Annotated in this window: 54 protein-coding genes (2 of these 54 running past the window's edge); 18 read left to right on the top strand and 36 right to left on the bottom strand. The window is 63.5% G+C overall.

Annotated elements, in window-relative coordinates:
- Positions 1-1,048: the 3' portion of an MFS transporter gene (locus tag AWB74_RS11855; protein ID WP_061146960.1), read on the top strand. It extends 266 nt beyond the left edge of the window; only the last 1,048 of its 1,314 coding nucleotides appear in the window; its start codon lies off the left edge, out of view; the stop codon is at positions 1,046-1,048.
- A gap of 62 nt (positions 1,049-1,110) precedes the next feature.
- Positions 1,111-2,628, top strand: a complete 1,518-nt coding sequence (gene pdxR / locus AWB74_RS11860) for a MocR-like pyridoxine biosynthesis transcription factor PdxR (RefSeq protein ID WP_061146961.1) — start codon at positions 1,111-1,113, stop codon at positions 2,626-2,628.
- A gap of 10 nt (positions 2,629-2,638) precedes the next feature.
- Here the strand turns inward: pdxR and AWB74_RS11865 are convergent, their stop codons facing one another.
- Both AWB74_RS11865 and AWB74_RS11870 read right to left on the bottom strand, forming a co-directional pair.
- Complete coding sequence (locus AWB74_RS11865; protein WP_061146962.1) at positions 2,639-3,172, bottom strand: cytochrome b; 534 nt, start codon at positions 3,170-3,172, stop codon at positions 2,639-2,641.
- Positions 3,169-4,230 (bottom strand): catalase family peroxidase, encoded by a 1,062-nt coding sequence (locus AWB74_RS11870; protein WP_061146963.1) that lies wholly within the window; start codon positions 4,228-4,230, stop codon positions 3,169-3,171. The genes AWB74_RS11865 and AWB74_RS11870 overlap by 4 nt, the downstream gene beginning before the upstream one ends.
- Positions 4,231-4,450: 220 nt before the next feature.
- Here AWB74_RS11870 and AWB74_RS11875 point away from each other — a divergent pair, with 220 nt between their 5' ends.
- Positions 4,451-5,884: a purine-cytosine permease family protein gene (locus tag AWB74_RS11875; RefSeq protein ID WP_061146964.1), complete on the top strand. Its 1,434-nt coding sequence runs from the start codon at positions 4,451-4,453 to the stop codon at positions 5,882-5,884.
- Positions 5,885-6,539: 655 nt separating this feature from the next.
- Here AWB74_RS11875 and AWB74_RS11885 read toward each other — a convergent pair.
- The 13 genes from AWB74_RS11885 to AWB74_RS11940 form a co-directional block, all read right to left on the bottom strand.
- Positions 6,540-7,118: a lysozyme gene (locus AWB74_RS11885; RefSeq protein WP_143749201.1), complete on the bottom strand. Its 579-nt coding sequence runs from the start codon at positions 7,116-7,118 to the stop codon at positions 6,540-6,542.
- Between the two features lie 28 nt (positions 7,119-7,146).
- Positions 7,147-7,722, bottom strand: a complete 576-nt coding sequence (locus AWB74_RS45605) for a PAAR domain-containing protein (protein WP_143749203.1) — start codon at positions 7,720-7,722, stop codon at positions 7,147-7,149.
- Positions 7,723-8,205: 483 nt separating this feature from the next.
- Positions 8,206-9,003: an N-formylglutamate deformylase gene (gene hutG, locus AWB74_RS11890; protein WP_061146966.1), complete on the bottom strand. Its 798-nt coding sequence runs from the start codon at positions 9,001-9,003 to the stop codon at positions 8,206-8,208.
- A 9-nt stretch (positions 9,004-9,012) separates the two neighbouring features.
- Positions 9,013-10,401: a formimidoylglutamate deiminase gene (locus AWB74_RS11895; RefSeq protein ID WP_061146967.1), complete on the bottom strand. Its 1,389-nt coding sequence runs from the start codon at positions 10,399-10,401 to the stop codon at positions 9,013-9,015.
- Positions 10,398-11,621, bottom strand: a complete 1,224-nt coding sequence (gene hutI, locus AWB74_RS11900; protein ID WP_061146968.1) for an imidazolonepropionase — start codon at positions 11,619-11,621, stop codon at positions 10,398-10,400. Before hutI ends, AWB74_RS11895 begins: the two co-directional genes overlap by 4 nt.
- A complete protein-coding gene (locus AWB74_RS11905) occupies positions 11,618-12,202 on the bottom strand; it encodes a HutD/Ves family protein (RefSeq protein ID WP_061146969.1) in 585 nt (194 codons plus the stop codon). The genes hutI and AWB74_RS11905 overlap by 4 nt, the downstream gene beginning before the upstream one ends.
- Entirely contained in the window at positions 12,199-13,887 is a 1,689-nt protein-coding gene (hutU, locus tag AWB74_RS11910; protein ID WP_061146970.1) for a urocanate hydratase, read from the bottom strand. The genes AWB74_RS11905 and hutU overlap by 4 nt, the downstream gene beginning before the upstream one ends.
- Before the next feature lie 244 nt (positions 13,888-14,131).
- Complete coding sequence (hutC, locus tag AWB74_RS11915; RefSeq protein ID WP_061146971.1) at positions 14,132-14,872, bottom strand: histidine utilization repressor; 741 nt, start codon at positions 14,870-14,872, stop codon at positions 14,132-14,134.
- Positions 14,873-14,920: 48 nt separating this feature from the next.
- Positions 14,921-16,549 carry an HAL/PAL/TAL family ammonia-lyase gene (locus AWB74_RS11920; RefSeq protein WP_061146972.1) on the bottom strand — a complete coding sequence of 543 codons (1,629 nt, stop codon included), beginning with the start codon at positions 16,547-16,549 and terminating at the stop codon, positions 14,921-14,923.
- Positions 16,550-16,579: 30 nt separating this feature from the next.
- Positions 16,580-17,371 (bottom strand): ABC transporter ATP-binding protein, encoded by a 792-nt coding sequence (locus tag AWB74_RS11925; protein WP_061146973.1) that lies wholly within the window; start codon positions 17,369-17,371, stop codon positions 16,580-16,582.
- 30 nt (positions 17,372-17,401) lie between these two features.
- Entirely contained in the window at positions 17,402-18,145 is a 744-nt protein-coding gene (locus AWB74_RS11930) for an ABC transporter permease (protein WP_061146974.1), read from the bottom strand.
- A 46-nt stretch (positions 18,146-18,191) separates the two neighbouring features.
- Entirely contained in the window at positions 18,192-18,914 is a 723-nt protein-coding gene (locus tag AWB74_RS11935; RefSeq protein WP_061146975.1) for an ABC transporter permease, read from the bottom strand.
- A gap of 75 nt (positions 18,915-18,989) precedes the next feature.
- Positions 18,990-19,838 carry a transporter substrate-binding domain-containing protein gene (locus AWB74_RS11940; protein WP_061146976.1) on the bottom strand — a complete coding sequence of 283 codons (849 nt, stop codon included), beginning with the start codon at positions 19,836-19,838 and terminating at the stop codon, positions 18,990-18,992.
- A gap of 469 nt (positions 19,839-20,307) precedes the next feature.
- On the opposite strand from AWB74_RS11940, the gene AWB74_RS11945 reads away from it, so the two are divergent.
- Together AWB74_RS11945 and AWB74_RS11950 are read left to right on the top strand one after the other, a co-directional pair.
- Positions 20,308-21,393 (top strand): type IV toxin-antitoxin system AbiEi family antitoxin, encoded by a 1,086-nt coding sequence (locus tag AWB74_RS11945; protein WP_061146977.1) that lies wholly within the window; start codon positions 20,308-20,310, stop codon positions 21,391-21,393.
- Positions 21,362-22,303 carry a nucleotidyl transferase AbiEii/AbiGii toxin family protein gene (locus AWB74_RS11950; protein ID WP_061146978.1) on the top strand — a complete coding sequence of 314 codons (942 nt, stop codon included), beginning with the start codon at positions 21,362-21,364 and terminating at the stop codon, positions 22,301-22,303. The genes AWB74_RS11945 and AWB74_RS11950 overlap by 32 nt, the downstream gene beginning before the upstream one ends.
- A gap of 64 nt (positions 22,304-22,367) precedes the next feature.
- On the opposite strand, the gene AWB74_RS11955 is transcribed toward AWB74_RS11950, so the two are convergent.
- From AWB74_RS11955 to AWB74_RS11975, 5 genes are all read right to left on the bottom strand, one after another.
- Positions 22,368-22,697, bottom strand: coding sequence for a ribbon-helix-helix domain-containing protein (locus tag AWB74_RS11955; protein ID WP_061147122.1), 330 nt, complete (start codon positions 22,695-22,697; stop codon positions 22,368-22,370).
- 89 nt (positions 22,698-22,786) lie between these two features.
- Positions 22,787-24,370: a GMC family oxidoreductase gene (locus tag AWB74_RS11960; protein ID WP_061146979.1), complete on the bottom strand. Its 1,584-nt coding sequence runs from the start codon at positions 24,368-24,370 to the stop codon at positions 22,787-22,789.
- Between the two features lie 22 nt (positions 24,371-24,392).
- Positions 24,393-25,037: a twin-arginine translocation signal domain-containing protein gene (locus AWB74_RS11965; protein ID WP_061146980.1), complete on the bottom strand. Its 645-nt coding sequence runs from the start codon at positions 25,035-25,037 to the stop codon at positions 24,393-24,395.
- A 92-nt stretch (positions 25,038-25,129) separates the two neighbouring features.
- Complete coding sequence (locus AWB74_RS11970) at positions 25,130-25,528, bottom strand: VOC family protein (protein WP_061146981.1); 399 nt, start codon at positions 25,526-25,528, stop codon at positions 25,130-25,132.
- A 254-nt stretch (positions 25,529-25,782) separates the two neighbouring features.
- Positions 25,783-26,772, bottom strand: coding sequence for a GlxA family transcriptional regulator (locus AWB74_RS11975; protein ID WP_061146982.1), 990 nt, complete (start codon positions 26,770-26,772; stop codon positions 25,783-25,785).
- Positions 26,773-26,878: 106 nt separating this feature from the next.
- On the opposite strand from AWB74_RS11975, the gene AWB74_RS11980 reads away from it, so the two are divergent.
- Positions 26,879-28,066, top strand: a complete 1,188-nt coding sequence (locus tag AWB74_RS11980; RefSeq protein WP_061146983.1) for an MFS transporter — start codon at positions 26,879-26,881, stop codon at positions 28,064-28,066.
- A 40-nt stretch (positions 28,067-28,106) separates the two neighbouring features.
- On the opposite strand, the gene AWB74_RS11985 is transcribed toward AWB74_RS11980, so the two are convergent.
- Positions 28,107-29,027 (bottom strand): LysR family transcriptional regulator, encoded by a 921-nt coding sequence (locus AWB74_RS11985; RefSeq protein WP_061146984.1) that lies wholly within the window; start codon positions 29,025-29,027, stop codon positions 28,107-28,109.
- Positions 29,028-29,157: 130 nt separating this feature from the next.
- On the opposite strand from AWB74_RS11985, the gene gstA reads away from it, so the two are divergent.
- Positions 29,158-29,778: a glutathione transferase GstA gene (gene gstA / locus AWB74_RS11990; RefSeq protein WP_061146985.1), complete on the top strand. Its 621-nt coding sequence runs from the start codon at positions 29,158-29,160 to the stop codon at positions 29,776-29,778.
- Complete coding sequence (locus AWB74_RS11995; protein ID WP_061146986.1) at positions 29,775-30,104, top strand: DMT family transporter; 330 nt, start codon at positions 29,775-29,777, stop codon at positions 30,102-30,104. The genes gstA and AWB74_RS11995 overlap by 4 nt, the downstream gene beginning before the upstream one ends.
- A 13-nt stretch (positions 30,105-30,117) precedes the next feature.
- Here AWB74_RS11995 and AWB74_RS12000 read toward each other — a convergent pair whose 3' ends face one another.
- Positions 30,118-31,503 (bottom strand): FAD-binding oxidoreductase, encoded by a 1,386-nt coding sequence (locus tag AWB74_RS12000; protein WP_061146987.1) that lies wholly within the window; start codon positions 31,501-31,503, stop codon positions 30,118-30,120.
- Between the two features lie 278 nt (positions 31,504-31,781).
- Here AWB74_RS12000 and AWB74_RS12005 point away from each other — a divergent pair, with 278 nt between their 5' ends.
- On the top strand, positions 31,782-32,705 hold the full coding sequence (locus AWB74_RS12005) for an SDR family NAD(P)-dependent oxidoreductase (protein ID WP_061146988.1): 924 nt from the start codon (positions 31,782-31,784) through the stop codon (positions 32,703-32,705).
- A gap of 39 nt (positions 32,706-32,744) precedes the next feature.
- Positions 32,745-34,109 carry an epoxide hydrolase family protein gene (locus tag AWB74_RS12010; RefSeq protein WP_061146989.1) on the top strand — a complete coding sequence of 455 codons (1,365 nt, stop codon included), beginning with the start codon at positions 32,745-32,747 and terminating at the stop codon, positions 34,107-34,109.
- Between the two features lie 16 nt (positions 34,110-34,125).
- Here AWB74_RS12010 and AWB74_RS12015 read toward each other — a convergent pair whose 3' ends face one another.
- From AWB74_RS12015 to AWB74_RS12025, 3 genes are read right to left on the bottom strand one after another with little or no spacing between them, the layout of a single operon-like run.
- Complete coding sequence (locus tag AWB74_RS12015; RefSeq protein ID WP_061146990.1) at positions 34,126-35,685, bottom strand: glycerol-3-phosphate dehydrogenase/oxidase; 1,560 nt, start codon at positions 35,683-35,685, stop codon at positions 34,126-34,128.
- Between the two features lies 1 nt (position 35,686).
- The gene (locus AWB74_RS12020; protein ID WP_061146991.1) at positions 35,687-36,145 is read right to left on the bottom strand and encodes a cupin domain-containing protein; all 459 of its coding nucleotides are present in this window, start codon (positions 36,143-36,145) and stop codon (positions 35,687-35,689) included.
- A gap of 8 nt (positions 36,146-36,153) precedes the next feature.
- Entirely contained in the window at positions 36,154-37,014 is an 861-nt protein-coding gene (locus tag AWB74_RS12025; RefSeq protein ID WP_061146992.1) for a class I SAM-dependent methyltransferase, read from the bottom strand.
- A 233-nt stretch (positions 37,015-37,247) separates the two neighbouring features.
- Here AWB74_RS12025 and AWB74_RS12030 point away from each other — a divergent pair, with 233 nt between their 5' ends.
- Positions 37,248-38,156: a DMT family transporter gene (locus AWB74_RS12030; protein ID WP_061146993.1), complete on the top strand. Its 909-nt coding sequence runs from the start codon at positions 37,248-37,250 to the stop codon at positions 38,154-38,156.
- 15 nt (positions 38,157-38,171) lie between these two features.
- Here AWB74_RS12030 and AWB74_RS12035 read toward each other — a convergent pair whose 3' ends face one another.
- Complete coding sequence (locus AWB74_RS12035) at positions 38,172-39,914, bottom strand: IlvD/Edd family dehydratase (RefSeq protein WP_061146994.1); 1,743 nt, start codon at positions 39,912-39,914, stop codon at positions 38,172-38,174.
- Between the two features lie 302 nt (positions 39,915-40,216).
- Here AWB74_RS12035 and AWB74_RS12040 point away from each other — a divergent pair, with 302 nt between their 5' ends.
- The 5 genes from AWB74_RS12040 to AWB74_RS12060 all read left to right on the top strand — a co-directional run bounded on the left by AWB74_RS12040 (position 40,217) and on the right by AWB74_RS12060 (position 45,803).
- Complete coding sequence (locus AWB74_RS12040; protein ID WP_061146995.1) at positions 40,217-41,329, top strand: sugar ABC transporter substrate-binding protein; 1,113 nt, start codon at positions 40,217-40,219, stop codon at positions 41,327-41,329.
- Between the two features lie 284 nt (positions 41,330-41,613).
- Complete coding sequence (locus AWB74_RS12045; RefSeq protein ID WP_061146996.1) at positions 41,614-42,624, top strand: ABC transporter permease; 1,011 nt, start codon at positions 41,614-41,616, stop codon at positions 42,622-42,624.
- Positions 42,624-43,400, top strand: a complete 777-nt coding sequence (locus tag AWB74_RS12050; RefSeq protein WP_061146997.1) for an ATP-binding cassette domain-containing protein — start codon at positions 42,624-42,626, stop codon at positions 43,398-43,400. Before AWB74_RS12045 ends, AWB74_RS12050 begins: the two co-directional genes overlap by 1 nt.
- Before the next feature lie 18 nt (positions 43,401-43,418).
- Positions 43,419-44,162, top strand: a complete 744-nt coding sequence (locus AWB74_RS12055; protein WP_061146998.1) for a FadR/GntR family transcriptional regulator — start codon at positions 43,419-43,421, stop codon at positions 44,160-44,162.
- Positions 44,163-44,543: 381 nt separating this feature from the next.
- Entirely contained in the window at positions 44,544-45,803 is a 1,260-nt protein-coding gene (locus AWB74_RS12060) for a glycoside hydrolase family protein (protein WP_235024548.1), read from the top strand.
- On the opposite strand, the gene AWB74_RS12065 is transcribed toward AWB74_RS12060, so the two are convergent.
- The 10 genes from AWB74_RS12065 to AWB74_RS12110 form a co-directional block, all read right to left on the bottom strand.
- Complete coding sequence (locus AWB74_RS12065) at positions 45,784-46,116, bottom strand: Rieske (2Fe-2S) protein (protein ID WP_061146999.1); 333 nt, start codon at positions 46,114-46,116, stop codon at positions 45,784-45,786. The genes AWB74_RS12060 and AWB74_RS12065 overlap by 20 nt on opposite strands.
- Positions 46,113-46,931 (bottom strand): intradiol ring-cleavage dioxygenase, encoded by an 819-nt coding sequence (locus AWB74_RS12070; RefSeq protein ID WP_061147000.1) that lies wholly within the window; start codon positions 46,929-46,931, stop codon positions 46,113-46,115. The genes AWB74_RS12065 and AWB74_RS12070 overlap by 4 nt, the downstream gene beginning before the upstream one ends.
- Entirely contained in the window at positions 46,928-47,983 is a 1,056-nt protein-coding gene (locus tag AWB74_RS12075) for a maleylacetate reductase (RefSeq protein WP_061147001.1), read from the bottom strand. Before AWB74_RS12075 ends, AWB74_RS12070 begins: the two co-directional genes overlap by 4 nt.
- 15 nt (positions 47,984-47,998) lie before the next feature.
- Complete coding sequence (locus AWB74_RS12080; RefSeq protein ID WP_061147002.1) at positions 47,999-49,462, bottom strand: aldehyde dehydrogenase family protein; 1,464 nt, start codon at positions 49,460-49,462, stop codon at positions 47,999-48,001.
- An 85-nt stretch (positions 49,463-49,547) separates the two neighbouring features.
- Positions 49,548-50,543, bottom strand: a complete 996-nt coding sequence (locus AWB74_RS12085; protein WP_061147003.1) for a hypothetical protein — start codon at positions 50,541-50,543, stop codon at positions 49,548-49,550.
- 36 nt (positions 50,544-50,579) lie between these two features.
- Positions 50,580-51,071, bottom strand: coding sequence for a cupin domain-containing protein (locus AWB74_RS12090; protein ID WP_061147004.1), 492 nt, complete (start codon positions 51,069-51,071; stop codon positions 50,580-50,582).
- 137 nt (positions 51,072-51,208) lie between these two features.
- Positions 51,209-51,655 (bottom strand): nuclear transport factor 2 family protein, encoded by a 447-nt coding sequence (locus AWB74_RS12095; protein WP_061147005.1) that lies wholly within the window; start codon positions 51,653-51,655, stop codon positions 51,209-51,211.
- 23 nt (positions 51,656-51,678) lie between these two features.
- Complete coding sequence (locus AWB74_RS12100) at positions 51,679-52,056, bottom strand: c-type cytochrome (RefSeq protein WP_061147006.1); 378 nt, start codon at positions 52,054-52,056, stop codon at positions 51,679-51,681.
- On the bottom strand, positions 52,053-53,774 hold the full coding sequence (locus AWB74_RS12105; protein ID WP_061147124.1) for an FAD-dependent oxidoreductase: 1,722 nt from the start codon (positions 53,772-53,774) through the stop codon (positions 52,053-52,055). Before AWB74_RS12105 ends, AWB74_RS12100 begins: the two co-directional genes overlap by 4 nt.
- A gap of 25 nt (positions 53,775-53,799) precedes the next feature.
- On the bottom strand, positions 53,800-54,654 hold the full coding sequence (locus tag AWB74_RS12110; RefSeq protein ID WP_235024549.1) for a transporter: 855 nt from the start codon (positions 54,652-54,654) through the stop codon (positions 53,800-53,802).
- A gap of 318 nt (positions 54,655-54,972) precedes the next feature.
- Between AWB74_RS12110 and AWB74_RS12115 the strand changes: the two genes are divergently transcribed.
- Both AWB74_RS12115 and AWB74_RS12120 read left to right on the top strand, forming a co-directional pair.
- Positions 54,973-55,827 carry a helix-turn-helix transcriptional regulator gene (locus AWB74_RS12115; RefSeq protein ID WP_061147008.1) on the top strand — a complete coding sequence of 285 codons (855 nt, stop codon included), beginning with the start codon at positions 54,973-54,975 and terminating at the stop codon, positions 55,825-55,827.
- A gap of 8 nt (positions 55,828-55,835) precedes the next feature.
- Positions 55,836-56,352 carry the 5' portion of a LysR family transcriptional regulator gene (locus AWB74_RS12120; protein WP_061147009.1) on the top strand. 449 nt of this gene lie beyond the right edge of the window, so only the first 517 of its 966 coding nucleotides appear in the window; its start codon is at positions 55,836-55,838; its stop codon lies beyond the right edge, outside the window.

Consider the following 56,352-nt stretch of genomic DNA (forward strand, 5'->3'; position numbering starts at 1 on the left):
CGTGATGACGCTCACGATCATGGGCGTCGCGACCGTGTTGATCGGCATGGTGCCGACGTATGCGCAGATCGGCATCTGGGCGCCGTCGCTGCTGCTGTTCCTGCGTGTGATGCAAGGCATCGGTCTGGGCGGTGAATGGGGCGGCGCGGTGCTGATGGCATTCGAATATGCGCCCGAGAACAAGCGCGGCTTCTACGCGAGCATTCCGCAGATCGGGCTTGCGCTCGGGCTGTGTCTCTCGTCGGGCGTGGTCGCGGGTTTGTCGCTCACGCTGACCGATGCGCAGTTCCTCGCGTGGGGCTGGCGCCTCGCGTTCTTCCTGTCGTTCGCGCTCGTCGCCATCGGCATGTATATCCGGCTGAACGTGATGGAGACGCCGGAGTTCGCGCGCATCCGGAAGTCGGGCAGCGAAGCGCGCATGCCGATCGTCGATGTGCTCACGAAGTATCCCGGCAATGTCATCGCGGGCATGGGCGCGCGGTTCATCGACGGCGTGTTCTTCAACGTGTTCGGCGTGTTCTCGATTTCGTATCTCACCGGCACGCTGCATCTGCAACGCACCGATGCGCTGATCGGCGTGATGGTCGCCGCGTTCGTGATGATCTTCACGATTCCCTTTTTCGGGCGGCTGTCGGATCGCGTCGGACGCGCACGCATTTACTTCTGGGGCTCGCTGGCGACAGGACTCTCGGCCTTCCTCGGCTTCTGGCTCATGAAGAACAGCGGCGGCAACACGATGCTCGCGTGGCTCGCCGTGGTGATTCCGCTGGGCGTCGTGTATGCGTCGATCTATGGGCCGGAAGCCGCGCTCTTCTCCGAGCTCTTCGATGCGAAAGTGCGTTACTCGGGCATTTCCTTCGTGTATCAGTTCTCGGGTATTTTCGCGAGCGGCATCAGCCCGATCATCGCGACATGGCTGTTGCAGCGCAATGGCGGCGATCCGTGGATGATCGCGGGATACTGCCTCGCGGCGGGCGTCATCAGCGCGGCCTCGGCGGCCTGGGTCGGATTGCGACAGCGGCGAGAGCTGGCGTTTTCCGTGAGTTGATAACCTGCGCGGGTTGATAACCTAATATGCAAACACCACGATAACTTTTGCAGGAGACATGCATGCCCACCCGCCCAACCGCCACGCTTTGGGCGCAGCTTTTCGAACGCTCGCGGGTCTCGGGGATGAGCTTGCAGAACCAGATCCGCCAGATGATCGTCAATGCGATATTGAGCGGTCATATCGCGCCCGACTCCGCGTTGCCATCGAGCCGCGAGCTCGCGGATCAGCTCAACGTGTCGCGCAATACGGTCGTGCTCGCGTATCAACAGCTCGTCGAGGAAGGCTATCTCGTGTCGCGCGAGCGCAGCGGCCATTTCGTGAATCCGGCGACCGATGAATTGCAGCGTGGCTTCACCGCGACCGGCGTAGCCGATGCGCCCGCCGTGCAGACGCAGCAGGGCCATCCCGACTGGAGCGCGCGCATCCAGCATGCGCCGTCGAATCAGCGCAATATCGTCAAGCCGTCGAACTGGCAGAGCTACGAATATCCGTTCATTTACGGGCAATTCGACACCGAGCTCTTTCCGACGAATGACTGGCGCGAGAGCTGCATGCACGGCCTGTCGGTGATGGAAATCCGCAACTGGGCGCCCGATCTGATCGAGCGCGACGACGAAACGCTCGTCGAACAGATTCGCACGCGCGTGCTGCCGCGCCGTGGCGTGTTCGCGATGCCCGACGAGATCGTCGTCACGAACGGCTGTCAGCAGGCGCTTTATCTGATCGGCGATCTGCTGTGCGGAGAGCAGACGAAAGTCGGCATGGAGAATCCCGGTTATCCCGATGCGCGCAACATCTTCCAGCATCACAGCGCGCAGATCGTGCCGATCAATGTCGATGACGAAGGCGCGGTCATCGACGATGAAAGCCTGCTCGCGCCGTGCGATTACGTGTATGTCACGCCGAGCCATCAATGCCCGACGACGGTGACGATGCCGATCGAGCGGCGGCGCAGGCTGCTCGATCTGTCTGTGAAGCATGACTTCATCGTCGTCGAGGATGATTACGAGAGCGAGAACTCGTTTTCAGGCACGCCGCATCCGGCATTGAAGAGTCTCGATACGGCGGAGCGCGTCGTGTATATCGGCTCGTTATCGAAGACGCTCGCGCCCGGATTGCGGCTCGGTTATATCGTCGCGCCGCGCACGCTGATCCGCGAATTGCGCGCGCTGCGCCGTTTGATGATTCGTCATCCGGCCGCCTACATTCAGCGTGCGTTCGCGACCTTTCTCGCGCTCGGTCATCACGATACGCTGCTGCGCAAGCTCGGGCGCGTCTACAAGGAGCGCGCCGAAGTGCTGACGGATGCGCTCGCTACCCACTTGCCGGAGCTGCGCGCATCGAAGGTGACGGGCGGCGCGTCGTGCTGGGTCGAAGGCCCGCCGTGGCTCGATGCCACGCGCCTCGCCAAAGACGCGCAGGCGCTCGGTGTGCTGATCGAGCCGGGTAACGTGTTCTTCGCCGATCCCGCTGATGGTCAGCGATGCTTCCGCATGGGCTTTTCAGCGATACGCGCCGAGCTGATCGAACCGGGCGTGCGGGCGCTCGCCCAGGTCGTGCAGCAGCGCCGGCCGTGACTGCGCGTATTTACTTCCACGGCGCCATCGCGTGAAAGACCCCATCGCGGCGCACGAGCGCATGAAACAGCGCCGCCGCCAGATGCACGACGATCAACGCGAAGAAGCACAGCGCGAGGAAGCGGTGCGCGTTCCAGAGCAGCGTATGCAGCGAATTGCTATGCGGCAACAGCGATGGCACGCGCACGCCGAACACGACGACCGGATAATCCGCCGCCGACAACATGCCATAGCCGAGCAGCGGCAACGCGATCATCAGCGCGTAGAACGCGTAGTGCGAGAGGATCGCGGCGAGCTTCATCGGTTCGGGCATGTCGGCGGGCAGCGGTGGCGCGCCGCGCGCGATACGCACCGCGAGACGGATCAGCGCGAGCACGAGTATCGCGACGCCGAGCGGCTTGTGTATCGATACGAGCTTCAGATAGTCCGGCTTCACCGTCGACACCATGCCGACGCCGATGAACAGCATCGCGAGAATGCAGATCGCCATGATCCAGTGCAGGGCGCGTTGCAGCGGCGAGAACCGCTCGTGGATCGCGTTCATGGCCTGGCTCCTTGCGCGGGCGTGTGCGGATAGTCCTTGTCTTCGGCGGTGCGTCGATTGAACGATACCGAGTAGGCGGCCGAGCGCGCGGCGGGGAACGGATCGTCGGATACGCGCATGCCCGATGGCAGCACGGTCGGATCGAAGTTGAGATCGCGGCACGGTCCGTCGGGCTCGGGCTCGATCGTCTTCACGACGAGCGTGCCCACTTCCACGGTATGCCGGTCTTCCGGCCACGCCTTGCTCGGGTCGGCGGTGGGATCGCCGGGATTGGCGACGGTCACGACCATCGCCCAGCGTTGCGGCTCGCTCTTCACGCGTTCGGTGATGTCGGCATCGAGAAAATTGTCGCCCTTCTTCTTCAGTTCATCCGGCGATACGGTCTCGGGCTTCGCTGCCGGGATGAACGACCAGCGCACCGTCTGGTCCTGTCCTTCGGCGTTGGTGAAGACGAAGCTATTGAGGCTGTTGTAGCGCTGATCCGCGTACGAGGGCGTCCACGGCGCGCTGCCCGCCCATGCGCCGAACGCGGCGATCTCCGGATGCGCGGCCGCGAATTTCTGCATCGACTCGGGGTCGTTCTTGTTGGCGAGCGCGCGTTGCAGCTCGAAGAAGGCTTGCGGCGTGGCGACGGGGAAGAACGGCGCATCGATCATCGCGGAGCGCCACTCGCTGTTGTCGGGCATGACGATGCGCAGGCTGAGGCCACGCACACGCGCCATCGCGTCCGATGCCTTCGGGTCGGGCGTGGCGAGATTGAAGCGTCCGGTGACGGCGTATGTGCCCGGCGCGAACAATTTGGCTTTGGAGAGCGCCGCGCCGGAGCCGTTGGATTCGAAATCGCCGCTGAAGCAGATGCCTTTCGCGTGATTGCGTCTGAAGCCCGGCACCGCGCCGCCGGGCGGCGCAAGGCTGCCGACGATCTTCGCCGGCGTGAGACGGTTCGGCGATAGCCAGCCCGCGGTGTAGGCAAATGCCGCGACCAGCGCGACGACGATAGCCGCGATGAGGATCAGCGCGGGAAATGGCGAGCGTGGGGAGGCGTTTTTGTCAGTCATCGTAGTCTCTCGATCAACGATTCTGGTGCGGGGTAATCTAGCAGCGTGAGGGGAATCGTGCCAGCAATGGGCCAAACGTGCAGATACCCCGTCGCTGCGATTCGTCAGCCTTGGTCACCGCCCGTTCACACGGGTTACTCCCTATTCAACCACGGTTGTCTATACAACATGATGCGATGACACCCCATCCATCGAACCCTGACAATCGGAGCCACTTTTCATGGCGAACCCCGAACTCGTCGCGAAGCGGACCAGCGACGGCCGCGAAGTCTTCGAAACGCGCACGATCGACTACATTCCCGAAGCCGAACGGCACGGTAGCCTGTATAGCCAATTCACGCTTTGGCTGTCCGCGAATCTTCAGGTGACGGCGATCATCACCGGGGCGCTCGCGGTCGTGCTCGGCGGCGATGTCTTCTGGTCGCTGATCGCGCTGTTGCTCGGGCAGCTCGTCGGCGGGACCGTCATGGCGCTGCACGGCGCGCAAGGTCCGCAGCTCGGCCTGCCGCAGATGATTTCGAGCCGCGTGCAGTTCGGCGTCTATGGCGCGGCCATTCCGATCGTGCTCGTGTGCGTCATGTATGTCGGTTTTTCCGCGAGCGGCACGCTGCTCGCAGGACAGGCGGCGGCGCAGTTGCTCAACGTCCCGGACACAACGGGTATCTGCGCGTTCGCCGTGCTGATCGTGCTGTTGACGCTGCTCGGCTATCGCGCGATTCACTTCGTCGGGCGCATTGCCAGCGTCATCGGCGTGGCGGCGTTCGTCTTCATGTTCGCGCGGCTGTTCGCGCAGCATGACATCGGCGCGTTGCTGAGCAACCGCCACTTCTCGATCGCGAGCTTCCTGCTGTCGATGTCGCTCTCGGCGTCGTGGCAGATCGCATTCGGCCCGTACGTCGCGGACTATTCACGCTATCTGCCGCGCTCGACGTCGTCGATCCGCACGTTTCTCGCGGTCGGCCTGGGCTCGGTGATCGGCGCGCAGGCCGCGATGGTCTTCGGCGTCTTCGCCGCCGCACTCGCCGGCAATGCGTTCGCTCATCACGAGGTCGCGTATATCGTCGGCTTGGGCGCGAGCGGCGGCATTGCCGCGCTGCTCTACTTCAGCATCGCGTTCGGCAAGCTGACCGTGACGACGCTCAACGCCTACGGCAGCTTCATGTCGATGGCGACGATCGTCAGCGCGTTCCGGGCGAAACGGGCCATCTCGACGCGGCATCGGCTGGTGTACGTCATCGGCATGGTGAGCCTGTCGACGCTCGTCGCGCTCGCGGGCCGTCATGCGTTCCTGAAGGAGTTCACCGCGTTCATCCTGTTTCTGCTCGCGTTCTTCACGCCGTGGAGCGCGATCAATCTGGTGGACTACTACTGCTTCACGCGATCCCGCTACGATGTGCCCGCACTTTCCGACCCGGACGGCCGCTATGGACGCTGGAACGGCAAGGCCATTCTGATCTACACGCTCGGCGTGCTCGTGCAGATGCCGTTCATCTCGACGCACTTCTACACCGGTCCTTTCGTTGATGCGCTCGGGGGCACGGATATCTCGTGGATCATAGGGCTCGTCGTTCCGGGGCTGGTTTACTACGCGGTGATGCGTCGCGCGCCGCGGACCTATCCCGCGCGGCTGGTTCTGCCAAACGCGCAAGAGTGACAGCGGGCTGATCGAAATGGGGATAGGGGCGGTCAGAGAATGTGGCCGACCCTATGCCACACCACCCGGCATGCGGGTCCGCGCCGGGCTAGGCTCGGGAATAGCCGACGCGTCGAACCCGCCGATAACGTCGGCTGCTACTCACGTGGGCCGCCCTTACTCCGGACTATGCGACCGTCGTCGACCGGGCCGTCAAATCCCGACCTTCACGTTACTCCGTTAAAAAAACTGAACGGCATCACCGCACTTGCGGGGGCCCTGTGCCTACTTCCAATTAGCCATTTCTAGCAGTGCTTGCAAGAACTTATTCTGCGCCTTGCGCACGTCATAGACGCATTGTTCATAGAGAGCTGAATACATAGACCCATCGTGCGAAGTTTTCCATTTGGCCCCCGCGTTTCGTTGAAGCTCACAATACCTCACGCTACGATCTTGCGCCGTCATATATTCGTTAAGCAAACGCGCATGAGCGTTTCCAGCCGGAATGGTCTTGCGAATGCGCCTGTATAGACCTTGGTTCTCTGACACAAGGTCCGAGCTAAGGCCCGCATAGCATTGCGTATCGGAATAGCCTCCACCTAGATGCTTCAAACAATCAGGATCGGTTCGGGCCACAGCATTACTGGAAAAAATCGAAAATGCAACAAGCCAAATGCTAGTGCGAAGCATCGTAGACCCCCGATGCAAATAAGCGTGCTTCTGAAAAACGCCTCGGCCGGAGTCCGTTGTTATGCCCAATTCGATAGGTGAGGATGTAGTCAAACAACTTATCATAGTGCCCCGAATTGATCTTCTTTATGATCTCATCCGCGCCCTTGAAGCTGCCAGCGTTGTACAGGATGCTCACTAAGCTATCGTATTCGAACTGAAACAACGGTACTCGTATGTCTCGGTTTAGTCGAGCCTCTATTTCGTCGATCGCCTTCTTTTTAAACTCTCTTGCCTTGTCGAGTGTTATTGTGTCACCAACCTTCAGCTTATCGGCTGCAACGACAAGATGCCCACATCCTACAGTGGGAAGACCCCTATTATCCTTATAGACGGTCAAGATGAAACCTTCAGTAACTTGAAGCCCAAGAAAGCTTTTCCCGTTGAGCACGCCAGACTCCCAAACTGCGAGAAAAGACAACCCGTCGTTTGACACGGCCCAAGGCTTGCATAGCCTCGACGCGTAAACAGTGCGATTTGAGTTCGGGTCTGTGTTAGTTGTTGCCGTGCAGAGCGCGTCAGTCATGAGTTTCTTTGTTATTGAACGTCGGCGACTATTCCGCTGTTTCGCGGTGGCCGAGATAAAGGCGAATGCCCTGCGCGCCGCTTGTCGCGTGGCGCTCGGTACGACCCGAAGAGTCAGTTACTCCGTGGACCATTTCGCCCGATGACAGGCACACCGTATAGAACGTTTCGGACATTGGCTTTCCGGCCGCGTCGCATAAGGTGAATTGTTCGTCGTAAGCGCGGCGCGGTGTTTCCTGTGAAGTGGCAGCATAAGTTGGAACGGGTGCGTGCCCGCTGTCATCGATGTACATGACCGTCCGGGCGTATACGGCAACGACGCGCGGCGGGCGTGGGCATTTGCAGATGACGATATCGCCATCTACCGCTTCGTATGCACCTAGCCTCACATCGTAGCCGCGTAGCGATCGCGTAATAGGTGCTGCCTCGCGTATTGGTCCGTGGGATTTGCAGACGCCGCACCAAGCTAAATGCCCTGCGTGTGTTTGCCTGCGTACCCGCCCTTGCCCGTCTGTGATAGTGCAATGGTCCGCCCCGCCGATCACACGACCGCCGTTGCCGTTGTCGAGCGGATCACCCTCAACGATCGCATAGTGAATGCCCATCTATTGCTCCCGGTGTCCAAGATAGACGGCAATAAGATGCACGCTGTCCGTTTCGTAGCGCTCAGTACACGCGCCGATGGTTGCTATTGCGCACCTTCCGACTTTCCGTTGCTGCTCCGACATTTCCAGACCTCCACTAAAGCTAACGTACTGGCCGAAACCGACCGGCGACAAGCCGAGCCAGATTGCGCTCCGATCTGGCGATGCTCTCGCGCCAAGGCCGCGGGCCGACATGGGAATGGTCCGAAAACAGCGGAGATTGCTTGTTGGATTGCCGCAAACATGGCGTCGGCTCGCGATTAACGCTCCACACGTCCTCCCCACGATCAGTCGCCTTTCCCAGTTGCACTTCACTTCACTTCACTCGCTGTGACCAGCTTATGGCGGGACTTGCACCCGCAGGAGTGCGCCTATGCTGATCGCAATAAAAAACGGCTGCGCATCTTTCGATGCGCAGCCGTTTCTTCATCGTGATACCGATATTCAGCCGATCGCCTTCACCGCGTCGAGCGCGCCGCTCAACATGTCGCGCAGCACCGCTTCGACCTTGCCCGCGCGTTCATCGACGAAATCGAACGGCGGCGATTCGTTCATGTACGCGGACTGGCACATTTCGAGTTGCACCGCATGCACGCCGTCCTTCGGCGCACCGAAATGCCGCGTGATATAGCCGCCCTTGAAGCGTCCGTTCGCCACCCACGTCAAACCGCTCGCCTTCGCGGCGCTTTCCACGCGCGCCTGGATCGACGCATCGGCGGTGCGGCCGTCCTGCGTGCCGATGTTCAGATCCGGCAGCTTGTCCTCGAAAAGACGCGGCAGCACGCTCGCGATCGAATGCGCCTCCCACAGCAGGACGTTCGCGTGCGCGCCGCGCAGACGCTTCAACTCCGCGTCGAGCGTCTGGTGATACGGCTGCCAGAAGCGCTCGACGCGTTGCCGGCGTTCGGCTGCATCGGGCGCGCATCCATCCCGATAGAGCGGCTCGCCGCGGAACGTTTCGGTCGGGCACAGCGACGTCGTCGTCTGACCGGGATACAGGCTTTCGTCGTTCGGCGGACGGTTTTGATCGATGACATAACGCGATACGCGCGCGCCGATCACCGTCGCGCCCCATGCCTTCGCGAACGCATAGAGGCGATCGAGATGCCAGTCCGTGTCCGCCACGGTCAGCGCGACGTCCGTGTACCGGTCGCGCATCGCGTCCGGAATGTGTGTTCCGAGATGCGGAATCGAAATGACGAGCGGCGCATCGCCGCGTTCCAGCGTGAAGATATCGTTCATGTGTGGGATTCAGGAATCGGCCAGCAAGCGCGCGAGAGCAGCGCGATAGTCCGCGTAAAGGCGCGCTTCGTCACGATGACGTCCGTCTTCGACCACGCGCTCGCCGCCGGTATAGACATCGCGAATCGGCGATCCGCCGTGCTCGCAGAACACGACTGACGACAGCCACGTATCGGGCGTCTGTTCGGCGAGATTCGGATGTTCGGCGTCGAGCACGATCCAGTCGGCGCGTGCGCCCGCTTCGAGCGTGCCGACCGCACGCCCCGTCGCACGCGCGCCGCCTTGCAGCGCGGCGGCAAAGAGCCTGTCGGCCACGATCGCGCGATGCGGCGCGGCCAGCACGTTGCGCTGGCGTCGTGCGAGGCGCTGGCCGTATTCGAGCAGACGCAGCTCCGAACGCCAGTCCACGCCGATATGACTGTCCGAGCCGACACCGAACGCGCCGTTCGCTTCGAGATAAGCGTGCGCGGGAAAAATGCCGTCGCCGAGATTCGCTTCGGTCGTCAGGCACAGGCCGGCGACCGCGCCGCTTTTGGCGAGCGCGGCGGTTTCGTTTGCATCGACGTGCGTCGCGTGCACGAGGCACCAGCGCGCGTTCACGTCGAAGTTATCGAGCAGCCATTGCACGGGCCGCGCGCCTTCGGTTTCGACGCAGGCATCGACTTCGGCCGTCTGCTCCGCGATGTGGATATGCACCGGCGCATCCGCCGATGTCGCATCCAGTCCTTCGAGCAGCGCACGCAACGACGCCCGCGACACCGCGCGCAGCGAATGCGGCGCGACGCCATAACGCACATCGCCGCGTTCGGGATGCGCGCGTCGCAAAGCGTCGATGATCCGAAGCAGGCCTTCCGGCGTGTTGATGAAACGCCGCTGATCGTCGCGCGGCGCCTGCGCGCCGAAGCCGCTGTACTGGTACAGCACCGGCAGCATCGTCATGCCGATGCCCGTGTCGCTCGCCGCCTGCACCACGCGTCCGGCGAGTTCCGCCGGATTGCCGTAGCGCTGGCCATCGGGCGCGTGATGCACGTAATGGAACTCGCAGACGGACGTGTAGCCCGCCTTCAGCATTTCGACGTAGAGCCAGCGCGCAATCGCGCCGAGATCGTCGGGCGTGATGCGCGCCGCGAAGCGATACATCAGATCGCGCCAGCTCCAGAAGCTGTCGGTTGGATTGGCGCGATATTCGGTGAGACCGGCCATCGCGCGCTGAAACGCGTGCGAATGCAGGTTCGGCATGCCGGGGATGAGCGGTCCCGATGCGCGCGCCGCACCGTCGGGCGCTTCGGGAAGATCGGGCGTGACGCGTTGCAGCTTGCCGTCGCCAGACCATTCGAGCAGCACATTGCGACGCCAGCCATCGGGCAAATAAGCGTGTTCGGCAAAAAGTGTATTCATGCGTTCAGTCGACGTTCGAAGACGGTTTCACCGCCGCGCACGACGCGCGCGCAGAGCGGACGGCCAAACCAGTACGCGAGTTCCGCGAGCGATTGCACCGGCCACACGGCGAAGTCCGCCGGACGTCCGGCCGCGAGCGTGCCGTGACGTTGCTCGTCGCCGAACGCACGCGCCGCGTGACGCGTCACGCCTTGCAGCACTTCGGGAACGGTCATGCGGAACAGCGTCGTGGCCATGTTCATCATGAGCAGCAGCGACGTGACCGGCGACGTGCCGGGATTGCTGTCGGTCGAAATGGCGATCGGCACTTCGTAGCGGCGCAGCAGTTCGAGCGGCGGAAGCCGCGTCTCGCGGATGAAGTAGTACGCGCCCGGCAACAGCACCGCGACGGTTCCGGCTTGCTTCATCGCCGCGACGCCCGCTTCGTCGAGAAATTCCAGATGATCCGCCGACAGCCCGCGATAGCGCGCCGCCAGCGCCGCGCCGCCGCTGTTCGACAGTTGCTCCGCGTGCATCTTCACGGCGATGCCGCGCTGCGCCGCCGCTTCGAACACGCGCTCGCTCTGCGCGAGCGTGAAGCCGATGCGCTCGCAGAACACATCGACCGCATCGACGAGGCCTTCGTCGGCGAGCGCGGGCAACATGCGATTGCACACTTCGTCGATATAGTCGTCCGCGCGGCCCGCAAACTCGGGCGGCAACGCGTGCGCGCCGAGAAACGTCGTGCGCACCGTGACGGGATAGCGCTCGCCGAGCGCACGCGCGACGCGCAGCATCTTGCGCTCCGTCGGCAGATCGAGGCCGTAGCCCGATTTGATTTCGATGGCCGTCACGCCGTCCGCGAGCAGCGCTTCGAGGCGCGCGGCGGATTGCGCGAAGAGCGACGCTTCGTCGGCCGTGCGCGTCGCGCGCACGGTCGAGACGATGCCGCCGCCTTGCAGCGCGATCTCTTCATAGCTCACGCCCGCGAGACGCTGAGCGAACTCGTCGGCGCGCTGACCGCCATAGACCAGATGCGTGTGGCAGTCGATCAGACCGGGCGTGACCCACGCGCCGCGCAAGTCCTCGCGCGGCCATTGCGTGAATTCATGCGGCACGTCCGCGCGCGCGCCGAGCCATGCGATCTTGCCGTTTTCGACGGCGATCGCGGCGTCATCGATCGTGCTGCCGGGATCGCCTTCGGGACAAAGGTTCAGGTTGTGCCAAAGCGTGCGCTTCATTGCGTTTCCCTCAATGCGATGGCGAGCAACGCGCCGTCGCCTTCCGTCGCGATATGCGCGTTGCAAAGATCGATACGCAACGTGTCACCTCGTTCCAGCGCGACGGGCGCGTCGTCGTTCACGCGGATGCGGATCGAGCCTTGCGCGCAATACAGCAGCGCTGTGTCCGCTTCGACATGACGCGCTTCGCCCGCGCGCCACACGTCGAGCGTGCCGCGCGCCGCGTCACGGCGCACCATGAGATTGAAGTCGCGCGTCGCTCCGTCGACGAGACGGGCATCGATCGCGGATTCGCCCGCGAAACGCGCGACATCCAGCGGCTGCATCAGCGCATGCGTATGCGCGCCTTCGTCGAGGATCATGCCCGCGCCGTCGAGCAGCACCAGCGTGCGATCGACGCCGGGAAAGCGCGAGAACGGCCCCGCCTGCGCGACATCGGCGACGCTCACGCGCCACGCAAACGCATCCATCGATGCGCCCTCGGGAAACGCGGCGACTTCGCGCGTGACGCCGCCGCCGTTCTTCCACGGCGACGCCACGAGGTCCACGCCGCGAATGAGCGTGATGGACGCTGCGATCATCGGCCGAGCATCGGCAGCTTGAGACCGGCTTCGCGCGCGGTCGATTGCGCCAGCTCGTAGCCCGCATCGGCGTGACGCATGACGCCCGTCGCCGGATCATTGAAGAGCACGCGGCCGAGACGCTCGTGCGCGGCATCCGTGCCGTCCGCGACGATCACCACGCCCGAATGCTGGCTGAAGCCCATGCCCACGCCGCCGCCGTGATGCAGCGACACCCACGACGCGCCGCCTGCCGTGTTCAGCAGCGCGTTGAGCAGCGGCCAGTCGCTGACGGCGTCGGAGCCGTCTTTCATCGATTCGGTTTCGCGATTCGGGCTGGCGACGGAGCCGGTGTCCAGATGATCGCGTCCGATGACGACCGGCGCTTTCAGTTCGCCGTTCTTCACCATCTCGTTGAACGCCTGTCCCAGACGATAGCGATCCTTCACGCCGACCCAGCAGATGCGCGCCGGCAAGCCCTGGAACGCGATGCGCTCGCGCGCCATGTCGAGCCAGTTGTGCAGATGCGGATCGTCGGGAATCAGTTCCTTGACCTTGGCATCGGTCTTGTAGATGTCTTCCGGATCGCCCGACAGCGCGACCCAGCGGAACGGCCCCTTGCCTTCGCAGAAGAGCGGCCGAATGTACGCCGGCACGAAACCGGGGAAATCGAAGGCGTTTTTCACGCCCATTTCGAGCGCCATCTGACGGATGTTGTTGCCGTAATCCAGCGTGGCCGCGCCGCGTTCCTGCAGCGTGAGCATCGCCTGCACCTGCTTCGCCATCGACTGCTTCGCGGCCGTCACGATGCTTTGGGGGTCGGTCTTCTGACGTTCGCGCCAGTCTTCGACCGTCCAGCCTTGCGGCAGATAACCGTGGATCGGATCGTGCGCGCTCGTCTGGTCCGTCACGCAGTCCGGCGTGATGTTGCGCTCGACCAGTTGCGCGAAGACATCGGCTGCGTTGCCGAGCAGACCGATCGATACCGGCGTGCCGCTCTTCTTCGCGTCTTCGATCATGGCGAGCGCTTCGTCCAGCGTCTTCGCCTTCTTGTCGACGTAGCGGGTCTTCAGACGGAAGTCGATGCGCGACTCGTCGCATTCGACGGCGATCATCGAGAAGCCGGCCATCGTTGCGGCCAGCGGCTGCGCGCCGCCCATGCCGCCGAGACCGCCCGTGAGAATCCAGCGGCCCTTCGGATCGCCGTTGAAATGCTGGTTCGCGACCGAGAAGAACGTCTCGTAGGTGCCCTGCACGATGCCCTGGCTGCCGATGTAGATCCAGCTTCCCGCCGTCATCTGGCCGTACATCATGAGGCCCTTGCGGTCGAGTTCGTGGAAGTGGTCCCAGTTCGCCCAGTGCGGGACGAGATTCGAATTGGCGAGCAGCACGCGCGGCGCATCCGCGTGCGTGCGGAACACGCCGACCGGCTTGCCGGACTGGATCAGGAGCGTCTCGTTCTCTTCCAGATCCTTGAGCGACGTGAGAATCTGATCGAAGCAATCCCAGTTGCGCGCCGCGCGGCCGATGCCGCCATACACGACGAGCGCGTGCGGATGCTCTGCCACTTCGGGATCCAGATTGTTTTGAATCATCCGGTACGCGGCTTCCGCGATCCAGGTCTTGCAGGTTTTTTCGCTGCCGCGCGGAGCACGGATCGTGCGGGTCGGGTCGAGACGCGGATCGATGTGTTTGGGATGATTCATATGCTTCGCTCAAGGTGGATTTGTGGACGAAGACCCGCGTTGCGTATTCGCGATCATCGCGGGCAGTGAAAACAGTTTAGCCACGTCAAGTTGTATATACAAGAGGAAATGTCGATTTAGATGTGCAGGGTATACGCGGAGATCGTTGGCAGAATTACGGGGCGCACAAGCAAAAACGCGGGTAATCGGAAACGATTACCCGCGTGCGTGAAGGCGCCGAGTTGTCTAGTCAGGTCAAACGGCCCTACACCTTCCCAACCAGATGGAATCGCGACGACGGATGCCACAACTGCACCGACGTCGCCACGCCGTCGCCGACCCACGTGCGGCGCGACACCAGCAGACACGGCTCGCCGATCTCCATTTCGAGCTGCTTGCGGATGGTCGCGTTGGGCTTCTGCGCGTCGATGCGAAACTCCGCGCGCTGAATCGGCGCGAGCCGCACCATGTAGTGATTCGGCGTTTCGCTCGTGAAGTCCTGCTGCAGATAGTCGGGAAAGAGATGCGGATTGGTGTAGCGATCCTCGTACTGGATCGGCGTGCCTTCCTCGCAGTGCACGATGCACGAATGGAACACCGGCCCGGCGGTGAGATCGAGCGAGGCGATCGCTTCCGCGTCCTCGGACGTTTCGAGCCTGAGCACGCGCGCGGAATGTCGATGCCCGCGCGCGGTGATCTCATCGGCGATATTGCGCACTTCGAGAATCGTCGACTCGTAATGGCGCGGCGCGACGAACGTGCCCGAACCCTGCACGCGCGTCAGCACGCGCTCGGCGGTGAGTTCGCGCAGCGCGCGCGACGCGGTCATGCGCGACACGCCGAATTCCTTGACCAGTTCCGTTTCCGATGGAATCGTGTCACCGGGCTTCCATGTGCCATCGGCAATCCGGTCGACGACATAGCGCTTGATCTGCTCATAGGCCGGCAGCATTCTGCGGTTCTCGACCGTGCCCGATCCTCGTGTGGCGTCCGCGTCCGTTTTCATTTTTTGTCCAGTTATGGGAGCCGCACGCGCACGCGATGACTCGCCGCTTTATCTCCCGTGCGCTTCCGGCAGCATGGCAAGGGCGTCGTTGGCGGATTCCGCACACCGGTGCGCTGCGACCGTCGCGGGGGCGGCGGCGGTCGACTGCGGATCATCCGTGCCGTCCGTTCTCGTCGACGGTCCCGGCAGCGGCGGTGGAACGCCATCCGCGATCATGCGAAATGCGAACGTCATGTCGTTTGCGAGCGGCCGGTCGTCGCGATAGATGGGTAGCACGCCGCGTACCTTCGCGCGCAAGGAATCAGTATAGGGCGCACGTGCGAGCTGCGTCGGCTGAAGATCGTACGCCTGCGTCGCGGCGAGCAATTCGATGCCGAGAATGCGCGCCGAGTTCTCGATGATTTCGAGCGCCTTCAGCGCGGCGGGCGTCGCGTGGCACAGGTGATCTTCCTGCAATCCCGAGGTCACGCCGCCGTCCAGGCTCGCGGGCGCGGCGATACGCCGGTTCTGCGCCACCAGCGAAGCGGCCGTGTACTGCGCGATCATGAAGCCGGAGCGCGTGCCGCCAATCTCCGCGAGAAACGCGGGCAGACCGCTGACGAGCGGATTCACGAGGCGGTCGAGCCGGCGTTCGGCCAGCGCCGACACCTGCGCCATCGTGACGGCGATGCCGTCCATCGCGAGCGCCATCGATGCGCCGACGGCATGCGCCTGCGAAAACACGCGCGGCGCTTCGGGCGTGCCCGCGACGATCGGATTGTCGGTGATCGACGCGAGTTCGCGATCGACGACCTCTGCGGTCATTTTCAGCGCATCGCGCGCCGCGCCGTGCACATGCGGAATCGTGCGCAGGCTGAGCGGGTCCTGCGTGCGCCGCCCGACCGATTCGTTGAGGATGGCGCTGTCCGAAAGCGCCGCGCGCAGCCGTGCGCCGACCAGCGCCAGCCCCTCGGAGCGCCGGAAGGCGAGCGATTGCGGATCGAGCGCATCGAGCTGGCCGCCGAGATTCTCGAAGCTCATCGCCGACACCACATCGGCCCAGTCGAGGAAGCGCTGCGCCCGCGCCATCGCGAGCGCGGCGAGGCCGGTCACGCACGGCGTCCCGTTGACGAGGCTCAGGCCTTCCTTCGCTTCGAGCGTCATCGGTTCGAGGCCGAGTCGCCGCAGCGCGTCGTCGCCCGTGATCCGCTCGCCGCCCGCGCGCACGTGACCCGCGCCCACGCACACCAGCGCGATATGCGCCATGTGACTCAGATAGCCGACCGAGCCGAACGCCGGCACTTCCGGCAGAGTGTCCGCGTTGAGCAGCGCGAGCAGCGTGCGCACCACTTCGAGCCGCACGCCGGAATGGCCGTGCGCGAAGTTGTTGATGGCGGCCGCGATGATCGCGCGCGTCTCTTCGCGTCCAAGCGGCGCGCCGACGCCGACCGCATGGCTCATCAGGATGTTGTGGGACAGATCACGCTGCTCCGCCTGCGACACGACGACATCGCAGAGCGCGCCCACGCCCGTATTGACGCCGTATGCCCGGATGCCGCGCGTGACGATTTCGTCGACGAGCCTGCGCGCCGCCGCGATGCGCGCCTCGGCTTCGGGAGAAAGTTCGAGGGAAGCGCCGGCGGCGATGGCGGCGATTTCACGCCATTCGAGCGGCTGGGCGGAACGGATAACGATCATGACGATCCTTCGATGAAACGTCTTGCAGGTTCAGTGCGTGCTGCGGTCCTGATGACTCGACACGAATTGCCGGAAGCGCTCGGACTTCTGCTCGCCGAACACTTCGGCAGGCGTGCCGTCGAGCTCGACGCGTCCTTCGTGCAGGAACATGACGCGGTTCGACACGTGCCGCGCGAAGCCCATTTCGTGCGTGACGACGAGCATCGTGCGGCCGTCGTCCGCGAGCGAGCGCATGACGCGCAGCACTTCGCCGACGAGTTCGGGATCGAGCGCAGAAGTGGGCTCGTCGAACAACATGACTTTCGGGTCCATCGCGAGGGCGCGCGCGATCGCCACGCGCTGCTGCTGTCCGCCCGACAGATGCGCAGGATAGTGCTTGCGCTTCTCGGCGAGGCCGACTCTCGCGAGCAGCGCTTCGGCCTGCTCCACCGCTTCGGCGCGGTTCTTTTTCAACACGCGGATCGGACCTTCGATCACGTTTTCCAGCACCGTCATGTGCGACCAGAGATTGAAGCTCTGGAACACCATGCCGAACTGCGAGCGCACGCGGTCCACTTGCTTGCGGTCGGCGGGCTGGAGGCGTCCGTCGTTGCGGCGCTTCATCCTCAGTTCTTCGCCGGCGAGCGACACGGAGCCGTCGTCGGGCATTTCCAGCAGATTCAGGCAGCGCAGAAACGTGCTCTTGCCCGAGCCGCTCGCGCCGAGGATGGAAATGACATCGCCTTCATGGGCATCGAGCGAAATGCCTTTCAGCACCTGATGATCGCCGAACGACTTCTTGATGCCTTTGACGGACAGCGCGACGGGCGAAACAGTACTCATGCTTTCTTCTCCAAAAACAGCGGCGAGTTCTCAGGATGCGACGCGCGTCTGAACCGGCGCGGACGATGCCACAGCGGGCGTAGGCGGCGGACGCAGATGGCCGGACAGCCTGCGCTCCACGAAGCCGAGCACGCGGACGATCGCGAAATTGAGCAGCAGATAAATGAGCGCGGCGCACATGAAGACTTCCGTCGTGCGATACGTCTGGTGGATGATTTCCTGCGCGACGCCCGTGACTTCCCAGACGGTGACGAGGCTTGCGAGCGCGGTGGACTTGACGAGCAGCACCGCTTCCGTCGAATACGCGGGCAGGCAGAGCCGCAGCGCAATCGGCCCGATCACGCGGCGCAGCAGCGCGAAACCGGAGAGGCCGATCGAATAGCCCGCTTCGATCTGGCCGTGCGGAATCGCCATGAGACCGCCGCGAATGATCTCGGCCGTATAGCCCGCCGTGCACAGCGCGAGCGACAGCACCGCGCACACATACGGCTCGCGCAGCACGGGCCACAGGAAGCTGTGGCGGATCACGCCGAACTGGCCGAGCCCGTAGTAGACGAGAAACATCTGAATGAGCAGCGGCGAGCCGCGAAACACAAAGATGTAGAAGCGCCCGAAGTTTCGCGGCAGCCAGTGCGGCGAGACGCGCATCGCGACGATCACGAGCGACAGCAGGCCGCCCAGCACCAGCGAGGCGAAGAAGAGTGCGAGTGTGGTCGGCACCGCGGCCAGCAACTGGCGCATGGTGTCGAGCATGAAGTTGATATCGACGGGCATGAGAAGTCTCCGCTGACGGCGTCAGTCGTTCGGTGGCTCGGGTGGCTCAGTTGCGCGCGAAGCTGCGCCGGAACGAACGCGCAACCGATGCCTCGGCGCGGCCGAAGATGCGTCCTGAAATGCTCGTCATCACGAGATAGAGCAATCCGCCCGCGATGAAGAACGCGAAATACTGATGTGTCGATCCGGCGGCGATCTGACTCGTGCGCATGAGTTCGGCGAGACCCGTGACCGAGATCAGCGCCGAGTCCTTGAGACTCATCTGCCAGACGTTGCCGAGACCCGGCAGCGCGTACCGGATGACCTGGGGAATGAGGATGCGGCGCGCCATCATGTGCACCGGCATGCCGATCGCGCGTGCCGCTTCGAGTTCGCCGCGCGCCACCGCGAGCACCGCCGCACGATAGACCTCCGCCTGATACGACCCGGAGATCATGCCCACCGCGACTGCGCCGATCAGGAAAGGTGGAACGCTGACGAAGCCGTCCGCGCCGAACCACTTGCCGATGGTCGATACGAAACTGGAGCCGCCGAAATAGAACAGATAGATGACGAGCAGTTCCGGCACGCCGCGAAACACGGTCGTATAGAGATCGCCGACTATGCGCAGGGCACGGAACCGCGACAGCTTCGCGGCGGCGACGAGACCGCCGAAGATGGCGCCCGTGAAGAGTGCGGCGATCGTCAGGACGACGGTCAGCAAGGCGCCGAGCAGCAGGGCGGAGCCCCATCCGTCGGGGCCGAATCCGAACATCTGGAAAAGCGACATGACTTGCTCCTGGCCGCCTGACGGCGGCTTGGGGTGCCGTTGAGTGCCTTTAGGCGAGTTGCGTGCTTTTTGCGCTTACGGCGCGACGTTCGTCTTGAACCACTTTTCGGACAAGGTTTTCACCGTGCCGTCGGCGAGTGCGGTGGCGAGCGCCGCATCGAACTTTGCTTTTAGATCGCCGTCTTGCTTGCGGAACGCGAGGCCTTCGCCCGGACCCCAGATCGGCCCGCCGATTTTCGGACCGGCGATGAAAATCGACTTGTCCGCCGAACCCGACGTGAAGTAGGTCAGGTCGTCGAACGACGCGTCGATGCGGCCGTTGGCCAGATCGAGATCACGCTCCTGCGCCGTCTTGTACGCGCGGATCGTCGCGATGTCCTTGAAGTTATCCTGAATGAACTTCGTGTAGACGGTGCCCGACTGGATGCCGATGGTCTTGCCCTTCAACTGCTTGCGCAGCCCGTCGACGACGGCCTTATCGTTCTTCGCGTCGCCGGTGAGCTTGACGGCCGGCGCACCGGGCGACGCTTTCGGCAGGATGGCATCGTCGGACACGGCGAAGGTCGCGGGCGTCGAAGCATACGGACGCGAGAACGCGATGATCTTTTCGCGCTCGGGGGTGATCGAGATCACGTCCATGAGGACATCGAATTTACCGGCCTGAAGGCCCGGAATCATGCCGTCCCAATCCTGCGCGACGAGATTGCACTTGAGCTGCGCGCGCGTGCACAGCGTGGCCATGAGCTCCGGTTCGAAGCCGCCGAGCTTGCCGCCGGGCAAGGTCTGGTTCCACGGCGCGTATGCGCCCTCTGTTGCGATCGTCACCGATTGCCAGTCCTTCGCCTGGACCGACGTCGCCGCGATGGCGACCACCCCGGCGAGCATGCCGAGGCGCAACTTTGCAGAAAACTGTTTCGCGTTCATCTCCACGTCCTTTCGTCTTCGTGTTTCGTCAATTGAGCCGTCGTCGTCACGATCTTGTATAGACAAGTCTGCATGACGTCGAAAAAAGACGCAAGGAGATGATGGGTGGGTAAGGGGAATTACCTAGAGGACTTCTGGAGCGCGCGCTCCATATGGATCTCGCGGTTGGGATTCGAGCGTGGTGCCTGCGCGGGGATGGGATGTCTTATATGAGCTGGATGCGGTGATGTATAGGCAAGTCGGCCGGCGAGGCGTTTTGCGGCTCCGCTCGGTCTTCTGAATGATAAGGACGGTTTCGTATGCAAAATCCAGGTTGTATGCTTTTTCGGGACACCGCGAAAAAACGTACACGGACTCTGAAATTTCGTTTGCGCTCGAATACACAAGCCTCGATGGGATATTTGTACGTTTTTTGCGTGCTGTACGGTTTTAGCATACACTGACAAAAAACGTACACGACACCTCATCGATGGCTCTCTCCGATCACCGTTCGGTCGCTGAACAGCAGACGCTGGCGCTGGCCTGCGAGGCATTCTCCGAGTCAACACGCCTTTATCGCGCCGCACCCGTAGCAGCACCCAGGAAGCGAGGTTCTCAAGGCGATGCCGGCACAGACGCATGGATTCGATTTTCCATCGCCGGAAAGCACTTCGATATGCCGGTGAGCCTCAAGACGGGGCCAGGATCACCAGGCGCAAGCCTCATCGTGAGTCGCATGCTCACGCGACGCGCGGACAACGATACCCGCCCGTTGATGCTTGTCACCGAGCATGTTTCGACACGGCTAGCAGACATTCTCATCGACAACGGCATACCGTTTCTCGATACTGCTGGCAACGCCTACCTCCAGGAGCCCGAAGCCACCGTGATGATCGTCGGGCGCTCGAAACCAGCGCTGTCCCGTATGGATTCGAGTTCCCGCTCAACAACGCCCAAGGGGCTACGTGTGACCTTCGCGATCCTGACGCAGCCCGGCCTCGTCTATGCCCCCTACCGCGTGATCGCTGATCAGTCGGGGGTGGCCCTGAACACCGTCAATGTGGCAATCGACGATCTGCTGGACAGGGGACTGGTCGTCCAGAAAAGCGGGCGCCGGCTCATTGCTGACCGCCGCCGACTCATCGAGGAGTGGGTGAGCCTGTTCGCTGTGCGTCTGCGGCCAAAGCTCAGCCCGCGCCGCTTTACCAGCATGTCGAAGGATCCAAAATGGTGGAGCGAAGCCGGGCTGCGTGATCCCGATATTCGATTGGGTGGCGAAACCGGCGCAGACGTCCTGACGCACGAACTCAAGCCTGCTTCGCTGACGTTTTACTCCCACGAGGGTATAACTCGCCAATTGGTTGCAAAAGGAATGCTTCGGCCTGACGAGAGTGGTGCCGTCGAAGTGCTGGATGCGTTTTGGCCGGTGGACGCAGAAAACGGCTGGCATCTGTCCCATCGGGGAGTCGTTCATCCCCTTCTCGTCTATGCCGATCTGATCGCCTCCGCGGACGATCGAAATCGCGCTGTCGCCCAAACCATCTATGAACGATACCTCACAGAAGAACGTGCTTAAAGTCCCTGACGAGCGTCCGGTGGAGGCACTCACGATCGCGTTGCTTCGCGACGTCAAAGACGCCTGTCAGGCACTCGGCACGAGTTTCGTGCTCGCAGGCGCGACGGCGCGCGACATCCTGATGTGGCACCTCCACGACCGCAAGGCGACTGTTGCCACTCGCGACGTCGATATTGCAGTCTGCGCGGTAAGCTGGGAGTTTCACGAAGCCCTGATTGATCTGTTGATTCAGACCCGGCGCTTTGCGCGCCATCCGACGCAGCAGCAGAAGTTGCTTTACACGCGTGGCCCCGAGGACCACGTAAGCGAGCTCGACATCGTGCCCTTTGGCCAGATCGAGGCCCGACCTGGAGAGCTTCACTGGCCGCCGGATGGCGAGGTCGTGATGACCGTCCTTGGCTTTCAGGAGGCGGTAGACACGGCACAACCCGTGGACATCGGCGAGGGCGTTGTGATCCCCGTTCTGACAGTGCCCGCATTCGTTTTGCTCAAGATCTTCGCGTGGCAGGACAGACGTCTGAAGAAAAACACGGACGCCTCGGACCTTCTGTTCGTTCTACGCAACTATTTCGAAGCCGGGAATACGGCGCGGATTTTCGAAGAGGCGATGGATCAGCTCGAAGCCTTCGAGTTCGATGTAAATTTGGCTGCGGCAGCACTGCTCGGACGCGAGGTCTCCGATCTCGCGTATCCAGAGACCCTTGCCGCACTGCGAGGATTACTGCAGTCAGCCGAAACCTACGAGACATTGAGACGAGATCTTGAGGCACGCGCTGCGACGATCCTAGGGGGCTTCGTCGATGACTCAGATGCGCTCCTGAAAGCTTTCGCGGAGGAGGTGCTGGGCAAGCGCAGCGAGAGCGGCAACGCCATCAGTGGACACGAAGCGGAGCCCGCCGCAAAGGCCTGATCCGCACGATGGAGGGTAGTCGCTGAACGACTGCCAAGGCCGACCACCCGCCAACGCTCGTCCCCTACCCCGCCTTCAACACCCTCAACCCCGCCCCACCCGCCGCCTCACTGTCCACCGCTTGCTTCCCCTCCCGCATCGACAGATACCGCAAACAGCAAACCCTCAGAAACGACGCAAAATTCGTCGGCACCTCCCCACGCAGCGCGATGAGTTCATCGTAGAGCTTGACGGCGAACTGGCTGGTCGTCAGGTTCTCGCGCCCGGCGATTTCCTGCAGCACGTCCCAGAAGAGATTTTCGAGCCGGACCGTGGTGATCACGCCATGAATGCGCAGCGAGCGCGTGCGCGATTCATACAGAATCGGATCGGCGTTGATATACACCCGACACATGACGATAGCCTCCGGCAAAGCGGCCGTCATGCGCGCGCACGACGGCCAATGAAACAAACTACTCCCGCAAACATCCAGCCGCAACGGCGTCAAACCCTGCGCTGCTTCATCTGACCGGCGATGTAGTCCGCCTGGCGAATGGCGAGCGTGACGATCGTGAGCGTCGGGTTCTCGGCGGCGCCCGTGGTGAACTGACTGCCATCGGAGATGAACAGGTTCGCCACTTCGTGCGTCTGGCCGTGCGGATTGCAGACGCCGTCGCTGGCCTTCGCGCTCATGCGCGCGGTGCCGAGATTGTGCGTCGACGGATACGGCGGCACGATGTACGTCGCCTTCGCGCCCGCCGCCTCGTACACGGCGCTGCCCTGCTTGAACGCGTGCTCGCGCATCGCTTCGTCGTTCGGATGATCGTCGAAATGGACGTTCGGCACCGACAAGCCGTACTGATCCTTCACGTTCGTATTGAGTGTGATGCGATTCGACTCGCGCGGCATATCTTCGCCGACGATCCACATGCCCGCCGTGTACTGATACTGATCGAGCGCCGCCGTGAAGTTCGGGCCCCACGCGCCCGGATCGAGAAACGCCGCATAGAACGGCAGGCCGAGCGAGATCGTCTCCATGTGATAGCCGCCCGCGAAGCCGCGCTTCGGCTCGAACACGGCTTCATCCTCGATGATGCCCGCCATCGTCGTGCCCTTGAACATCTCGACCTTGTCGTTGAACACGCCGTAGACCGAGCCGGTCGTGTGCCGCATGTAATTGCGTCCCACCTGACCGGAGCCATTCGCGAGGCCATCGGGGAATTTGCCCGACTGCGAATTGAGCAACAGGCGCGGCGTCTCGATCGCGTTGCCCGCCACCGCGACGACGCGCGCACGCTGACGTTGCAGCTTGCCCTTCGCATCGTAATAGACGACGCCCGTCGCCTTGCCGCGCGCATCGTGCTCGATCTTCACGACATGCGCCTCGGTGCGCAGCTCCATATGGCCCGTCGCCTGCGCACGTGGCAGCTCCGTATAGAGCGTCGACCACTTCGCACCCATGCGGCAGCCCTGAAAGCAGAAGCCGCGCTGAAAGCAATGCGTGCGGTCGTCGCGCACCGTGCTGTTGATCGCCATGTGGCCGGTGTTGCAGGCCTTGTAGCCCACCTTCATCGCGCCCGCCGACATCACCTTGAAGTTGTTGTTGCCCGGCAGACCCGGCAGACCGTTCGTGCGCGTCACGCCCATCTTCTTCTCGGCGCGGTCGTAGTACGGGTCGAGATCGGCGCGCGTGATGGGCCAGTCGAGCAGACTGGCGCCCTGCACGTCGCCATATGTGGTCTTCGCCTTGAACTCGTGCGGCTGGATGCGCAGGCTCGCGCCCGCCCAGTGCGTCGTCGTGCCGCCGACCGTCTTGCAGACCCACGCCGGCAGGTTCGGAAAATCCTTTGCCACGCGCCACGAGCCGGACGTCGTGCGCGTGTCGAGCCATGAAAGCATCTTGAAGGCGTCCCACTCCGATGTGGAGAAATCGCCTTGCGTATGCAGCTTGCCCGCTTCGAGCACGACGACGTCGATGCCCTTTTGCGCAAGCTCGTTGGCGAGCGTGCCGCCGCCCGCACCCGATCCGATGACGACGACCACATTGCCGTCGCTGTGCTTGAACTGCACCTTGTTACCCTGATCCATGTCGGTCTCCGCTCGTGGTTGTTCAGCTGTCGGTCGGGATGGGACCGCTCGCGCCCGCGGGCGGATCGGGCAGCCACGACAGACTGTTGAAGCCCTGATGCAGATACCCACCGTCGCCCTTCGACGCGCCGTAGCCGAAGTGCTCGTACGCCAGCGGATTGCTGTACAGCGAGACCACGGCGGTGCTGCGCACGGTCGCGAAGAACGGCGTGCCCGCGAGCGCGGCGACGTCCTGCGCCTTGTCGTTCGCGCTGCGTTTGGTCCAGTCGGAGCCGGCTTTGGCGTCGAGCTGGGCGACACCATCGGCGAGTTGCTGACGCACCGCCGGATCGGCTTTCGCCTTGGCGTCGAGATCCTTGACGACGAGCGCATAGACGGCGTCATCGAGCGTGGCGTGCGGGTAGATCTGCCGCGTGACCTGCAAAAGCACTTCCCCCTGATGCGTGTCGAGCCCCTGCATTTCGAGCGCCCAGACGCGGCTCGGCGCGAGGCTCGCAAAGATCGACGTCGCCGCGATCGTGCCGACGAGCACGCCCGTGCCGCGCAGGAATTCGCGCCGTGTCAGTGCGATCTTCGGGGGTGCGGCGGCGCTTTCATCATGGTCGTGATGATGTCCACCGTCGTGCGCGCGCCGCTGCGCGACGATCGGAATGATCGTGTCTCGCATGTCTCTCTCCTTGTGGGGCACTGCAACAACTTATGTATGTGGTCCTGCGCGATACGTTTTCTGATTTTTTCTGATTGTTATGTTCGAATGCGTCAGCGGTAATGTCCGTGCTTTTCGAGTACTTCGATCTTGTAGCCGTCCGGGTCTTCCAGGAAAAAGAATCGGGCGATGAGTTCGCCCTTGCCATCCTTGAATTCCTTCACGTCTTTGGGCTGCAGTTTCAGACCGGCGAGGCGCTCGTGTTCCGCGCGGACGTCATCGACGACGACAGCGAAGTGGCCATAGCCGTCGCCATGCGTGTAAGGCGTGTCGCGTCCCTTGTTCCAGGTGAGTTCGATCTCGGCTTCGGTCTCGTCGTTGCGCAGATAGACGAGCGAAAAGTCATCGAAATCCAGGCGATGACTCGGCGTCAGTCCAAGTGCGGATCGATAGAAGTCCAGTGAGCGGTCGAGGTCGCGAACGCGAATCATGGTATGAATCAGCTTTGGCATTGGCGCTCCTTGAAGAAGAGTGGCGGTCTCATAGCCGAGTGATGCACTGCGCAATCGCGTTCCTGACGAACAATCTACCTAGAGTGACGAAGCGAGGGGTAATAGACGGTTAAATTTTAGGAGGCGCGAGCCTTTCGAGTTGAAATTATTGGCTCGCCGCCGCAAGCTCGCATTGCATCGGCGGTAAGGCTTTCTGATTGGTGTTAACCCTCTTGCCGATCGCTCTCTTCACTCGCACGGGGAGAGGCCGGGATTCATCGTTCGGATACCGTATCATTTTCATCGATGGATCGATCCGCCCCGCGCTCGCGGCCTTCCCTGCCGATGCGGCGCACGGCCTGCGGCGGTTGTCCGATCGTGCGCAGAAACGCGCGCCTCATTCTCTCGCGATCCGCGAAGCCGACTTCGTCCGCGATCACGTCCAGCGAAAGCCGCCCTTTTTCCAGCAGCAAGCGCGCCGCTTCCACGCGCAGATGCTCGATAGCCTTGGCAGGCGTCTGGCCGGTCTCGGCGCCGAATGCGCGGCTGAACTGGCGCGGACTCAGGCCCGCGACATCCGCGAGTTCCTCGACCGTCAATGGATTGCGCAGATTCGCGTTCGCATGGTCGATGGCTTTCTGGATCTTGTCCGATTTGGGTTCGAGATCGAGCAAAGTAGAAAACTGCGATTGCCCGCCAGCGCGCCGATGGTAGATGACGAGCTTGCGCGCCACCGCGCGCGAGACTTCTTGGCCGTGATCCTTCTCGATCATGGCGAGCGCCATGTCGATGGTGGCCGTCATGCCTGCCGACGTCCACACCGGTCCGTCGACGATGAAAATCTGGTCCTCTTCGACGGTCACTCGGGGAAAACGGCGCTGCAAGTCGTTGGCGAAGCGCCAGTGCGTCGTGGCGCGGCGGCCGTCGAGCACGCCCGCTTCGGCCAGGATGAACGCGCCGGTGCAGGGCGCCGCGATCCGTCTCGACGTGTCCAGCGAACGCCTGACGAACGTCGTCAATGCCGCCGACACGATATCGGTTTCGACGCCCGACGCGAACATCACGGTGTCGAAAGCGGCGTCGCCGAACGCCTGCGTTTCCACGCGCACCCCCGCCGATGACAGCACCAGCCCGCCCTGCTCGGACAGCACCGTGACCCCGTACGCAGGCTCGCCCAGCACGGCGTTCGCGAGTTCGAACGCGGTGACTGCCGAGAATCCCAGCAGATAGAAATTCGGAAACACCACAAAGCCGATGGTGTGCATAGCGCGCCCTTCTTCATGTCCGAAATTCATTGTATATACGACATTTGAGACACGGTCAACGACGACTATCCTTGGGTTTTCCAACCGGATTCACCGCTAACTTCGTATGGATCGTCGACTTCTGATACTGGCAACCGGCATGTTCGCGATGGGCACCGACAACTTCGTCGTCGCCGGCATTCTTCCGGGCGTCGCGGCGTCGCTGCACACATCGGTCGGGCTGGCCGGACTGATGGTGACGTTCTACGCGCTGACTTATGCGGTGGCCGCGCCCGTCATGGCCGCCGTGGCGGGCAACTGGCCGCGCAAGCTCTTGCTGATTTCGGCGCTCGGCATTTTCGTCGTCGGCAATGCGATCAGCGCGCTCGCCGATGACTTGCACTGGGTTCTCTTCGCGCGCGCGCTCGCCGGATTCGGCGCGGCGTTGTTCGCGCCCACCGCGCTGGGCGTCGCGTCCGCCCTTGCGGCGCCCGAGAAGCGCGGCCGCGCGCTCGCGATGGTCACGGCCGGTCTCACGGCCGCAACGGCGCTCGGCTCGCCGATCGGCACGTTCATCGGCGGATTCGGGAGCTGGCGAACGACGCTCTGGTTCGTCACGCTGCTCGGCCTCGTCGCGATGATCGGCGTATGGACGATGCTGCCATCGGTGCCGCGCCCGGCATCGGTCAGACTGCGGGAACGGCTTGCGCCTGTCCGCGATGCGCGCATCGCGCTCACCTTGCTCACGTCGCTGTTCGCGTTCGGCGGATTTCTGATGGTCTACACGTATGCGGGCGTCGTGCTGGAACGCGTGACGCATGGCGACGAACGCATCCTCGCCGGGCTGTTCCTGTTGTGGGGCGTGGCGGCGACCGCGGGCAACCTGCTGGCCGGCCGGCTGGTGGATCGGCTCGACGGCCGCAAGATCATCAATGCGATGCTGTGGCTCGCCATCGTCAATTTCTGCGCGCTGCCGTGGACGTCCGCGAACGCATTCAGCGCCGCGATAGCGCTCGCGATCTGGGGCGTGTGCGGATGGGGGCTCATCGTTCCGCAACAGCATCGCCTCGTGCAGATTTCGCCGCAGGTCGCGCCGCTGCTGCTCGCGCTGAACAACACGGCGACTTACATCGGTCTCGCGTGTTCGGGGCTGCTGGGCGGCGCTTTGATTCCGTCGATCGGGGCGCAATATCTGAGTCTCGTCGCCGCCGCGCTCATTGCAATCTCTTTCGTATGCGCCGAGGCCGCGCATCGCCGTATCGAGCGGCCCGGTATTCGGCATCGCGTAACGGGCGATTCACGGACATTCTCATGAGCGAGCGATCCTTCAGTGAGCGGATGACGGCGAAAGCTCCTCAGACGATGGCGCGTCCACTGCGCCTGCCCTCGAAAAGATCCGCCTGATTCGCAAGCCCTGCACCGACGAGATCGAAGAACGCCCGCACGCGCGCCGTCTTCCTCAGGTCGGCGTGCGTGACGATCCACAATTCGCCTTCCAGCTCTGCGACCGGACGCGCGGCGGCCCGCACCACGCCGGGATCGTCGTCGCCGAGATAGCACGGCAGCAACGCGAGACCGACGCCCGCGCGCGCCGCGATGAGCTGATTCACGAGACTGTTCGTCCGATACACCACCGCCGACGGCGCCGCCGACTGCGCGAGCCATTCCGCCGCGCGAATGCCCGAGGCCGCCTCGTCCCATCCGATCAGCGCGTGACCGTCGAGCTTGCCGCTTTTCGGCACGCCGCCGTGCGCTTCGACGTAAGCCGGCGCGGCATACAGCGCCCACGCGACGCCAGCCAGCTTTCTGCCCCACAAATCGCCTTCCTTCGGACGCACCGGGCGCAGCGCGATATCGGCCTCGCGCCGCGACAGGCTGAGCACGCGATTGTCGATCGACAATTCGACGACGATCCCCGGATGCGCCCGCCGGAAGGCGGCAAGATGCGCGGTGAGCTGGCTGTATGCGAGCGTCTCCGACGACGTGACGCGCAAGCGCCCGCTCAGGCGATGATCGCCACCGACGACATCGCGGCCGAGCGCGAGGAATTCGTCCTCCATGCGCTCCGCGCCCGCCGCGATGCGCGCGCCCGCTTCCGTCGGCTGATAGACGCCGCCGGGCAGGCGTTCGAACAGGCGCACGCCGAGCTGCGCTTCGAGCGCCTTCAGGCGGCGAAACGCGGTCGAATGATCGATGCCCAGCGCCGCGGACGCAGCCGTGAGGCCGCCGCCGCGCTGAATCGCGAGCACGAGACGAAGTTCGTTCCAGTCTTCCATGCATCGAGATTAGGCGACGGCTTGCATCGTCGCAAGCGCGGCTTTCCCGTAGACAATGGACTTGCGCGCACGCAATGACTAACCTGCACTCGTCCGATTCAGTTCGATTCATCCACGAGAGAGGTTGCTCATGAAGCTCTATTACGCCGCTGGAACGTGCTCGCTGTCTCCGCATATCGTCGCGCGGGAGGCGGGCATCGCGCTCGAACTCGAACGTGTCGATATCTTCAGGACACCGCACATCACCGAAACGGGCGTCGATTTCACGACGGTCAATCCGAACGGCTACGTTCCCGCGCTGCAACTCGACGACGGCTCGATCCTCACCGAAGGCAGCGCGATCGTGCAGTATCTCGCCGACCTGAAGCCCGAAAGCCGTCTCGCGCCGCCAGCGGGCACGCGTGAGCGCGTCGCGTTGCAGACGTGGCTCGGCTTCATCGCGACGGAACTGCACAAGATGTTCAGTCCGTGGCTCTTTCATCCGGAATACGGCGCGCAGGCGCAGGCCGCGGCACGCGCACGGATCGCGCAACGGCTCGCATTCGTGGAGCGTCATCTGCGCGATCGCGGTCCGTTTTTGCTCGGCGATACTTTCACGGCCGCGGACGCCTATCTCTTCACGATCGCGGGCTGGACATCAGCGACGAAGATCGATGTGGCGCCGTTCCCGTCGCTGGGCGCGTTCATGGAGCGCGTGTCGGCGCGGCCCGCCGTTCGCGAGGCGATGCGCGCCGAAGGCATGAAGACATGAGCCAGGGCATCGCGTGGCTGCTGCTCGTCGTGTCGGGCTTGCTGGATGTCGCATGGGCCGTCGCGATGAAGTACGCGCATGGCTACACGCGGCCGGGCTGGACGGCGCTCTCGCTCGTCCTGCTCGCCGCGTTCGTCTGGCTGCTCGGCCGGGTGCTGACCGTGTTGCCGGTCGGGAGCGCTTACGCGGTGTGGACCGGCATCGGCGCATCGGGCACGGTGCTGCTCGGCGCCGCGCTGTTCGGCGAGACGTTGAGCATGCTGCGCGTGACTGGCGTCGTGCTCGTCGTGGCGGGCATCGTCGCGCTCAGGCAGGCGCCGGCGTGAGCGGCGCGCATCCTCACGCCGCCGTCGCAGGCGCGATGTTCTGATTCATGCGAAACAGGTTCGCCGGATCGACTTTCCTCTTGATCGCAGCGAGCCGCCCGAGCTTGGCGCCGTACGCCGACTGCAAACCCTCGATGCCTTCATCGCCGCCGAGATAGTTCACATACGCGCCCGGCGCCCGGTATGGGCTCAGCGCGTCGAGCAGTTCGCGCGTCCACGCGATATTCCGTTCGCCGTCGTCCGGATCGGACCATGCGGAGGTGATCACGATATTCCACGGCCAGGTGCGATGCCCGAACGCGGTCGACGACTCGTCGGCGCGGCTCCATGCGCTGTCGCCGTAGTACTCGATCACGATGACGGTCTGTTTCGATGGAACGCGCGCGAAGTGATCGACGACGATGCCGATGGCCGCATCGTCGAGCGACTTCAGATAGCTGGATTTCCAGTAGCCACGCAGCCCCGGCGGCCACAGATGGTCCGCCATGCGTTGCGCATCCTTGTAGAGCGCGGGGGCGAACTGATCGACCAGAGGCGGCCCGTATTCACGCAATCGCCGCAGGGCCTTTTCGCCTTCATCCAGCGGACCCGCATACACGCCGCCCAGGCCCGCGACCGGCGCACCGCGCATCGGCGCGGGCAGCGAGGGATCGTCCGGCAGATGCAGCAAGAGCGCGCCCAGCGTCAGTTCGTCGGGCGCTTCCGCCTGCAGATCGCGCCATGTGCGGATGGCATCCGCCGCGGTGCTGGCCGGATGAAGCACGATGCCGGCCAGCACGGTCCCGGCCGGATGCACGTCGAACTCGAACGACGTCACCACGCCGAAGTTGCCGCCGCCGCCGCGGATCGCCCAGAACAGCTCTTCGTTCTCGCTGCCGCTCGCGTGCACCTGGCGGCCATCGGCGAGCACGACCTCGGCGGATCGAAGATTGTCCAGCGCCAACCCATGCTTGCGGACCAGCCAGCCGAAGCCGCCGCCGAGCGTCAGGCCTGCCACGCCGGTGACCGACACGAAGCCGCCCGTGGCGGCGAGTTCGTGCGGTTGAAGCGCATCATTCACTTCGCCCCAGTTGCAGCCGCTTTCCGCACGCACGGTGCGCGCCGACGGATCAACCGCGATGGCCTTCATCAGCGACAGATCGAGCACGATGCCGTCGTCGCAGACGCCATATCCGGCAACGTTGTGACCCGTGCCGCGCACGGCCAGCGGCAGGCCGTGCTCCTGCGCGAGCAACACGATCTTCGCTACGTCGTCGGCATCGAGGCAGCGCGCGATCAACGCAGGACGCCGGTCGATCGAGACATTGAAGACGGCGCGGGCAGCGTCGTAACCGGCATCGCCGGACTGGATGAGTTCACCGCGAAAGCCCGCCCGCTGAAGAGCCAAACGATCGATCATCGCGTCCTCCTTCCGTAAGCCGCTCGTCCTGTCTACCTTAGTCATGACGAAGCCGTCGTTCAAGCTGCTGCATCATGCGTCGCAGCGTCGACGCTCCGGCTTTGTATCGCAACGTGTCCGTCCGGCACGCAGATACGCGCGCTTACACAACGCCTCGTCTTAGACACGTGCGCGATACGTCCGCAGGCTTCAATACGTCCATCGCGCGATTGCATCGGCAACGCATCGCGCAAGTATTTATGTGCATATGCACAAATCAATTTCATGAAGGTATCGACATGACGAACGCATCTGGACATGACCGCCCGATTCTCGTGACGGGCGCAGCGGGCGCGGTGGGCGGCATCGGCCGTCATCTCACTGAAATGCTGCTTGAAAAAGGGCACAAGGTGCGTGCGCTCGTGCGCCGCGAGGATGCTCGCGCAGACGACTTGCGCAAGCTCGGCGCCGAAGTCGTGCAAGGCGATCTGACCGACCTCGCTTCGATGCATCGCGCGATCGAAGGCGTCGCGCGCATCTACTTCGGCATGTCCGTGTCCGCGCAGTATCTCGAAGCCACGGTGAACACGGCGGCCGTGGCGCGCCATCATAGCGTCGAAGCGTTCGTGAACATGTCGCAGATGACGGTCACGCAGATGAGCATCACCGAAACCACTGACAGCCCGCAGCACAAGCTGCACTGGCTCGCCGAGCAGGCGCTGCAATGGTCGGGGCTGCCGGTCGTCACGGTGCGGCCCACGGTGTTTCTCGAAGGCTTCTTCCGCGTGCTCGCAGCAGAAGGCATACGCGAGCGCGACGAACTCGCTGTGCCGCTCGGCAACGGCAGGACGTCGCCCGTATCGGCGGTGGACGTGGCGCGTGCAGTCGCGGAGATTCTCGACGATCCCGCGCCGCACATCGGCGCGATCTATAACCTGACCGGTCCCGAGTCGGCGAGTCTGGATCACTACGCGCAGGTCTTCTCCGACGTGCTCGGCCGGACGATCCGCTACCGCGACGTGCCGATCGAAGCATGGGCCGACACGCTTCGCGAGATGCGCGTGCCCGACCATCTCGCCCGGCATCTCGCGACGATGGGCGCACTGCACGCCCAGGGCCGCTACGACCGTCTCACCGACGACCTCTTCAGGCTCACCGGCAAGACGCCGACGAGCATGCGCGAGTTCGTCGAACGGCACGCCGCCGAGTTCACCCGCGTCTGACGGCACGCGCCGACAAGATCATCTTCCTCAGGAGTTCTCATGTCCGACAACACTACCCTTCCGCAGTCGCCGACACGCCGCCGTTTCGTGGGGGCCGCGGCGGCCAGCGTCGCGGCGGCATCGCTGAGCCCGCTCGTTTTTGCAGAATCGAACCCGTCCATCGTTTCGATAACGAAGGCGGCGAACGGCGACAAGGACGCGATCCGTCCGCTGCGCGTGCACGTGCCCGAGGCGCAGCTCACCGATTTGCGCCGGCGCATCCGGGCGACGCGCTGGCCGGAACGCGAAACCGTCTCCGATGACTCACAAGGCGTGCCGCTCGCGATGATGCAGGAACTCGCGCGCCACTGGTCCACCGATTACGACTGGCGCAAGTGTGAAGCGAAGCTGAACGCGTGTCCGAATTTCATCACCGAAATCGACGGGCTCGACATTCACTTCATCCACGTTCGCTCGAAGCATGAGAACGCGATGCCGCTCATCGTGACGCATGGGTGGCCCGGTTCGGTCATCGAGCAGTTCAAGATCATCGATCCGCTGACGAATCCCACGGCGCACGGCGCGAGCGCATCGGATGCGTTTCATCTGGTCATTCCATCTCTGCCGGGCTATGGATTGTCCGGCAAGCCGACGACAACCGGCTGGGGCCCCGAACGCACCGCGCGCGCGTGGGTCACGCTGATGAAGCGGCTCGGCTACGACAGGTTCGCGGCACAAGGCGGCGACCTGGGCGGCGTGGTCGCGAACGTGATGGGCAAGCAGGCGCCGCCCGAATTGCTCGGCATTCACGTCAACTTCCCGGCGACCGCTCCCGCTGATATCGGCAAAGCGCTGCAAGCCGGCGATCCGCCGCCCGCCGGCCTGAACGATGAAGAACGGCACGCGTACGACCAGCTCGCGAGCGCCGCGAAGAAGCGCCGCGCGTATGCGCTGGAAATGGGCACGCGCCCGCAGACGCTCTACGGCATCGCGGATTCCCCGGTCGGTCTCGCGGGCTGGCTGCTCGATCACGGCGACGGCTATGTGCAACCTGCCGCGGCGCTGACATCGGCGGTATTCGGCCGCACCGTCAACGGCGTATCGTCAGGCGCGTTGACGCGCGACGACGTGCTCGACGACATCACGCTCTACTGGCTGACGAACACCGGCGTCTCGTCCGCGCGCTTCTATTGGGAATCGCACTTCAGTTTCCTCGGCGCGGCCGACGTGTCCGTGCCCGCCGCCGTGAGCGTGTTCCCGCGCGAGAACTATCAGGCGCCGCGAAGCTGGACGGAACGCGCCTATCACAACCTCATCTGGTACAACCGGCTCGACAAGGGCGGACACTTCGCGGCGTGGGAAGAGCCGGAGCTGTTCGCCGAGGAAGTGCGCGCGGGATTGCGGCCGTTGCGCAGTCGGGTCTGATGTTGCTCGACAGGAATCACAGCATCCAAGCTCGCGCGAACGCATCGAACCGATCGACTTCGTCGGATTGCCATTGCGCGCTGCGCCCGAGTTCCTCCGCCATGATCCGGGCGACCTCCGGCGCGGCGAGGCGCGCCTCTGCCGCATCAAGAAACAGCGCGCGATTGCGGCGCGCGAGCACGTCCTCCACCGAGCGCGCCAGCTCCGCGCGCACCGCGAAGCGCGTCTGCGCCTCCGTCAGCCCGCTCGCCTGCACGAGAATCGTGTCCGCGCCCGGTATCTCCGCGATGAACTCCGCGTCGGCGCCGTAACAGCCGCCCTGCTGCGCGGTCGCGCCGTGCAGCGGCAACGATGCCGTGCGGCATGGCGTGGCGGGCAACAGGCCCTGCGTCACGGCAAGATCGATCACCTGCTGCGCCATCAGGCGATACGTCGTCCACTTGCCGCCCGTTACGGTGATCATGCCCGTCGCGTTCGTTTCGATGGTGTGCTCGCGCGAAAGCGCCGCCGTCGATGCGCCCGCATCGCCCTTCACGAGCGGACGCAAGCCTGCCCAGACGCTCAGGACATCGTCGCGCGTGGGTTTCACCGACAGGTAGTCCGCCACCGTCGCAAGAATGAAGTCGATGTCTTCATCGCTCGCGCGTGGATCGAGCGGCAGATCGCGACGCGGCGTGTCCGTCGTGCCGACGATCGTGTGGCCGCGCCACGGCACGACGAACAGCACGCGACCGTCTTGCGTGCGCGGCACGAGAATCGCGTCGCGGCTTTGCAGGAAGCGGCCGGGCAAGGTCAGATGCACGCCCTGGCTCGGCGCCACGATCGGCCGCGCGCCGGGATCGGCCATCGCGCGGATCGAATCGACCCACACGCCCGTCGCGTTGACGAGGCAGCGCGCGCCGACCGTGAGCACATCGCCCGTTTCGGCGTCTTTCACTTCGACCCGATGACAGCCCGCACTGCGATCGAAAGTCAGGCCGCGCACGGCGGCATCGTTCAACGCGAGGCCGCCGAGATCGAAGAGCGTTCGCATCAGCGTGATGGCGAGACGGGCGTCGTCGAACTGGCCGTCGTAGTAGAGCGTGCCGCCGCGCAACGCATGTCCGCGCAGATGATCCGCGAGCATCGGCGATTTCGCGCGCGTTTCGGCAAGGCCGAGGCTGCGGCTCGCCGCAAGATTGAGCGATCCCGCGAGCCAGTCGTAGAGCTTGAGCCCCGCGCCGTAGGTCAGCTTGTCGGCCATCCGGTAAGCCGGAACGATGAAGCCCAGCGGACGCACGAGATGCGGCGCGTTGCGCGCGAGCAGGCCGCGCTCGCGCAGCGCTTCGCGAACCAGCGGGACATTGCCCTGCGCGAGATAACGCACGCCGCCGTGCACGAGCTTCGTGGCCTTGCTGGACGTGCCCTTGGCGAAATCGCGCGCTTCCAGCAACAAGGTCCGATAACCGCGCGACGCCGCATCGACAGCCGTGCCGAGGCCGCTCGCACCGCCGCCGATCACGACGACATCGAAGACCGGGGTGCGGTCCAGTTCGCGCAGCAGCGCTGCGCGCTCGGGTGGAATCGTCACTTGCATGTCAGATCGAAATAGGCGTGCCATCCTTGCGCACGAAGCGGCCATCGACATTGGCGCTCATCATGTCGACGTCGGAGCATGTAGTCAGATCATCGAACACGCGGCTGCCGACTTCGAGATACATCGCGATCTTCGCCGACCGGTTCATCATGTGATGGCCATTTCCGCTGCCCTTGCGAAACGCCGCGCAATCGCCCGCGCGCAGGATCGTTTCGCCTTCGTCCTCGATCAGCATCAGCTCGCCTTCGAGCACATACACGAACTCGTCCTCGTGCGAATGCCAATGACGCTGGCTCGACCAGCCGCCCGGCGGCAGGCGCATGAGATTGACGCCGAAATCGCTCAGGCCGCCTGCATCGCCGAGTCGCTGGCGGATGCGATCGGCGCACGGTGCATCGAAAGGCGGCGGATAGCCCGAGCCTTTTATCTCGGGCACGGCGGCGAGGTCGATCTTGGGCATGGGCAGGCTCAGGTGTTCGCTATGAGGAGTTCTTCGGCGTTGTGCGGCGGACGCAGACCGTCGCTTCTGTTCGCGAAATAGCGCTGCGTCAGATCCGTCGACGATACATGTCGTGCTTTGGTGAAGCCCGCATCGAGCGCCAGCGTCTGGATCTCGGCCAGCCGGAAGAAGCTGATGAACGGCGTGCCGCTTGCGCGTGCGCCCTTCTCCGCCATCTCGAGTCCGGGACGAACGTCGGGGTCCGCGAATTCGAGCGGCAGCAGGAAAGTCATCGCGAAGACCGAGCCCGGTGCGAAGCCCGCGACTTCGCGCAACGTGGCCGCGTTCGCTTCCTTCGTGAGATACATGCTGACGCCCGTCGAGACCACGATCGCGGGCTGGCTTGCATCGAAGCCATGCTTCACGAGCTGCTCGCGCCACGATTCGCCCGCTTCGAAATCCACGGGCACGAAACGCAGCCAGTCCGGCACGCCGTAGCCGAGTTCGATCAGGCGCCGACGTTTCCATGCCTGCGGCCCTGGCGGATCGACTTCGAACACCTTCATGCGCGACGCGATCTCCGGCCTGCGCTGCGCGAAGCTGTCCAGGCCCGCTCCGAGAATCACGTACTGCGTGACCCCGCGCTCCGTTTCCCGCACGATGAGATCTTCGATGAAACGTGCACGCGCGACGATCGATGCCCGAAAGGGCCGCGTGAACTGGGGGTTCATGTCGCCGCGCTCGCGCCAATCGTCGTCGGGTGCGAGCAATCGAAGGCCGATGGTGTCGTTCAGCACGTGCGGCGGCGCATCGACTTCGACGTGCAGCGCGCGCCAAAGCGCGACGCGCGCCGCCGTGCTGTCCGGAGCCTCGTGAGTCTTGTCGGTCATGATTCAACGCCCGATCCAAAGGCATGAATGTCTCATACTTCGCCCCGAACTTGCGGCGAATGATGTGCCTGTGCGGGGAATACCTACGATAATCTCCGCATGAAATGCGGTGATTAGATCGGCAGACAGAAAGGTTCGTCCACACTGCGTCCTTTCGATGATGGCGACGGTCGCAGCACGTCTTACGAAACATGGCATAACGTTTCGCCCACAACCACGAAAAGGCCTCTGACATGGCGCAAGCGCCGCACGTCGACACGAACGCTCGCAACGAACGCTGGCTCACCGTCGGCGGCCCCGTCGTGTTTCTGCTCCTGTGGTCCGCGGGATTTCCCATCGCGAAGACCGGCCTGCGCTACGCGTCGCCGCTCACGTTCCTGTCGATACGCTTCGCATTGAGCATCGGCGTGCTGCTCGCCGTATGCGCGATCAGGCGCCCGCAATGGCCGCGCGATGCGCGTGCGTGGCTGCATCTCGTCGTCGTCGGCTTTCTCGTGCAGGTGATGTACTTCGGGCTCAGCTATCTGTCGATGACGGCGGGCATCGCGACATCCGTGCTCGCGCTGATCGTGTCCTTGCAGCCGATTCTCGTCGGCGTGCTCGCGCCGACGTTCGTCGGCGAGCGGATCGGCGCGCGGCGCTGGATCGGCCTGCTCCTCGGTCTCGCGGGCGCGGCGGGCGTGATCGCCGCGCGCGGGCCGCTGCATGCCGAATCGCTCGGGCCCGTGTTGCTCGCGGTCGGCGCGCTCATCGGCATCACGGGCGCGATGCTCTACGAAAAGCGCCTCGGCACCGCGCAGGATCCGCTGACGTCGAACCTCGTGCAATACAGCGTCGGCCTGATTTTCTGCGCGCCGATGGCGCTCGGCTTCGAGCACACGCCGGTGCAATGGACGCCGACGTTCATCGCCACGCTCGCGTATCTCGTCATCTGCAATTCGCTGATCGCGATCACGCTGCTGCTCGCGATGACGCGTGCGGGCAAAGTCTCGCAAGTGGCGTCGCTGTTCTTCTTCGTGCCGCCCGCGGCCGCGGTCCTTTCCTGGTTCTTTCTCGGCGAAGTCCTGCCGACAGCCGCATGGTGGGCGATGGGCGTCGCGGTGCTCGGCGTCGCGATTGCAACGTGGAGCCCGCGCAAATAGCGATAACGATGAGCCTCAATGCGAATGCTTCGGCACATCGGCGCCGCGGCAGCCGACGAGAAAGTCGAAGTCGCAGCCTTCATCGGCTTGCAAAACGTGCTCGACATACAGCTTGCGATAGCCCGTGCGATCTTCGGGAATCTCGCGCTTCGCCGCGTTCCACGCATCGAGCCGCGCGCGGATCTCTTCGTCACCGATATCGATGCGCAACACGCCCTTGTCGCAATCGAGCTCGATCCAGTCACCGTCGCGCACGATCGCGAGCGGCCCACCCGCGCGCGCCTCGGGCGCCACATGCAGCACGACGGTGCCATACGCTGTGCCGCTCATGCGCGCATCCGATACACGCACCATGTCCGTCACGCCTTGCGCCAGTATCTTCGGCGGCAGGCCCATGTTGCCGACTTCCGCCATGCCCGGATAACCCTTCGGCCCGCAGTTCTTCAGCACGAGCACGGAGTCCGGCGTGACATCGAGATCGGGATCGGCGACACGGCGCTTGTAGTCGTCGAAGTCCTCGAACACGACCGCGCGGCCGCGATGTTTCAGGAGCGACGCCGTCGCCGCCGATGGCTTCAGCACCGCGCCATTCGGCGCCAGATTGCCGCGCAGCACGCACAATCCGCCATCCGCGACGAGCGGCTTGTCGAGCGTGCGTATCACTTCGTCGTTATACAGCGGCGCGTCCTTCACGTTCTCCCACAGCGTGCGGCCATTCGCCGTGAGCGCATCGGGATGCGGAATCAGCTTCGCTTCGCCGAGGCGCCGCAATACGGCGGGCAAGCCGCCCGCGTAATAGAACTCTTCCATCAGGAAACGTCCTGAAGGCTGCAGATCGACGAGCGTCGGCGTGCCGCGCCCGATGCGCGTCCAGTCGTCGAGTTCCAGCTTCACGCCGATACGTCCGGCAATCGCCTTCAGATGAATCGCCGCATTCGTCGATCCGCCGATCGCCGCATTCGTGCGGATCGCGTTCTCGAAGGCCTCGCGCGTGAGCAGCTTCGAGAGCCGCACATCCGTAAGCGCCATCTCGACGATACGCATGCCGGACAGATGCGCGAGCACGTAACGGCGCGAATCGACGGCCGGAATCGCGGCATTGTGCGGCAGCGTGACGCCGAGCGATTCGGCCATGCACGCCATCGTCGATGCGGTGCCCATCGTGTTGCAGGTGCCCGTCGAGCGCGACATGCCCGCTTCCGCCGACATGAACTCGTGAATCGAAATCTTGCCCGCCTTCACCTGCTCGCTGAGTTGCCACACGACCGTGCCCGAGCCGATATCGCGTCCTTCGTGCTTGCCGTTGAGCATCGGGCCGCCGGAGACGACGATCGCGGGCACGTCGCAGCTCGCCGCGCCCATCAGCAGCGCGGGCGTGGTCTTGTCGCAGCCGGCGAGCAGCACGACGGCATCGACGGGATTGCCGCGTATCGCTTCTTCGACGTCCATGCTCGCGAGATTGCGCGTGAACATCGCGGTGGGCCGCAGATTCGATTCGCCGTTCGAGAACACGGGAAACTCGACGGGAAATCCGCCCGCCTCGAACACGCCGCGCTTCACGTGCTCGGCGAGCTTGCGAAAGTGCGAGTTGCACGGCGTTAGTTCGGACCACGTATTACATATGCCGATGATGGGCTTGCCCGCGAACTCGTGATCCGGAATGCCCTGGTTCTTCATCCAGCTCCGGTACATGAAGCCGTTCTTGTCCGCGGTGCCGAACCAGGCGGCCGAGCGGAGCTTGAATGCGGGGGCGCTCATGGCTGTGCTCACTCTGTGAGAAAGACCTATGAATAGCATGACTATATCGAGGGCACGTACCGGGAAAACGCTAATCGAAACGTCAAAACGCACTGCATATAGTTTGTCTATTGAAGTCGGCGCGCGGGCTTCGCATATCCCAATTACTAGTTCAAAAACCGCCGCGCTATCGAACAATCCTCTCGCACTGCTTGCATCGTCATCCGCAACGCTTTCTGCTTTCGAACATGAAAGCCGCTTCGCGTTTGGCGTGCCGTGAAAAACCCTGTATTCGACCAACGAAGAAGAGACCGGAGGAAGACATGGCGCAGAATCGCGACGACGACGCAAACGACGGCATCGGCGGCATCATCAATTCGGGCCGGCGCGGGCTCATGCAGGGCGTGGGCCTTGGCGCTGCGCTCTCGCTTCTGGGCGGCGTGAGCGGCGCGGGCGGTCTGATCTCGACCGCGCAGGCAGCCGAAGCGGCGTTCCCGCAGCACAAGAAATGGAAGATCGTGTTCGTCAATCACGTGACGACGAATCCGTTCTTCGTGCCGACGCAATACGGCATTCAGGACGCGTGCGCGATGTTCGGCATGGACTATCAGTGGACCGGCTCGGCCACGTCGGATGCAGGCGAAATGGTGCGCGCGGTGAATTCCGCGATCGCCGCGAAGGCCGATGCCATCGCCGTGCCGATCGTCGATCCGAACGCGTTCGACAAGCCCATTCAGGCCGCGCTCGACGCAGGCATTCCCGTGTTCGCTTACAACGCCGACGCGCCGCGCGACAAAAGCAATCCGCGTCTCGCGTATATCGGCCAGGACCTGTATCTGTCGGGCTATCAGATGGGCGAACGCATCGCGAGTCTCGTCGACAGCGGCATGGTCGCGCTCTTCATCGCGACGCCAGGACAGTTGAACATTCAACCGCGTCTGGATGGCGCGAGCGACGCAATCAAGAAGTCCGGCAAGAAGATCGACATTCAAACCGTGGCGACGGGCGCGACCGTCAACGAAGAGCTGTCGAAGATCAAGTCGTTCTATCTCGGCCATCAGGACCTGAAAGGCATGTTCGCCGTCGATGCAGGCAGCACGCAGGGCGTCGCGCAAGTCATGAAGGAATCGGGCCTGCCTTCGAAGGGTGTGCATGGCGGCGGCTTCGATCTCTTGCCGCAGACCATCCAGCTCATTCACGAAGGCTTTCTCGATTTCACCATCGACCAGCAGCCTTATGTGCAAGGCTTTTATACCGTGATGGAAGCGTTCGTGTTTCTCGCCTCGGGCGGGCTCGTCGGGCCGGCGAACATCAACACGGGTCTCAAGTTCGTGACGAAGGACACGGTCGAGCCGTACCTCAATACATCGACGCGCTATGAAGGCAAGACCACGAAGCCGCAGATCGTGCCGATGAAAGGCGCGATCAAGTCTTAGGGTCTGTTCACCTGTAAAACGTACATGCGAACGCCCGAAATCGGCTGGAGTGCAAGGAGCGCGGCGCGCCGTTTGGCCTCCCCAAACAAGCGACGCGCGACGCCGCAATACGGCCGATTTCGGGCGTTCCCCGAGAACCTATTTCTAATCAGGGGTTGCCCCGTAAAGGGCCGCTCGCCGCGTCATGCTCCTCGCGAAGACGCCCGGTCTTAGCTTCGTCTCATTCCTTGCGAGCGGCCCTTTACGGGGCAACGCATGCACGTTTTACAGGTGAACAGACCCTAATGAACACGGTGAACGAACCTCGTAAAGCCGAGGCGCCCGCGCGGGTCGAAAGCCCGCGCGGGGCCTGGATGTCGCATTGGGCGCCCGAGTTGCGCATCCTGCTGGTAGCGGTGCTGCTCTGCGCCTACTTTCAGTTTCTCAATCACGACTTCCTGCTCAGCAACGCGAGCCTCGTCAATCTCTCGCAGTACATCGCGCCGGTCGCGATCATCGCGTTCGGCGAGATCATGCTGATGATCGGCGGCGATATCGATCTGTCGGCGGGCATGGTGTTCGCCTTCGCGCCATTCATGATGGTGTTCGCCAACGAGGCCGGCGCGCCGATGTGGCTCGCGGTGATCGCCGGGCTGATCGCGGCGGCGATCATCGGCTTCGTGAATGGCGCCGTGACGGTCTATCTGCGTCTGCCGTCTTTCGTGACGACGCTCGGCACGCTCTTTCTGATCAACGGCATCACGCTGACGGTCTCGCGCGGCACGCCCGCCGCGACGCCCGGCTCGCCGGAATTCGCATCCGTGATGGGCGCGTGGGGCTACAGCGAGATCATCTGGACCGTGGCGATCGCGTTCGTCATGCACGTGCTCTTGCGGCACACGCGCTGGGGCCTGCATACGCAGGCGGCGGGCGCGAATCCGATCGGCGCGAGCGAGGCGGGCATTCACGTGAACCGGCTGCGGCTCGGCAATTTCGTGCTTGCCGCGGTGCTCGCGGGCTTCACGGGCGTGCTCGAAAGCTTTCGCATCACGTCGATCGATCCCCAAGCGGGCGGCAATCAGATCATGTTTCTTGCCGTCGCGGCAGCGGTGATCGGCGGCACGCCGCTGACGGGCGGCTCGGGCACGATCGTCGGCGGGCTGCTCGGCGCAGCGGTGCTCGGTATTCTGAGCGATGGGTTCACGCTCATCGGCATCAATGCGTTCACGTTCAACATCATTCTCGGGGGCGCGATTCTCGCCGCGATGATCTTCAACATCCACGTCGGGCGCATTCGCCGCAAGGGAGCACGGTGATGGACGATTTCGCTCTGCGCGGCGACAACATCGTCAAACGATTCGGCGCCGTGACCGCGCTCGACGGCGTTTCGTTCGCGCTCGGCAAAGGCGAGATTCTCGGCATTCTCGGCGATAACGGCGCGGGCAAATCGACGCTCGTGAAAATCCTCACGGGCTTTCATCAGCAGACGAGCGGCACGTTGCACGTGCACGGCGAAGAGACGCTGCTCAAGTCCGTCGATCATGCGCGCGCGCTCGGCATCGAATGCGTGTATCAGGATCTCGCGCTCGCGAACTCGCTGTCGATCTATCACAACATGTTTCTCAACCGCGAGATCGTGCGGCGCGGGCCGGCGGGCATGTTGCGTCTCGTCGATCACAAGCAGATGCGCGAACGGGCCGCTCGCTTGCTCGACGATATCGGCGTGCACGTGCCTTCCGTCGATCTGCCGGTCGAGCGTTTGTCGGGCGGGCAACGTCAGGCGATTGCCGTCGCGCGCGCAGTGCATTCGAACGCGAAGATTCTGCTGCTCGACGAGCCGCTCGCCGCGATGGGCGCGCGCGAGGCCGCGCTCATCATCGATCTCGTGATGCGCCTGAAGGAGAAAGGCGGGCTCTCGATCATCATGATCATGCACAACTACGCGCAGACGCTCGATATCGCCGATCGCATCATGCTGATGCAGCGCGGCCGCGTGACCTACGAGCAACGCAGCGCGAATACATCGGTCGCGGAGCTGATGGATATCGTGAGGCGCGAATATCGGGCGATGCGCGCGACGACCGCGAATTAGACGCCGGCAGGCCGCATCATGGATTACCGCAATCCGAAGCAACGCAAGAGCATGCACGGGCGCATCGTGCAGGAGCTCGGCATGCGGATCGTGAGCGGCGGCATCGCGCCGGGCGAGCGTCTGCCCGCCGAGCCGTCGCTGTGCGAGGCGTATGGCGTGAGCCGCCCGGTGCTGCGCGAGGCGACGCGCGTGCTCGTCGCGAAGGGACTCGTCGTGTCGAAGCCGCGCGTGGGCAGCGTCGTGCGCGCGCGCGAAGAATGGCACATGCTCGACCCCGATGTGCTCGTGTGGACCATCAGCCATCTTCCCGAAGGCGAGTTCTTCCGCTCGCTGATGACGGTGCGGCAGATCATCGAGCCCGCCGCCGCCGCGCTCGCGGCCATTTCCGCCACCGCCGACGACATCGCGCGCATCGGCGCCGCCTACGAACGCATGGAAAGCGCGCAAACCGCCGCCGAACTGCTCGATCCGGATCTCGAGTTTCATCGCGCAGTCATGTCGGCGACGCACAACGACATGCTCGCGTATATCGGCAACATGCTGTCGCTTGCGCTGACCGAATCGATCAAGCTCACGAGCCGTCATCCGAACACGCACGCGCTTTCCCTGCCGCGCCACAAGGCGATCTTCACCGCGATCGCAAACCGCGATGCGCTCGCGGCGCGTCAGGCGAGCGTCGTGCAGCTCGACAACGCACGCGCCGACGCCAACTCGATACTCGGCGGCGCCGCGCTCGAACCGGACCGGCCGCTTTCCGGGTAAGAATTCCCGAATTCACGCGGTCGTAACGTTTGCTTGTGCCGATCGCGTCTCAAGTCCCCTTCATCCCCGCCGTAAACCCTATTGAGACCGGCATCGCCGCGGTCTTCTCCATACCCCTTCGTTCCGCCGGCGTCCTCTTTCTGTCGGCTCACTGGGGTCTATCGACGAACATTCCACACGTCCTTGCGTCCGACGCGGGATGAAGGTCCTTCATCGGTCCGTCCGCCTTTGCCCGGACGACCCGGGGAATGTGCGCCTACTTCGTGGACATGGATGGATTTTGACCATTTAGTAGTGCGCATCGACATGACTAATTTGATTCACGCCGGCGATCCGGCTATTCGCCTCACCCGATTCAAGGCTGTTGCACTTGCAGCCGCCATGAGCATGCTGCTCGCCGCGTGCGGCGGCGGCGGCGGCGGTGGTGGCAGCACCGCATCGTCCACCGATGCAACGCAGAGCGGCGGCGCTTCAACTTCGGCGTCGGCTTCCACTTCTGCTTCGGCCTCTGACATTCCAGCCGCCGGCACGCAAACATCGAAAACCACGACGAGTCCGTCTTCCGCGAGCGGCGTCGTAAACGTCGCGCCGGAGACTCCCGCTTCTTCAGTGTCGAACCCGGTCACGAACGCGCCTGCGACGAATCCTGTCGTCAGCGCGCCCGCTCCGGCTTCCGGCGCGAACGCGGGCGGCGGCAACGTTACGACGCCGCAGCAACCCGCGCGACTCTTCTACGGCGTGAACGGCCACAACAACGAAGGCGGCGCCTACGACATCTCCAGCTACGCGCTCCAGCTCTCGCAATTGCAGGATCTCGGCGCGAAGCTCTATCGCAACGAGGTGTACAGCCAGGGCACCGCGACCAAGCTCGCGGGCATCGCGCAGATCATGGCGGCGGGCGGCGTCACCGTGTATCCGGTGATGCTGATGGGCATCAGCGCGTTCAACGACGAAACCGAAGCGTATAACGCCGGCTTCGCGCTCGGCCAGCAGACGGCCACGTCGCGCCGCTATCCGTACTACGAGGTGACGAACGAGATGGAAGCGGAACTGCTCATCGGCAATGTCGATGGGGTCTATCCGCAGCAGTTCGATATCGCGAAATTCCGCAAGCTGCGCGGCGTCATTCGCGGGATGATCGCGGGCATCAAATCCGTCGATACCTCCGGCAAGATCATCATGGGCGGCGGCACGTGGCTGCACTATGGCTTCGATCAGATGCTCGCGGCCGGCATGGAGCCGGACGGCAGCATCGGGCATCCGGTCGTCGACTGGGACATCACCGCGTGGCACTGGTACTCGGAACAAGGCGATATCACGAATGCGTGCGGCGGCACCGGCTGTCACAACGTGCTCGCCGCGCTCAAGGCGCTCGGCAAGCCGATCTGGATCAACGAGTTCGGCGTGCGCCCGAACTACGGCACGGATCAGCAGATCGCCGCGTATCTCGTCGGCAACACGATGATGGCGCAGTTCGTCTCGCTGGCATCGACGTATGACATCGAGTCGATTCAGGTGTACGAGCTGTACGACGATCCTGTCGGCGGAGAAGGCGCGTTCGGCCTGCTGAGGAACGATGGCCTCACGCCGAAGCCCGCCTACACAGCGTTCAAGACCTTCATCACGGCGCACCCGATGTGAGTACGTCTTCCTCGACCGACACGGCGCCATTCTCGATGCGAATCGGAATGCGCCGGAGGCTCGCGCCGAGACACGGACCATCGACGCACACGCCGTCTTCGAAGCGAAACATCGCGCTGTGATGCGCGCACATCAAGAGGCCGCCTTCGTAAGTCCAGAACGCGTTCGGCTCATAGTTGAGCGGAATCGAGAAATGCGGGCACACGTTGCGATACGCCCAGACTTCGCCGCCACGGCGCAACACGAGCACGGACGGCGCGGCTTCGAGACCGCCGCCATCGGGCACGTCGTCGAGCGAGCAGATCGCGTTCACGCGCGCTCCTTGGCGATCAGCGTGAAATCACGCGCCACGTCGTAACCGCCGTCCTTCCGCGCGTACTCGATCACGAGCGACGGCTTCACGCCGAACACCGCATCGGACTTCACGTAGGGATCGTCGGCGGAATAGAGCGCGGTCGTCAGCGACTCGTGGCCGGGCGCGTCGATGCGAAAGTGGATATGCGCGGGACGCATCGGATGACGGCCCGTCGCGACGAGCATCTGGCCGACGGGACCGTCCGTTGGAATCGGATAGCTTGTCGGCTTGATGGAATGGAATGCGTATGCACCGTCCGCGTTCGTGCGGAATCGTCCGCGCAGATTGCCTTCGGGCTGGTCCGGGTCCTGTCCTTCGTACATGCCGTTCGGCGCGGTCTGCCAGACTTCGATCAACGCATCGGGAACGGCCTTGCCGCTCACCTCGCGCACCGTGCCGTGGAAGAACACCGCCTCGCCATCGCTTTGCGCGATATTCGCGCCGAACGCCGACTCCTTCACGCCATCGCGATAGAACGGACCGAGCAAACTGCTTTCGGTCGCGGCTTCGTCGTGATGCTGGTTGATGTCGTCGAGCACGATCGAAAGGCCCAGCGTATCCGACAACAAAATGAACTCCTGCCGGATGCCGTCGCACTTCTTGCCGGTAGCGGTGAGAAATTCGATGCCGCGTCGCCATTCATCGTGCGTCAGGTTCACTTCGCGCGCGAACGCATGCAGATGCCGCACCAGCGCGGTGACGATGTCCTTCGTGCGCGCGTCGGCGCATTGGCCGAAGGCGTCGGTGACGGACTGCGTAAGCGATTCGTTCATGGTCGTCGTCCTTCGTAAGCCGCTTCCAGCAGCGTGCGCAACGGCGCGCATTCGACCGGCCGCGGATTCCAGTACGGGCTTTTCATCGCGACGTCGACGGCGATATCGATATCGCTTTCCTTCATGCCGATATCCTTCAGCGCGGTCGGCGCGCCGTTCGCGCGCGCGAGGTCGAATGCGCCTTGCGCGGCATCGTCAGTGCCGAGCGCGCGGGCGATGCGCTTCATCGCGTCGGGCGCGGCGTCGCGGTTGTAGGCGAGCGCGTGCGGCAACACGATAGTATGCGTTTCCGCGTGCGGCAGGTTGAACGTGCCGCCGAGCGTGTGACACAGCTTGTGATGCAACGACATGCCGACGCTGCCGAGCACCGCGCCGCACAGCCACGCGCCGTAAAGACAATCGCTGCGCGCGTCGATATCGCCGGGCTTCGACACCACTTTGCCGATGCCCTGCGCCAGCGCGCGAATGCCCTCTTCCGCCATCAGACTTATCACTGGATTCGCGTCCTGCGCGTAAAGCCCTTCCGCCGCGTGCGCGATCGCGTTGATACCGCTCGTCACCGAAAGCAACGCCGGCAGCGATACCGTCAGTTGCGGATCGTAGATGACCGTCTTCGGCAGCACGCGCAGGTCGCGGCCCGTTTTCTTCAGGCCCGCTTCGGTGAGACCGTAGATCGGCGTCATCTCCGAGCCCGCGTAAGTGGTCGGCACGGCGAGTATCGGCAGCGACGATGTCAGCGCGATCGCCTTGCCGAGACCCGTCGTCGAGCCGCCGCCGATGGCGATCGCGCAGTCCGCGCCGATGCGTTGCGCAAACTCGCGCGCCTCGCGCGCGGTCTCGACGGGCACGTGCATCACCGCTTTGGCGAACACGCCCGCCGCGCGCGGCCCGATGCGTTCGGCGAGCGCTTCTGCCTGATCGCGCTGCGGCGGCGTCGAGAGAATGAGCGCGCGCTTCGCGCCGAGAAGTTCGATCTCGCGTTCGATATGTTCGATGCTTCCCGCACCGAACACGACGCGTGACGGCATGCCCTGATAGATGAACGATTGCATGATTCCCGATGCGCTTCAGCGCGGATAGTAAGGCGGAATATTCGCGTCGACATTCACCCACACCGACTTGGCCTGAGTATATTCGCGCATCACTTCGAAGCCCATTTCGCGCCCGTAACCGCTCGCGCCGACGCCGCCGAAGGGCGATCCCGGACTCACGCGCTTGTAGCAGTTGATCCACACCATGCCGCTGTGCAATTGCCGCGCGACGAGATGCGCGCGTTGCAGATCGCGCGTCCAGAGTCCCGCGCCGAGGCCGTATTCGGTGCCGTTGGCGATCGCGAGCGCTTCCTCATCGCTTCTGAATGTGCTGACGGCGACGAACGGGCCGAACACTTCCTCCTGCGCGACGCGGTCGGTGGGTTTCGCCTGCACGATCGTCGGCTCGACATAGCAGCCTTTGGCGAGCGCGGCGGCGTCCGGCGCCTTGCCGCCCGCGAGCACGCGGCCGCCCTGCTCGCGCGCGACATCGACATAAGACAGCACGCGGTCCCGATGCATCTGCGACGTGAGCGGCCCCATTTCCGTCGACGGATCGAGCGGATCGCCGATGCGGATCGAACGTGCGAGCGACGTGAAGCGCTCCAGCAATTCATCGGCGATGGATTCATGCACGATCAATCGCGATGCCGCGATGCACGCCTGCCCCTGGTTATGGAAGATGCCGAACGCGGAGCCTTGCACGACGGCATCGAGATTGGCGTCGCCATAGACGATGTTGGCGCCCTTGCCGCCGAGTTCGAGCTGCACCTTCTTCAGGTTGCCGCTCGATGCCTGCACGATCTTGCGCCCGACCGCCGTCGATCCGGTGAACGCGACCTTGCCGATATCCGGATGCTCCGCAATGTATTGCCCGGCGATCGCCCCGAGCCCCGGCAGCACGTTCACGACGCCCGCGGGAAAGCCGACTTCGGCCATCAGTTCGGCGATCGCGAGGCTCGACAAAGGCGTGAGTTCCGCGGGCTTCATCACGACGCAATTGCCCGCGGCGAGCGCGGGCGCCATCTTCCAGCTCGTGAACATCAGCGGAAAATTCCACGGCACCACTTGCCCGACGATGCCAACCGGCTCGCGCGTCAGATAGTTCAGGAAGCCGGCTTCGACGGGAATCACCGAGCCTTCGAACTTGTCGGCCATGCCGCCGAAATAACGGAAGGTCGCGGCGGTGCGCGGCACGTCGAGATTGCGCGTATCGCGGATCGGGTGGCCCGTGTCCATCGATTCGAGGCGCGCGAGTTCATCGGCGTTGGCTTCGATCGCATCGGCGAGTTTCAAAAGCAGGCGGCCGCGATCGGCGGCGGCCATCGCGCTCCACTTCGGGAACGCCTTTTTCGCGGCATCGACTGCGCGGTCGATATCCTCGCGGCCAGCCATCGACACTTGCGCGATCACGCTGTTGTCGTGCGGATTCAGGGTCGCGAGCGTTTCGCCGGACAGGGCGGGCACGAAGCGGCCATCGATGAAGAGTTGCGTTTGCATGTCTTGCTCGTGTCGAAGATTGAAGACGAAGCCTCTCTCGCGACGCCTTCGTTCAAGGCGCCGTCGAGATTCAAAGGACAGGGATTTAAAGCGCGACCGGATACGGCGGCAGCTCGCCGCTTTCGTAGCGCTTGGGCAGATCGGGCGTCGCGTTTTCCCAGACGAGCAACATCGAGCGCTTCTGCGAATAACCCTTGTGGCGAATGTCGGCGGGCATCGCGGCGATATCGCCGGCGTTCATCGTGATGCGCGCGCGCGGCTCGCCCGTGTCTTTATCGGCGACATCCCAGATGATCTGATCCGACAGTTGCAGGAACCACTCGACGCGATCGTTGCCATGAAAGACCGGCAGCACGAACTCCTCGGTCGTCGGGCAGAAGAGGCTTTGCTTGCAGACGGAAGTGACCGACGGATTCCACGTCACGTCCGAGCGCGACAGATACTTGAAGAGACTGAACGCGTGCAACTGGCCTTCGAAACCGGGTTCCGCGTGAATCTCGGGCTCGTCTTGCGATACGTCCGCGAACTGTCGATTCACGGGGAAGTCGTCGCGCAACGGCGAATCGCCTTCGAGACCGGGCATGCGCTTCGTCGCGATACGTGTGCGGTCGATGGCCGCGATGTTGTCGCCATGTTTCGCGCCGAACGCCGAGCCGGTTTCCTCGGGCGCCGCGAACGGATCGAAGCCTTCGTTGACCCAGTCCTTCAGGATCGCCTTGAAGGTCGCCATGATGATCGGCGTTTCGAACTGCTGCGTGTAATCGACGCCCGCGTCGCGGAAGCTCGCGTTATACGCGCCGGCGTACATGTCGACCTTGCCGTAGTGATTGCGCGTGCCGATCACTTCGTCGAAGTTGACCCAGCCGTAGAAGAAGCCCCATGCGACGTCGCGCATCATCGCGCGCAGGAAGTCGTCGGCGTGCATCTGATGCGAGCGCGTCTGGCCGTGCGCCGGCCACTTCACGGTGACGAAATACGCGTCGCGGCTGAATTCGAAATCGCCCAGTTTGAAGGTGCGGTAGCCGGTGGCCGCGTCGGGATCGGTGGCGACGACGCTTTGCAGGAATACGGTTTGATCCATGATTTTTGCTCCGAAAGACGAGGGTTCGCGGTGACGTTACTGGATGCAGATATCGGCCCACTTCTCGACCGATGCCGCGCCGAGAATCGTCTGCACGAGCAGCACGCCGGTCTTTCTCGCTTCGAAGCGATATGCCGCGCCCGCGGGCAACAGCGCCTGATGACCGCGGCGCAGGCGCACGAAGCCCATCTTCTGACCCGAAGGTTCGCCTTCGAGCTTCACCGTGCCTTCAATCTCTTCGTTGACGAGCGCTCCATCGGATGGCTTGATGAAATGCACGTCGATTTCGCCGTCGAGCGCGACCGCGAATTCATCGTGCGATGCAGTGAACCACGGCGACACGCCTTCGGCGCGCAGCGTTTCGATCACGTACTTGAGGTTCTTGCCGACGACCACTTTTTCATACGGCGCGGAATGGCTTGCGACTTCGAATACGTTGGACATCACGTAATGCGAGGCCTGGCCCTTGATGATTTCGATCGAGCCCTTGCGATAACTTTCGAGGCTGCCAAGTTGAGTCTGTTGCATGTCTGTCTCCGTGTCTGCGTTCAGATTCTCGGTGTCGCGTTGGAATCAAGATTAGGGCTGCGCGCGCCGTGAGGCAATGAATCGAGGTTCGCGTTTGCCGAACGATGCGTCTTCGATCGCAGCCCTAGGGAAAGTACTTACTTTTCCGCTTGTTTGTCCGCGAGCCACGGATAGCGCCGCGTGTCTGCGCCCTCGTAATCCGGATCGAGATAGATGAAGCAGCGCTGAATCTTGAAGTCGCGAATCTCGAAGACATCGGTCCAGCGGCCCGCGTGCGTGACGCCCGCGCGCCAATCGACGCCGCTTTTTGTCGTGCCGTAACTCGTGCCTTCGACGACCACCGTATCGCCCTGCTGGATCACGTTCAGATACGCGAGATCGTGCTTGAACTTCGCGACGATCGTGCCGAGATCCGCGAATAGCTTTTCGAACACGGCGCGGCCCGTCGCGATGCCCCACTTCGGGAAATAGACCTCGGCGTTGTCATCGAATAAATCGAAAAACGATTCGCCGCGATCGAGCCTGCGCAGATATTCCAGCGCGATGGTCTTGCGTTGTTCGTCGGTCATGGTGATGGGATTCATGTTTTCGTCTCCTGTCGTTCGGTTCAATGCAGCGTGCGCAGATAAGCGATGATCTTTTGCCGCCGCGCTTCGTCGCCTTCGAAATACGTCATCGCGTTGCCGGGCGCGACGGATTGCGTATCGGTGAGCCACGCATCGAGCAGCTTTTCGTCCCAGACCTTGCCCGCAGCGGCGGCCTTCATGCCCGTCGAATACTTGAAGCCCGGTTCCGCCGCCAGCGGCCGGCCGATGATCCCGAAGAGGTTCGGCCCTTGTCCGTTCGGCTCGCCCTTGTTGAAGGTGTGGCACACGGCACAGTTGTTCGTCGTGAGCTTCTTGCCGAGCACTGCGGTGTCGTCCTGTGCATGAGCCGTGGCGCTGACGAGCACGAGCAATGCGATAACATTAGTCATCCGAATCATGATTGGCCTCCATTGGCGGATTGCGCTGCGCGATAAGCAAACGCGATGATCGGCCCGAGCGTGCCGCCGCCCGCCCAGTAAGCCCGCGCCGATGCCGACGCCACGCAATTGCCAACGCCGTACAAACCCTTGATCGGTGCGCCGCGCGTGTCGAGCACTTGTCCGTGCGAATTTGTCTTCGGTCCGCCCTTCGTGTCGAGATTGCCCGCGACGATCAGCGCCGCGTAAAACGGTCCTTTCGCGGCGAGTGGATACATCGTCTCGTTCTTCTGATCGGTCTTCTTGCTGACAGGCCCATTGAACAGCTTCTCGACGATGCGCTCGCCGCGATGAAAGTCCTGATCGACGCCTGTCTTCGCGAAGCCGTTGAAGCGCTTGATGGTTGCGTCGAGATTGCGGTTGAAGTCGTCGCTCAACGTGGCGCCGCCGAGCGCGCTCTGATACTTCGCCATGCGTTCCCTGATCGCGCTGGCAAGTTCGGCCAGCGTGTTGCCGCGCACAACGTGCCGGTCGTTCGATCCTTTCGGCACGATGAGACTTCCGTAATCGTCGCTGCCGCAATGGTCTTGCGCCTGCTGATCCCAGATCGAAATGAGCGTGAGATTCGGATACTCGCCCTTCGCGCCGTCCCACTCGGAGAATGTCGCGCAGACTTCGTTGTACGCGAGCTTTTCGTTCACCACGCGCTTGCCGTACTTGTTCACGTAGAGCATGGAATCGCCCGTCGGCGTGAAGATGCCGGACAGCGAGCCGTCTTTCGCGATGGCTTTATCGAGCGAGATCGGCGCCATCCACGAGTAGTTCATGTTGCGCAACTGCACGTCGAGCGCGCTGGAAATGCGCACGAAATCGCCTTCGTTGGTCGGCGCCGCACAGCCGCCGTACACCGCGCCGTGCAGGAAGTTCTTGCGCAGTTCGGGATCGTGCGTGAAACCGCCTGTCGCGAAGATCACCGCTTTTTTCGAGCGCACGCGGTAGAGCGTGCCCTCTTCCGTCAGCGATTCGACGCCGATCACCGCGCCGGATTCGTCGACGAGCACTTTCTGCACGCGATAACCCGTCCTGATGTCGATGCCATCGCGCCGTGCCGCCGCGCTCATCGTGCGGATCGCGACGCGCCCGCCATCGGACATGCTGGGCAGGCCGTTCTTCGGAAACAGCACGCGGCCGCGCGGCGCCTTGTCCTCCGGCAATTCGGCCCAGTAGTCCGGCACCGCCGCTTCATGCCGATACGGCAGCGCGCCCTTGTTCGCGAGCAGTTCCGCCGCCGGCGATGCGCTGTCGTAAATCGCCTCGCACATCTCGTATTCCCAGTCCGAAAGGCCGAGTTTCGGTTGCGTCGCATCGTATTGCTCGGGCCGCGAAAGGCGCGCGACATAGCGCATGTAATCGGCCTTCGGATCGGCGATGCCCGCGCGGCGCATCGGCTCGTTGTTCGGCACCCAGTACCAGAACGCGGCCTTCGCCGCCGTGCCGCCGACGCTGCCCGCCTTCTCCAGAATCACGACGCGGTTTCCCAGCCAGCGCGAAAAAAGCGCTGCGGGCAAGCCGCCGCCACCGCCGCCGCACACGACGACGTCGTATTCGGCATCGAATTTGATGTCGCTCGCGGCGCGCGCCGTCAACGACACCGCGCCGAACGCGGCCGCTGCGGTTCCTGCGCCCGCGGCCTTGATGAAGTTGCGCCGCGATGCGGCGGGTTGAATCGTCTCGTTCATGTTCGTCTCCATTGTTTCGATATGCTTACCAGTAGTGCCATGCCTGCACGAGAATTCCGTTGGTGAGCGTCGTGTTGCGCCCCGAAACCGAGTGCTGGTACTGGATGGAAAGCTGGTCGTACATCTTCTGGTGCAGAAACGGCAGGCTGTTCGGCTTGAACTGGAACAACACGCCGACACCTGCAGTCATCTCGCGGCTCGCGCTGTTCGCAACGGGCATCGCCGCGGTCTGGTTGAACGTGCCGCCGCTCGTCTGGAAATCGAGTCCGACGAACGGAATCGCGAAAGGGTTGTCAGGCGGCGAAATGCTGTAGCCGACGCGCAGGTTGAGGTGGAACGAGTTGCCCGGGCTCAGATCGTCGTGACCCGAACGCAGCGTGCGTCCGCGAAGAATGCCGCCTAGAAGCAGATCGACGTTCACGTGCCCATACCAGTCGTCGTAGAAGACGGACGGCCAGAACGACCACGTATTCGTCGATACGTCGTTCTGTCCGATCGGTACCTGCACATAGGCTTGCAGGCCGAGCGTCGTCGCGGGCGCGGGGTTGTACCAGACGAGCCCGCCGATAAGCGGATCGCCGATGCCGCTCGCAGAAAACTGCGATCCCTGCGTGCGGATCTCGGGCAAGGTGATGCTCGCGTTGAAGCCGACATGCGGCAGCGACGGGAGCTTCCAGTAGTGAATGAACGTCGATAATCCGACGAACGTGTTCGTGCCCGGACCCGCGATCTGATTGCCGTGCGAATCGAAGGCACGGTTGTCGTGATTCCATTCGAGGTTCTGGCCGAACGAATCGTAGGTGCCTTCGAAATCCGAACTGAACTGCCAGGTTTGCGGGCGGTCCGTCGCGAACGGAATGCCCGCGGCGTGAGCCGTCATCGAGCTGGCCGCGCCGAGCATCGCGAGCGCGCATGCCAGGCGTATTCGTGTCCTTGGTTTCCTGTACCGCGTGTGCATCGTCGTCTCCGGTCGTTCGTGTAATGTGCGAACGTTACGAAGACGCGGCGCGCCGGTCTTTCAGGTTTTGTGGATTACAGATTCCGGCGAACGCACGACGACCGCATGCGGGTTTACACCGTGCATGAACGGCGCACGCGACGTTCGCGAATCGCGACCCATCGGGCCCGCGGGCGCATCTATACTCGCGTGAACAGCGGCGCCCATCGGCCAAGCCGCGAAGACACCGGAGACAGGACCATGAGCGTCCATAGCGCCCATTCGGCGGCGGCCCGCATCGATCGCTTCAGAGCGGTCACGGGCGCGCCCGGACTCGAATACTGCATCTCGGGCCCGCGCCCGTATTCGCTGGAACTGAGCAATTCGTCGGACATGATCTGCCTTCTGCTCGGCACGATCGTCTCCGATACGCGTTACGACGACGGCCCCGCCGCGCCCTTCACGTTTCGCGCCGAGACGGCCGCGTTTCATCCGCGCGGCGAAAGCATGCGCATCGATGCGCACGAGGTGCGGCATGGTTTCATCGCGTTCCGTTATGCCGATGCGTTCGTGAACCGCATCGCCGATCGCAGCGCGGAGCCACTGCGCCGCGCGGGCAGCCGCAGCAATCTCGGCGCCGATTCGATCCGGCATCTCGTGCGCTATGCGCGACAGAATGCGCACGCTGAAACGCGCCCCGTTGATCCGTGGGAAATGCAGTGTGTCGCGACGCTCGCGTGGATCGAAACGACGCGGCATCTCGAACGCGCCGCGCGCGAGCGCAAGTCCGCGCTGACCGACGCCGGTTTCGCGATGCTCGAAGCGTATGTCGCCGATAACATCGATCAGAATCTCGCTTGCGCCGATATCGCCGCCGAGCTCGATCTGCCCGTGCGCGTCGTCTTCGATGGCGTGAAGGCGCGCACCGGTCATTCGCTCTATCGCTACGTGCTCGAAAAGCGCATCGATGCCGCGGCGCGCATGCTGCGCGCGGGCAGTGCGCCGCTCGTCGATGTCGCCGTTGCGTGCGGATTCTCGTCGCAGCAGCACATGACCGCGCTGTTTTCGGAGCGGCTCGGCACGACGCCGCTGCGCTACAGGAAAAGTGCGGCATAGGAGAAAGCATGGACCTCTTCATGTCGATGGAGGCCTTCGTCCGCGCAGCCGAAGCGCAAAGCTTCGCGAGCGCGGCGCGGCAGCTCGGCGTGGCGAAATCGGTGGTCACGTCGCGCGTGAAGCAACTGGAGGAACATTTCGGCGTCGCGCTGTTTCATCGCTCGACGCGCGCGGTGCGTCTGTCGGAAGTCGGCGAATCGTACTATCGCGATTGCCTGCTGCTCGTGTCGAAGGTGCATGAACTGTCGGGGCGCGTGAGCGCGGAGACGCAATCGCTCTGCGGCACGCTCAACGTGCACGTGCTGCCGGGCTTCGCGCTCGGGCATTTCTCGCAGGCGCTGATCGCGTTTCGCGAGGCGCATCCGCGCATCGAGTTCGTCGTGACGGTGAACGATCGCGTCATCGATCCCGTGCAGGAAGGCTTCGATCTCGCGCTGCAGATTTATCCGCCCGCTTCGAATCTGCTCGTCGAACGCAAACTCTTTCCGGTGCGCGGTGTGTTGTGCGCGACGCCCGCGTATCTGA

Source organism: Caballeronia arvi (assembly GCF_001544695.2).
Taxonomy (GTDB): domain Bacteria; phylum Pseudomonadota; class Gammaproteobacteria; order Burkholderiales; family Burkholderiaceae; genus Caballeronia; species Caballeronia arvi.

Coding starts and splice junctions, on each gene's coding strand:
- pdxR (WP_061146961.1), top strand. CDS start 1,111: ATGCCCACCCGCCCAACCGCCACGCTTTGGGCGCAGCTTTTCGAACGC.
- AWB74_RS11985 (WP_061146984.1), bottom strand. CDS start 29,027: ATGGAAGACTGGAACGAACTTCGTCTCGTGCTCGCGATTCAGCGCGGC.
- AWB74_RS11940 (WP_061146976.1), bottom strand. CDS start 19,838: ATGAACGCGAAACAGTTTTCTGCAAAGTTGCGCCTCGGCATGCTCGCC.
- AWB74_RS11865 (WP_061146962.1), bottom strand. CDS start 3,172: ATGAACGCGATCCACGAGCGGTTCTCGCCGCTGCAACGCGCCCTGCAC.
- AWB74_RS11935 (WP_061146975.1), bottom strand. CDS start 18,914: ATGTCGCTTTTCCAGATGTTCGGATTCGGCCCCGACGGATGGGGCTCC.
- AWB74_RS12050 (WP_061146997.1), top strand. CDS start 42,624: ATGGACGATTTCGCTCTGCGCGGCGACAACATCGTCAAACGATTCGGC.
- AWB74_RS12055 (WP_061146998.1), top strand. CDS start 43,419: ATGGATTACCGCAATCCGAAGCAACGCAAGAGCATGCACGGGCGCATC.
- AWB74_RS12100 (WP_061147006.1), bottom strand. CDS start 52,056: ATGATTCGGATGACTAATGTTATCGCATTGCTCGTGCTCGTCAGCGCC.
- hutC (WP_061146971.1), bottom strand. CDS start 14,872: ATGAAAACGGACGCGGACGCCACACGAGGATCGGGCACGGTCGAGAAC.
- AWB74_RS11920 (WP_061146972.1), bottom strand. CDS start 16,549: ATGATCGTTATCCGTTCCGCCCAGCCGCTCGAATGGCGTGAAATCGCC.
- AWB74_RS12075 (WP_061147001.1), bottom strand. CDS start 47,983: ATGCAATCGTTCATCTATCAGGGCATGCCGTCACGCGTCGTGTTCGGT.
- AWB74_RS12115 (WP_061147008.1), top strand. CDS start 54,973: ATGAGCGTCCATAGCGCCCATTCGGCGGCGGCCCGCATCGATCGCTTC.
- AWB74_RS11960 (WP_061146979.1), bottom strand. CDS start 24,370: ATGGATCAGGGTAACAAGGTGCAGTTCAAGCACAGCGACGGCAATGTG.
- AWB74_RS11995 (WP_061146986.1), top strand. CDS start 29,775: ATGAGCCAGGGCATCGCGTGGCTGCTGCTCGTCGTGTCGGGCTTGCTG.
- AWB74_RS11875 (WP_061146964.1), top strand. CDS start 4,451: ATGGCGAACCCCGAACTCGTCGCGAAGCGGACCAGCGACGGCCGCGAA.
- AWB74_RS12060 (WP_235024548.1), top strand. CDS start 44,544: ATGAGCATGCTGCTCGCCGCGTGCGGCGGCGGCGGCGGCGGTGGTGGC.
- AWB74_RS12015 (WP_061146990.1), bottom strand. CDS start 35,685: ATGCAAGTGACGATTCCACCCGAGCGCGCAGCGCTGCTGCGCGAACTG.
- AWB74_RS12070 (WP_061147000.1), bottom strand. CDS start 46,931: ATGAACGAATCGCTTACGCAGTCCGTCACCGACGCCTTCGGCCAATGC.
- AWB74_RS12095 (WP_061147005.1), bottom strand. CDS start 51,655: ATGAATCCCATCACCATGACCGACGAACAACGCAAGACCATCGCGCTG.
- AWB74_RS12030 (WP_061146993.1), top strand. CDS start 37,248: ATGGCGCAAGCGCCGCACGTCGACACGAACGCTCGCAACGAACGCTGG.
- AWB74_RS11885 (WP_143749201.1), bottom strand. CDS start 7,118: ATGACTGACGCGCTCTGCACGGCAACAACTAACACAGACCCGAACTCA.
- AWB74_RS11970 (WP_061146981.1), bottom strand. CDS start 25,528: ATGCCAAAGCTGATTCATACCATGATTCGCGTTCGCGACCTCGACCGC.
- AWB74_RS12090 (WP_061147004.1), bottom strand. CDS start 51,071: ATGCAACAGACTCAACTTGGCAGCCTCGAAAGTTATCGCAAGGGCTCG.
- AWB74_RS11930 (WP_061146974.1), bottom strand. CDS start 18,145: ATGCCCGTCGATATCAACTTCATGCTCGACACCATGCGCCAGTTGCTG.
- AWB74_RS12085 (WP_061147003.1), bottom strand. CDS start 50,543: ATGGATCAAACCGTATTCCTGCAAAGCGTCGTCGCCACCGATCCCGAC.
- AWB74_RS11945 (WP_061146977.1), top strand. CDS start 20,308: ATGGCTCTCTCCGATCACCGTTCGGTCGCTGAACAGCAGACGCTGGCG.
- AWB74_RS12110 (WP_235024549.1), bottom strand. CDS start 54,654: ATGACGGCTCACGCCGCGGGCATTCCGTTCGCGACGGACCGCCCGCAA.
- hutG (WP_061146966.1), bottom strand. CDS start 9,003: ATGAACGATATCTTCACGCTGGAACGCGGCGATGCGCCGCTCGTCATT.
- AWB74_RS11950 (WP_061146978.1), top strand. CDS start 21,362: ATGAACGATACCTCACAGAAGAACGTGCTTAAAGTCCCTGACGAGCGT.
- AWB74_RS12005 (WP_061146988.1), top strand. CDS start 31,782: ATGACGAACGCATCTGGACATGACCGCCCGATTCTCGTGACGGGCGCA.
- AWB74_RS12000 (WP_061146987.1), bottom strand. CDS start 31,503: ATGATCGATCGTTTGGCTCTTCAGCGGGCGGGCTTTCGCGGTGAACTC.
- AWB74_RS11965 (WP_061146980.1), bottom strand. CDS start 25,037: ATGCGAGACACGATCATTCCGATCGTCGCGCAGCGGCGCGCGCACGAC.
- hutI (WP_061146968.1), bottom strand. CDS start 11,621: ATGAAGCGCACGCTTTGGCACAACCTGAACCTTTGTCCCGAAGGCGAT.
- AWB74_RS12035 (WP_061146994.1), bottom strand. CDS start 39,914: ATGAGCGCCCCCGCATTCAAGCTCCGCTCGGCCGCCTGGTTCGGCACC.
- AWB74_RS11870 (WP_061146963.1), bottom strand. CDS start 4,230: ATGACTGACAAAAACGCCTCCCCACGCTCGCCATTTCCCGCGCTGATC.
- AWB74_RS12105 (WP_061147124.1), bottom strand. CDS start 53,774: ATGAACGAGACGATTCAACCCGCCGCATCGCGGCGCAACTTCATCAAG.
- AWB74_RS12010 (WP_061146989.1), top strand. CDS start 32,745: ATGTCCGACAACACTACCCTTCCGCAGTCGCCGACACGCCGCCGTTTC.
- AWB74_RS45605 (WP_143749203.1), bottom strand. CDS start 7,722: ATGGGCATTCACTATGCGATCGTTGAGGGTGATCCGCTCGACAACGGC.
- AWB74_RS12080 (WP_061147002.1), bottom strand. CDS start 49,462: ATGCAAACGCAACTCTTCATCGATGGCCGCTTCGTGCCCGCCCTGTCC.
- gstA (WP_061146985.1), top strand. CDS start 29,158: ATGAAGCTCTATTACGCCGCTGGAACGTGCTCGCTGTCTCCGCATATC.
- AWB74_RS11975 (WP_061146982.1), bottom strand. CDS start 26,772: ATGCACACCATCGGCTTTGTGGTGTTTCCGAATTTCTATCTGCTGGGA.
- AWB74_RS11905 (WP_061146969.1), bottom strand. CDS start 12,202: ATGATCGCAGCGTCCATCACGCTCATTCGCGGCGTGGACCTCGTGGCG.
- AWB74_RS12045 (WP_061146996.1), top strand. CDS start 41,614: ATGAACACGGTGAACGAACCTCGTAAAGCCGAGGCGCCCGCGCGGGTC.
- AWB74_RS12020 (WP_061146991.1), bottom strand. CDS start 36,145: ATGCCCAAGATCGACCTCGCCGCCGTGCCCGAGATAAAAGGCTCGGGC.
- AWB74_RS11895 (WP_061146967.1), bottom strand. CDS start 10,401: ATGAATACACTTTTTGCCGAACACGCTTATTTGCCCGATGGCTGGCGT.
- AWB74_RS11925 (WP_061146973.1), bottom strand. CDS start 17,371: ATGAGTACTGTTTCGCCCGTCGCGCTGTCCGTCAAAGGCATCAAGAAG.
- hutU (WP_061146970.1), bottom strand. CDS start 13,887: ATGAATCATCCCAAACACATCGATCCGCGTCTCGACCCGACCCGCACG.
- AWB74_RS11980 (WP_061146983.1), top strand. CDS start 26,879: ATGGATCGTCGACTTCTGATACTGGCAACCGGCATGTTCGCGATGGGC.
- AWB74_RS12025 (WP_061146992.1), bottom strand. CDS start 37,014: ATGACCGACAAGACTCACGAGGCTCCGGACAGCACGGCGGCGCGCGTC.
- AWB74_RS12040 (WP_061146995.1), top strand. CDS start 40,217: ATGGCGCAGAATCGCGACGACGACGCAAACGACGGCATCGGCGGCATC.
- AWB74_RS11955 (WP_061147122.1), bottom strand. CDS start 22,697: ATGTGTCGGGTGTATATCAACGCCGATCCGATTCTGTATGAATCGCGC.